Source organism: Leifsonia sp. NPDC058230 (assembly GCF_042882245.1).
Lineage (GTDB): Bacteria > Actinomycetota > Actinomycetes > Actinomycetales > Microbacteriaceae > Leifsonia.
The window spans coordinates 763,386-817,696 of record NZ_JBHVWM010000001.1 but is presented as its reverse complement, the minus strand read 5'-3'; the positions used below and the strand labels follow the sequence as shown (position 1 = coordinate 817,696).

58 protein-coding genes and 1 tRNA gene (2 of these 59 cut by a window edge) are annotated in these 54,311 nt (G+C 67.7%); 28 read left to right on the top strand and 31 right to left on the bottom strand.

What is annotated here, in order from left to right:
• On the bottom strand, positions 1-379 hold the 5' end (the start) of the coding sequence (locus ACFVV0_RS04145; RefSeq protein WP_387058610.1) for an esterase-like activity of phytase family protein. 1,280 nt of this gene lie to the left of the window's left edge; the window shows 379 of its 1,659 coding nt (coding positions 1-379); its start codon is at positions 377-379; its stop codon lies off the left edge, out of view.
• A gap of 154 nt (positions 380-533) precedes the next feature.
• Here ACFVV0_RS04145 and ACFVV0_RS04140 point away from each other — a divergent pair, with 154 nt between their 5' ends.
• A complete protein-coding gene (locus ACFVV0_RS04140) occupies positions 534-1,022 on the top strand; it encodes a YajQ family cyclic di-GMP-binding protein (RefSeq protein ID WP_387058607.1) in 489 nt (162 codons plus the stop codon).
• A 15-nt stretch (positions 1,023-1,037) separates the two neighbouring features.
• Here the strand turns inward: ACFVV0_RS04140 and ACFVV0_RS04135 are convergent, their stop codons facing one another.
• From ACFVV0_RS04135 to ACFVV0_RS04120, 4 genes are read right to left on the bottom strand one after another with little or no spacing between them, the layout of a single operon-like run.
• Positions 1,038-2,063 (bottom strand): alpha/beta hydrolase, encoded by a 1,026-nt coding sequence (locus ACFVV0_RS04135; protein ID WP_387058604.1) that lies wholly within the window; start codon positions 2,061-2,063, stop codon positions 1,038-1,040.
• A gap of 43 nt (positions 2,064-2,106) precedes the next feature.
• A complete protein-coding gene (locus ACFVV0_RS04130; protein WP_387058601.1) occupies positions 2,107-3,468 on the bottom strand; it encodes an FAD-dependent oxidoreductase in 1,362 nt (453 codons plus the stop codon).
• Between the two features lie 18 nt (positions 3,469-3,486).
• Complete coding sequence (locus ACFVV0_RS04125; RefSeq protein ID WP_387058598.1) at positions 3,487-4,566, bottom strand: polyprenyl synthetase family protein; 1,080 nt, start codon at positions 4,564-4,566, stop codon at positions 3,487-3,489.
• Positions 4,566-5,318: a class I SAM-dependent methyltransferase gene (locus ACFVV0_RS04120; protein ID WP_387058595.1), complete on the bottom strand. Its 753-nt coding sequence runs from the start codon at positions 5,316-5,318 to the stop codon at positions 4,566-4,568. Before ACFVV0_RS04120 ends, ACFVV0_RS04125 begins: the two co-directional genes overlap by 1 nt.
• Positions 5,319-5,432: 114 nt before the next feature.
• Between ACFVV0_RS04120 and ACFVV0_RS04115 the strand changes: the two genes are divergently transcribed.
• Positions 5,433-6,716: an isochorismate synthase MenF gene (locus ACFVV0_RS04115; RefSeq protein WP_387058593.1), complete on the top strand. Its 1,284-nt coding sequence runs from the start codon at positions 5,433-5,435 to the stop codon at positions 6,714-6,716.
• A gap of 33 nt (positions 6,717-6,749) precedes the next feature.
• Here the strand turns inward: ACFVV0_RS04115 and ACFVV0_RS04110 are convergent, their stop codons facing one another.
• The gene (locus tag ACFVV0_RS04110) at positions 6,750-7,604 is read right to left on the bottom strand and encodes a PPK2 family polyphosphate kinase (RefSeq protein WP_387058590.1); all 855 of its coding nucleotides are present in this window, start codon (positions 7,602-7,604) and stop codon (positions 6,750-6,752) included.
• 74 nt (positions 7,605-7,678) lie between these two features.
• Positions 7,679-9,625, bottom strand: a complete 1,947-nt coding sequence (locus ACFVV0_RS04105; protein WP_387058588.1) for a hypothetical protein — start codon at positions 9,623-9,625, stop codon at positions 7,679-7,681.
• 136 nt (positions 9,626-9,761) lie between these two features.
• Between ACFVV0_RS04105 and ACFVV0_RS04100 the strand changes: the two genes are divergently transcribed.
• On the top strand, positions 9,762-10,445 hold the full coding sequence (locus tag ACFVV0_RS04100; RefSeq protein ID WP_387058586.1) for a GntR family transcriptional regulator: 684 nt from the start codon (positions 9,762-9,764) through the stop codon (positions 10,443-10,445).
• Entirely contained in the window at positions 10,445-11,146 is a 702-nt protein-coding gene (locus ACFVV0_RS04095; RefSeq protein WP_387058583.1) for a GntR family transcriptional regulator, read from the top strand. Before ACFVV0_RS04100 ends, ACFVV0_RS04095 begins: the two co-directional genes overlap by 1 nt.
• 22 nt (positions 11,147-11,168) lie before the next feature.
• Here the strand turns inward: ACFVV0_RS04095 and ACFVV0_RS04090 are convergent, their stop codons facing one another.
• From ACFVV0_RS04090 to ACFVV0_RS04070, 5 genes are all read right to left on the bottom strand, one after another.
• Positions 11,169-11,471, bottom strand: a complete 303-nt coding sequence (locus ACFVV0_RS04090; protein ID WP_387058580.1) for a Dabb family protein — start codon at positions 11,469-11,471, stop codon at positions 11,169-11,171.
• Complete coding sequence (locus ACFVV0_RS04085) at positions 11,468-11,731, bottom strand: glutaredoxin family protein (RefSeq protein WP_387058577.1); 264 nt, start codon at positions 11,729-11,731, stop codon at positions 11,468-11,470. Before ACFVV0_RS04085 ends, ACFVV0_RS04090 begins: the two co-directional genes overlap by 4 nt.
• A 105-nt stretch (positions 11,732-11,836) precedes the next feature.
• A complete protein-coding gene (locus ACFVV0_RS04080; protein WP_003792170.1) occupies positions 11,837-11,935 on the bottom strand; it encodes a 30S ribosomal protein bS22 in 99 nt (32 codons plus the stop codon).
• 69 nt (positions 11,936-12,004) lie between these two features.
• Positions 12,005-12,199, bottom strand: a complete 195-nt coding sequence (locus ACFVV0_RS04075; RefSeq protein ID WP_387058574.1) for a helix-turn-helix domain-containing protein — start codon at positions 12,197-12,199, stop codon at positions 12,005-12,007.
• Between the two features lie 139 nt (positions 12,200-12,338).
• Positions 12,339-12,767, bottom strand: a complete 429-nt coding sequence (locus tag ACFVV0_RS04070; protein WP_387058571.1) for an ArsR/SmtB family transcription factor — start codon at positions 12,765-12,767, stop codon at positions 12,339-12,341.
• 65 nt (positions 12,768-12,832) lie between these two features.
• Here ACFVV0_RS04070 and ACFVV0_RS04065 point away from each other — a divergent pair, with 65 nt between their 5' ends.
• The 3 genes from ACFVV0_RS04065 to ACFVV0_RS04055 all read left to right on the top strand — a co-directional run bounded on the left by ACFVV0_RS04065 (position 12,833) and on the right by ACFVV0_RS04055 (position 15,947).
• The gene (locus ACFVV0_RS04065) at positions 12,833-14,269 is read left to right on the top strand and encodes a TrkH family potassium uptake protein (protein WP_387058569.1); all 1,437 of its coding nucleotides are present in this window, start codon (positions 12,833-12,835) and stop codon (positions 14,267-14,269) included.
• Positions 14,262-14,933 carry a potassium channel family protein gene (locus tag ACFVV0_RS04060; RefSeq protein ID WP_387058566.1) on the top strand — a complete coding sequence of 224 codons (672 nt, stop codon included), beginning with the start codon at positions 14,262-14,264 and terminating at the stop codon, positions 14,931-14,933. The genes ACFVV0_RS04065 and ACFVV0_RS04060 overlap by 8 nt, the downstream gene beginning before the upstream one ends.
• 135 nt (positions 14,934-15,068) lie before the next feature.
• The gene (locus tag ACFVV0_RS04055; RefSeq protein ID WP_387058562.1) at positions 15,069-15,947 is read left to right on the top strand and encodes an endonuclease domain-containing protein; all 879 of its coding nucleotides are present in this window, start codon (positions 15,069-15,071) and stop codon (positions 15,945-15,947) included.
• 69 nt (positions 15,948-16,016) lie between these two features.
• On the opposite strand, the gene proC is transcribed toward ACFVV0_RS04055, so the two are convergent.
• Positions 16,017-16,865: a pyrroline-5-carboxylate reductase gene (proC, locus tag ACFVV0_RS04050; RefSeq protein ID WP_387058559.1), complete on the bottom strand. Its 849-nt coding sequence runs from the start codon at positions 16,863-16,865 to the stop codon at positions 16,017-16,019.
• Positions 16,866-16,888: 23 nt separating this feature from the next.
• Between proC and ACFVV0_RS04045 the strand changes: the two genes are divergently transcribed.
• Both ACFVV0_RS04045 and ACFVV0_RS04040 read left to right on the top strand, forming a co-directional pair.
• Positions 16,889-17,851 (top strand): cation diffusion facilitator family transporter, encoded by a 963-nt coding sequence (locus ACFVV0_RS04045; protein WP_387058556.1) that lies wholly within the window; start codon positions 16,889-16,891, stop codon positions 17,849-17,851.
• A complete protein-coding gene (locus ACFVV0_RS04040; RefSeq protein WP_387058553.1) occupies positions 17,848-18,690 on the top strand; it encodes a glutamine amidotransferase in 843 nt (280 codons plus the stop codon). Before ACFVV0_RS04045 ends, ACFVV0_RS04040 begins: the two co-directional genes overlap by 4 nt.
• On the opposite strand, the gene tadA is transcribed toward ACFVV0_RS04040, so the two are convergent.
• Complete coding sequence (gene tadA, locus ACFVV0_RS04035; protein WP_387058550.1) at positions 18,624-19,055, bottom strand: tRNA adenosine(34) deaminase TadA; 432 nt, start codon at positions 19,053-19,055, stop codon at positions 18,624-18,626. The two genes, ACFVV0_RS04040 and tadA, sit on opposite strands and share 67 nt — an antisense overlap.
• Positions 19,056-19,131: 76 nt before the next feature.
• Here tadA and upp point away from each other — a divergent pair, with 76 nt between their 5' ends.
• Positions 19,132-19,764, top strand: a complete 633-nt coding sequence (gene upp / locus ACFVV0_RS04030) for a uracil phosphoribosyltransferase (RefSeq protein ID WP_387058547.1) — start codon at positions 19,132-19,134, stop codon at positions 19,762-19,764.
• A 409-nt stretch (positions 19,765-20,173) separates the two neighbouring features.
• Entirely contained in the window at positions 20,174-20,926 is a 753-nt protein-coding gene (locus ACFVV0_RS04025) for a winged helix-turn-helix domain-containing protein (RefSeq protein ID WP_387058544.1), read from the top strand.
• A gap of 138 nt (positions 20,927-21,064) precedes the next feature.
• Here the strand turns inward: ACFVV0_RS04025 and ACFVV0_RS04020 are convergent, their stop codons facing one another.
• From ACFVV0_RS04020 to ACFVV0_RS04010, 3 genes are all read right to left on the bottom strand, one after another.
• Positions 21,065-21,886: an ABC transporter permease gene (locus ACFVV0_RS04020; RefSeq protein ID WP_387058541.1), complete on the bottom strand. Its 822-nt coding sequence runs from the start codon at positions 21,884-21,886 to the stop codon at positions 21,065-21,067.
• Positions 21,883-22,896: an ATP-binding cassette domain-containing protein gene (locus ACFVV0_RS04015; RefSeq protein ID WP_387058538.1), complete on the bottom strand. Its 1,014-nt coding sequence runs from the start codon at positions 22,894-22,896 to the stop codon at positions 21,883-21,885. The genes ACFVV0_RS04020 and ACFVV0_RS04015 overlap by 4 nt, the downstream gene beginning before the upstream one ends.
• 176 nt (positions 22,897-23,072) lie before the next feature.
• Complete coding sequence (locus tag ACFVV0_RS04010; protein ID WP_387058535.1) at positions 23,073-23,750, bottom strand: PadR family transcriptional regulator; 678 nt, start codon at positions 23,748-23,750, stop codon at positions 23,073-23,075.
• 364 nt (positions 23,751-24,114) lie between these two features.
• Here ACFVV0_RS04010 and ACFVV0_RS04005 point away from each other — a divergent pair, with 364 nt between their 5' ends.
• The 3 genes from ACFVV0_RS04005 to ACFVV0_RS03995 all read left to right on the top strand — a co-directional run bounded on the left by ACFVV0_RS04005 (position 24,115) and on the right by ACFVV0_RS03995 (position 27,644).
• Positions 24,115-24,567 (top strand): MarR family winged helix-turn-helix transcriptional regulator, encoded by a 453-nt coding sequence (locus ACFVV0_RS04005; RefSeq protein WP_387058533.1) that lies wholly within the window; start codon positions 24,115-24,117, stop codon positions 24,565-24,567.
• An 86-nt stretch (positions 24,568-24,653) separates the two neighbouring features.
• Positions 24,654-26,966, top strand: a complete 2,313-nt coding sequence (locus ACFVV0_RS04000; RefSeq protein WP_387058530.1) for a transglycosylase domain-containing protein — start codon at positions 24,654-24,656, stop codon at positions 26,964-26,966.
• A gap of 177 nt (positions 26,967-27,143) precedes the next feature.
• On the top strand, positions 27,144-27,644 hold the full coding sequence (locus ACFVV0_RS03995) for a TetR/AcrR family transcriptional regulator (protein ID WP_387058527.1): 501 nt from the start codon (positions 27,144-27,146) through the stop codon (positions 27,642-27,644).
• Here ACFVV0_RS03995 and ACFVV0_RS03990 read toward each other — a convergent pair.
• Both ACFVV0_RS03990 and ACFVV0_RS03985 read right to left on the bottom strand, forming a co-directional pair.
• Complete coding sequence (locus tag ACFVV0_RS03990) at positions 27,641-28,084, bottom strand: SRPBCC domain-containing protein (protein WP_387058524.1); 444 nt, start codon at positions 28,082-28,084, stop codon at positions 27,641-27,643. The genes ACFVV0_RS03995 and ACFVV0_RS03990 overlap by 4 nt on opposite strands.
• Positions 28,085-28,160: 76 nt before the next feature.
• Complete coding sequence (locus tag ACFVV0_RS03985) at positions 28,161-29,861, bottom strand: alpha-glucosidase (protein ID WP_387058522.1); 1,701 nt, start codon at positions 29,859-29,861, stop codon at positions 28,161-28,163.
• 51 nt (positions 29,862-29,912) lie between these two features.
• On the opposite strand from ACFVV0_RS03985, the gene ACFVV0_RS03980 reads away from it, so the two are divergent.
• Positions 29,913-32,063: a S9 family peptidase gene (locus ACFVV0_RS03980; RefSeq protein WP_387058519.1), complete on the top strand. Its 2,151-nt coding sequence runs from the start codon at positions 29,913-29,915 to the stop codon at positions 32,061-32,063.
• Between the two features lie 11 nt (positions 32,064-32,074).
• Here the strand turns inward: ACFVV0_RS03980 and ACFVV0_RS03975 are convergent, their stop codons facing one another.
• Both ACFVV0_RS03975 and ACFVV0_RS03970 read right to left on the bottom strand, forming a co-directional pair.
• Positions 32,075-32,899 carry an aldo/keto reductase gene (locus ACFVV0_RS03975; RefSeq protein WP_387058516.1) on the bottom strand — a complete coding sequence of 275 codons (825 nt, stop codon included), beginning with the start codon at positions 32,897-32,899 and terminating at the stop codon, positions 32,075-32,077.
• Positions 32,900-32,903: 4 nt separating this feature from the next.
• Entirely contained in the window at positions 32,904-33,617 is a 714-nt protein-coding gene (locus ACFVV0_RS03970) for a DUF805 domain-containing protein (RefSeq protein WP_387058513.1), read from the bottom strand.
• 92 nt (positions 33,618-33,709) lie between these two features.
• On the opposite strand from ACFVV0_RS03970, the gene ACFVV0_RS03965 reads away from it, so the two are divergent.
• On the top strand, positions 33,710-34,225 hold the full coding sequence (locus ACFVV0_RS03965) for an RDD family protein (RefSeq protein WP_387058510.1): 516 nt from the start codon (positions 33,710-33,712) through the stop codon (positions 34,223-34,225).
• 97 nt (positions 34,226-34,322) lie between these two features.
• A complete protein-coding gene (locus ACFVV0_RS03960) occupies positions 34,323-34,877 on the top strand; it encodes a type 1 glutamine amidotransferase domain-containing protein (RefSeq protein WP_387058508.1) in 555 nt (184 codons plus the stop codon).
• 26 nt (positions 34,878-34,903) lie between these two features.
• Here ACFVV0_RS03960 and ACFVV0_RS03955 read toward each other — a convergent pair whose 3' ends face one another.
• On the bottom strand, positions 34,904-35,887 hold the full coding sequence (locus tag ACFVV0_RS03955) for a formylglycine-generating enzyme family protein (protein ID WP_387059475.1): 984 nt from the start codon (positions 35,885-35,887) through the stop codon (positions 34,904-34,906).
• A 196-nt stretch (positions 35,888-36,083) separates the two neighbouring features.
• Between ACFVV0_RS03955 and ACFVV0_RS03950 the strand changes: the two genes are divergently transcribed.
• Positions 36,084-36,365 carry a Fe-S cluster assembly protein HesB gene (locus ACFVV0_RS03950; protein ID WP_387058505.1) on the top strand — a complete coding sequence of 94 codons (282 nt, stop codon included), beginning with the start codon at positions 36,084-36,086 and terminating at the stop codon, positions 36,363-36,365.
• Between the two features lie 76 nt (positions 36,366-36,441).
• Here ACFVV0_RS03950 and ACFVV0_RS03945 read toward each other — a convergent pair whose 3' ends face one another.
• Complete coding sequence (locus ACFVV0_RS03945) at positions 36,442-37,191, bottom strand: SDR family oxidoreductase (RefSeq protein ID WP_387058502.1); 750 nt, start codon at positions 37,189-37,191, stop codon at positions 36,442-36,444.
• Between the two features lie 64 nt (positions 37,192-37,255).
• Between ACFVV0_RS03945 and ACFVV0_RS03940 the strand changes: the two genes are divergently transcribed.
• Together ACFVV0_RS03940 and ACFVV0_RS03935 are read left to right on the top strand one after the other, a co-directional pair.
• Entirely contained in the window at positions 37,256-37,972 is a 717-nt protein-coding gene (locus tag ACFVV0_RS03940) for a GAF and ANTAR domain-containing protein (protein WP_387058500.1), read from the top strand.
• Positions 37,969-38,682: an ANTAR domain-containing protein gene (locus ACFVV0_RS03935; RefSeq protein WP_387058498.1), complete on the top strand. Its 714-nt coding sequence runs from the start codon at positions 37,969-37,971 to the stop codon at positions 38,680-38,682. The genes ACFVV0_RS03940 and ACFVV0_RS03935 overlap by 4 nt, the downstream gene beginning before the upstream one ends.
• 12 nt (positions 38,683-38,694) lie before the next feature.
• Here ACFVV0_RS03935 and ACFVV0_RS03930 read toward each other — a convergent pair whose 3' ends face one another.
• Both ACFVV0_RS03930 and ACFVV0_RS03925 read right to left on the bottom strand, forming a co-directional pair.
• Positions 38,695-39,699, bottom strand: coding sequence for a zinc-binding dehydrogenase (locus ACFVV0_RS03930; RefSeq protein ID WP_387058496.1), 1,005 nt, complete (start codon positions 39,697-39,699; stop codon positions 38,695-38,697).
• Between the two features lie 2 nt (positions 39,700-39,701).
• Positions 39,702-39,995: a GNAT family N-acetyltransferase gene (locus ACFVV0_RS03925; RefSeq protein ID WP_387058493.1), complete on the bottom strand. Its 294-nt coding sequence runs from the start codon at positions 39,993-39,995 to the stop codon at positions 39,702-39,704.
• Between the two features lie 167 nt (positions 39,996-40,162).
• On the opposite strand from ACFVV0_RS03925, the gene ACFVV0_RS03920 reads away from it, so the two are divergent.
• Positions 40,163-40,942: a dienelactone hydrolase family protein gene (locus ACFVV0_RS03920; protein ID WP_387058490.1), complete on the top strand. Its 780-nt coding sequence runs from the start codon at positions 40,163-40,165 to the stop codon at positions 40,940-40,942.
• Positions 40,943-40,979: 37 nt separating this feature from the next.
• Here ACFVV0_RS03920 and ACFVV0_RS03915 read toward each other — a convergent pair whose 3' ends face one another.
• Complete coding sequence (locus ACFVV0_RS03915; RefSeq protein ID WP_387058487.1) at positions 40,980-41,597, bottom strand: dihydrofolate reductase family protein; 618 nt, start codon at positions 41,595-41,597, stop codon at positions 40,980-40,982.
• Positions 41,598-41,688: 91 nt separating this feature from the next.
• Here ACFVV0_RS03915 and ACFVV0_RS03910 point away from each other — a divergent pair, with 91 nt between their 5' ends.
• Together ACFVV0_RS03910 and ACFVV0_RS03905 are read left to right on the top strand one after the other, a co-directional pair.
• Positions 41,689-42,069: an MmcQ/YjbR family DNA-binding protein gene (locus ACFVV0_RS03910; protein WP_387058484.1), complete on the top strand. Its 381-nt coding sequence runs from the start codon at positions 41,689-41,691 to the stop codon at positions 42,067-42,069.
• Between the two features lie 39 nt (positions 42,070-42,108).
• Positions 42,109-42,181 (top strand) — tRNA-Arg (locus ACFVV0_RS03905).
• A 126-nt stretch (positions 42,182-42,307) separates the two neighbouring features.
• Here the strand turns inward: ACFVV0_RS03905 and ACFVV0_RS03900 are convergent.
• Positions 42,308-43,567 (bottom strand): excalibur calcium-binding domain-containing protein, encoded by a 1,260-nt coding sequence (locus ACFVV0_RS03900; RefSeq protein ID WP_387058481.1) that lies wholly within the window; start codon positions 43,565-43,567, stop codon positions 42,308-42,310.
• Positions 43,568-44,263: 696 nt separating this feature from the next.
• On the opposite strand from ACFVV0_RS03900, the gene ACFVV0_RS03895 reads away from it, so the two are divergent.
• Genes ACFVV0_RS03895 through ACFVV0_RS03885 form a run of 3 tightly spaced genes read left to right on the top strand, consistent with a single transcriptional unit; the run spans position 44,264 to position 46,517 of the window.
• Complete coding sequence (locus ACFVV0_RS03895; protein WP_387058478.1) at positions 44,264-44,827, top strand: GNAT family N-acetyltransferase; 564 nt, start codon at positions 44,264-44,266, stop codon at positions 44,825-44,827.
• Positions 44,824-45,624 carry an SDR family NAD(P)-dependent oxidoreductase gene (locus tag ACFVV0_RS03890; RefSeq protein WP_387058475.1) on the top strand — a complete coding sequence of 267 codons (801 nt, stop codon included), beginning with the start codon at positions 44,824-44,826 and terminating at the stop codon, positions 45,622-45,624. Before ACFVV0_RS03895 ends, ACFVV0_RS03890 begins: the two co-directional genes overlap by 4 nt.
• Positions 45,609-46,517, top strand: coding sequence for a patatin-like phospholipase family protein (locus tag ACFVV0_RS03885; protein WP_387058472.1), 909 nt, complete (start codon positions 45,609-45,611; stop codon positions 46,515-46,517). The genes ACFVV0_RS03890 and ACFVV0_RS03885 overlap by 16 nt, the downstream gene beginning before the upstream one ends.
• Here the strand turns inward: ACFVV0_RS03885 and ACFVV0_RS03880 are convergent.
• Together ACFVV0_RS03880 and ACFVV0_RS03875 are read right to left on the bottom strand one after the other, a co-directional pair.
• Positions 46,514-48,217 carry a SulP family inorganic anion transporter gene (locus ACFVV0_RS03880; protein ID WP_387058470.1) on the bottom strand — a complete coding sequence of 568 codons (1,704 nt, stop codon included), beginning with the start codon at positions 48,215-48,217 and terminating at the stop codon, positions 46,514-46,516. The genes ACFVV0_RS03885 and ACFVV0_RS03880 overlap by 4 nt on opposite strands.
• Positions 48,218-48,240: 23 nt before the next feature.
• Positions 48,241-48,675: an SHOCT domain-containing protein gene (locus ACFVV0_RS03875; RefSeq protein WP_387058467.1), complete on the bottom strand. Its 435-nt coding sequence runs from the start codon at positions 48,673-48,675 to the stop codon at positions 48,241-48,243.
• Between the two features lie 233 nt (positions 48,676-48,908).
• On the opposite strand from ACFVV0_RS03875, the gene ACFVV0_RS03870 reads away from it, so the two are divergent.
• Positions 48,909-51,272, top strand: coding sequence for a sulfatase-like hydrolase/transferase (locus tag ACFVV0_RS03870; RefSeq protein ID WP_387058464.1), 2,364 nt, complete (start codon positions 48,909-48,911; stop codon positions 51,270-51,272).
• A gap of 10 nt (positions 51,273-51,282) precedes the next feature.
• Complete coding sequence (locus tag ACFVV0_RS03865; RefSeq protein ID WP_387058461.1) at positions 51,283-52,875, top strand: SulP family inorganic anion transporter; 1,593 nt, start codon at positions 51,283-51,285, stop codon at positions 52,873-52,875.
• On the opposite strand, the gene ACFVV0_RS03860 is transcribed toward ACFVV0_RS03865, so the two are convergent.
• A complete protein-coding gene (locus tag ACFVV0_RS03860; RefSeq protein WP_387058458.1) occupies positions 52,872-54,107 on the bottom strand; it encodes an alpha/beta hydrolase family protein in 1,236 nt (411 codons plus the stop codon). The two genes, ACFVV0_RS03865 and ACFVV0_RS03860, sit on opposite strands and share 4 nt — an antisense overlap.
• Positions 54,108-54,143: 36 nt before the next feature.
• Positions 54,144-54,311 carry the end of a hypothetical protein gene (locus tag ACFVV0_RS03855; RefSeq protein ID WP_387058456.1) on the bottom strand. It continues 681 nt past the right edge of the window, so 168 of the gene's 849 nt are visible here — the last part of the coding sequence; its start codon lies off the right edge, out of view — the gene reads right to left on this strand; it ends in the stop codon at positions 54,144-54,146.

Here is a 54,311-nt window from a genome sequence, read left to right as displayed (position 1 = left end):
CCAGAGCGGGAAGGTGCGTGCGGTACAGCTTGACAGCGTCGTTGACCGTGTAGCTGAAGGTGTCGACTCCGGTGAAGCCGGCGGCAGGCACGTAGCTGAACGTTCCGTCGTCGTTCAGGGTCAGCGATCCGTGAGCCGGAGAGGTGTGGGAGACGATCGTCGCGGCCGGTCCGCGGTCGTTGCGCAGCACGCTCGTGCGGGCGTCCAGGGTACGACCGGAGGAGAGAAGGTAGGCGTCGTCGACGGCGGACGCGACGGAGGGCTGATGGGATGCCGGCGGCTTGGCGGGGACCGCTGCTGCCGCTCCGCCGGCGAACAGTGACAGTGCGACACCGCCCGCCACGACGGCTCCGACAGTGGAGATCACGGAACGGTTCATACGAGGTTCCTTTCGAATCGCGAGGCTCGGGCGATCGCCGAGGCCAGCGGGAGTCTGCTCGCCGGCGGTAGCCGGATCGCATACTGGCGGTGTCCGTTCGGAGCGTGTCCCCTGAACGAGGGGTGAAGCCGGGCCAGGGATTTAGACTGGGGTCATGGCAGATTCAACGTTCGACGTGGTCAGCAAGGTCGACAAGATGGAGGCCGACAACGCCCTCAATCAAGCCCGCAAGGAGGTCGAGCAGCGCTACGACTTCAAGAACGTGGGCGCGTCGATCGAGTGGAGCGGCGAGAAGGTCCTCATGAAGGCCAACACCGAGGAGCGCGTGAAGGCGGTGCTCGAGGTCTTCGAGTCGAAGCTCATCAAGCGGGGCATCTCCCTGCGCTCGCTCGACACCGGGGAGCCGTTCGCCTCCGGCAAGGAGTTCCGCATCGAGTCGAGCCTGAAGAACGGGATCGAGCAGGACGCCGCCAAGAAGATCTCCAAGCTCATCCGCGACGAGGCGCCCAAGACCGTCAAGGCGCAGATCCAGGGCGATGAGCTGCGGGTCAGCTCGAAGAGCCGCGACGACCTCCAGGCGACCATGGCGCTCCTGAAGAACGCCGACCTCGACGTGGCCCTGCAGTTCGTCAACTTCCGGTAGGCCCCGCCCCGCTGCTCACGTCAGGTAGGCGCGCAGCCACTGCGTCATCCGCGTGTACGCCTGCTGCCTCACCGGCATCCGCGACAGGAAGACGTCGTGGAGGGCTCCGTCCAGGCGGGTCACGGTGACCGTCGGGGCGAGCTTCAGGGTACGCTGTGCGATGTCCTCGACGACGAGCACGATGTCCGAGCTCATCATCTCGGGCGTCCATCGCGGCAGGATGGTCGATCGTGCCGAGAGCATCGTGAGCACGGGCGCATCGATAGACAGGCCCGTCGCGACCTGAGCGTGCCCGGCCAGCACTGCGTTCAGCCACGCCGGATGCACAGCGAACCCCCTCGCCGGACGCCAGGCCAGGTCGTAGTCCCATTCACCGTCCATGGTCGCCGACACCGATCGGGTGTAGAACCCGAGATCGACGTTGGGCAGCGCGGAGCGCGGGTCGACTCGCGCCTGCAGCCCGACGATCGGCGCCAGCGCCGCCCGCCCGACCGAGTGCCCCTGGAACTCGAGCCATGGGCTGTTCAGCAGGAGCGCATCCGCCCTCCCGCGGTGCCGGTTCGCCCACAGGCTCACCGTGAGGCCGCCCGTGGAGTGACCGAAGAGCACGAGCCTGCGCCGGTGAGGGCGTGCGGTGCCGGGATGCGCACCGCCGGCGCCCTCTCCGTGGCCGATCACCGTGAGCGCCGCCTCGAGCTCCTCGTCGTAGGCGGCGAGATCCTCGATGTACCCCGGCGTCTGCCAGGGACGCAGACTGCGCCCGTACTTACGCAGGTCGAGCGCGAAGAAGCGGGCGCCGATGCCGTGCCAGTACTCGGCGAGCTCGCGATGGAAGAAGTAGTCCGACCATCCGTGCACGTAGAGCACGTCGGTGTTCTCCGCCTCCTCCCGCCCGAAGCGCAGGTCGGCGAGCCTCGGGCCGGGCGCGTAACGCACCAGAGTCGCGACGACCTCCCCCTCGGCGTCCGGCTCGAGCGGAAGTGTCAGCTGCTCAAACGGCTCCCCGAGCACATCCGGTTGCCAGTTCGCTTCTCGCGTCATTCACCTAGGGTGCCAGGCGCGCCGACCGCTGACCAGGAAAGGTTCAGGGCTTGCCGTTGGAGACGCGCACCATCTCGTCTCGCGGCACGACCTTCACGCGCACGCGACCGCGCTGCGCGCCGAGGCCCAGCTCGTGGGCGTCGAGGTTGTGCCAGCCGTCGAGATTCGTGTACTCCACAGACCGGGAGTCGAGGAGGTCGACCACGGACTGCTCGGACGGGTCGGTCGGCGACCACCAATTGCCCTGATCGTTGATCACGTGCTTGATCGTCTCCATCGCGTCCGACTTGGTGTGGCCGATGAGCCCGACCGGCCCTCGCTTGATCCACCCCGTCGCGTACACGCCGTACATGCGCTCGTTGTCTTCGTTGCGAAGCACCTGGCCCTCGTGATTCGGAATCACACCGTGCTCGTGATCGAACGGGATGCCGTCCAGCGGAGACCCGAAGTAGCCGACCGCCCGGTAGAGCGCCTGAACGGGAACATCGCGGATCTCGCCGGTTCCGCGAACGCCGCCTTCGCCGTCGGGCTGAGTGCGTTCGTAGCGGAGAGCGGCCACGTTCCCCTCACCGTCCGAGACGACCTCGAGCGGTTTCGCGTAGAAGTGCAGGTGCAGGCGCCGGGATGCCGCCCCGACCTCGCGCTGACGCCATTTCTGGAGCACACGGTCGATGACCATGACCTGCTTGTTGCTCGCGATGGCCGCTTTCGACGCGTCGTCGTAGTCGAAGTCCTCGTCGTACAGGATCATGTCGACGTCATTGAGCTCGCCCAGCTCCCGCAGCTCCAGCGGCGTGAACTTCACCTGGGCCGGCCCGCGGCGGCCGAAGACGTGAACATCGGTCACGGGCGACGACTTGAGGATCTCGTAGACGTTGTCGGGGATCTCGGTCGGCAGCAGGTCGTCCGCGTGCTTCGAGAGCATGCGGGACACATCCAGAGCCACGTTGCCGTTGCCGATCACGGCGACCGACTGGGCTTCGAGCGGCCAGGTGCGGGGCACATCCGGATGCCCGTCGAACCAGCTCACGAAGTCGGCGGCGCCGTACGATCCGTTCAGCTCCACGCCCGGGATCTCCAGCTCGGCGTCATGGATGGCACCGGTCGAGAAGATCACCGCGTTGTAGTGCTTCTTCAGGTCGTCGAGAGTGATGTCCTCTCCGTACTTCACGTTGCCGAAGATACGGATGTCACCGCTGTCCAGAACCTCGCGGAGGGCGGTGATGATCCCCTTGATGCGCGGGTGGTCGGGCGCGACCCCGTATCGCACGAGTCCGTACGGTGCCGGAAGCTGCTCGAAGAGGTCGATGGAGACATCGAAGCTGCGCTCCGCCTTGAGCAGGATGTCCGCTGCGTAGATACCGGCGGGGCCGGCGCCGACGATGGCCAGTCGCAATTTGGTCATTCGTTGTTTCTCTCTCGCTCAGCTCGAACGTTCCACGATGGTTTCCGCGAACCGGGTCAGAGCCTTCTTCACGGGACCTCGCGGCAGGGGTGCGAGCGCCTCGACTGCTTCGCGCGCCCACTGGTGCGCTTCGTCGAGTGTCTGCTTGGTCACGTCGTGGTCGCGAAGGGCGGCGATCGCCGCCGTCGCCTCAGGGGTGATGGTGCCGTCGTCGACGGTGCCGATCACATCGCGTTCGAGACGCTCGAGGAGGGCGCGGGCATCCGCATCCGTCGCGGCGCGCTGGCGCAGACGAAGCAGCGGCAGGGTCGCCACACCTGCACGCAGGTCGTTGCCCGGGGTCTTGCCCGTCTCCTTCACGCCCTTGGCGGAGAGGTCGATCACGTCGTCGATCAGCTGGAACGCCACGCCGACCTTCTCGCCGAACGTCACGACGGGCTGCTCGTACTCCTCCGGGGCCTTCGAGAAGACGACGCCCATCTGCGCTGCGGCAGCGATGAGCGAACCGGTCTTGTCGGCGAGCACCTGGATGTAGTGCTCGATCGGGTCCTCGCCGTCCTGAGGTCCGATGGTCTCGTGCAGCTGGCCGAGGCAGAGCCGTTCGAACGTGTCGGCCTGCAGCGTGATCGCGCGCTCGCCGAGCGCTGCGACCATCTTGCTGGCGCGGGCGAAGAGCAGGTCGCCGGTGAGCACCGCCACGGAGTTTCCCCAGACGAACTGTGCGCTCGGCACTCCGCGGCGCATCTGCGCGTCGTCCATGACGTCGTCGTGGTAGAGCGAGGCCAGGTGGGTGATCTCGATCGCTTCGGCCGACGAAAGCACTTCGGGGGTGTTCCCCGCGCCCAGCTGGGCGGTGAGCAGCGTGAGCATGGGCCGCACCCGCTTGCCACCCGCCTCGAGCAGGTAGCGTGCGGTGACATCGGCGAGGTTGTCGGCGAACCGCATCTCCGAGTGCAGGCCGTCCTCGACGAGAGCCAGCCCGGCGTCGACTGCCGAGGCGAGCTCTCTGTCCTCCCCGGAGGCGAAGATCTTCTCGCTCAGGCCGATCTGGCTCGACAGCGACGCGGGTCGCCGCACAGCCGGAACGCTTGAAGCCACTACTCCCCCTTGGGTGGAACGGTCGGCGTTGCTCGCGGATTCGATTCGAGGCCCGGCTTGCGTCCGCGGTGGAGCGCGACGATGCCGGCCGTCAGATTGCGGTAGGCCACATCTTCGTAGCCCGCCTCGCGGAGCCAGTCGGCGAGCACCAGCTGGCTGGGCCACGCTTCGATCGAGTCCATCAGGTAGTCGTAGGCGGCCGGATTCGAGCTCGCGACGCGGGCGAGCACGGGCATCCCGTAGCGGAGGTAGGCGGAGTATCCGGCCCGGATGAGCGGAACCGGCGGCTGGGAGAACTCGCAGATCACGAGGCGGCCGCCCGGCTTGGTCACGCGGAGGAATTCGGCGAGCGCCTGCTTGGGATCGACGATGTTGCGCAGGCCGAACGAAATGGTGACGGCGTCGAACTCGCCGTCGGCGAAGGGCAGCGCAGTGGCGTCGGCCTGCACGAACTCGACGAACGGGTTCGCGGCCTGTCGCACGCGGCCGACCTCGATCATGCCGGCGGAGAAGTCTGCAGCCACGACGCGGGCGCCGTTCTTGGCGAGGGATGCGCTCGACGTTCCGGTGCCGGCGGCCACATCGAGGATGCGCTCGCCCGCGCGGGGGTCGACAGCACGCGTCGTCGCCACGCGCCAGAGCACTGCGTTGCCCATCGAGAGGACGTTGTTGGTCCGGTCGTAGTGGGTCGACACCTCGTCGAACATGGCGGCGACCTGCTCGGGCTGTTTACTCAGGTCGGCCTTACTCACCCCACTAGCTTAGGCGGCGGCCGGGTGGCGCGCATTTCTCCGGCATCCGAACACGCGGCGGGCCCCCAGCCGGCGTGCATCCGTCGCTCAGCGTCGCGGGCGTAGTCTGTTCCGGTGACATCCACAGCGACCACGCCGCGGGCGTCGAGCGCTACTGCGCTCTCGGTCGAGACCATCCCCCTCGACGACGTCCGGCAACTCATCCCCTTCCTCGATGCGCGGCACCCGCTGCTCTGGAGCCGCAAAGGCGAAGGATTGGCCGGCATCGGCACCGCGCTGCGGCTGGAGTTCTCGGGGGCCGACCGGATGCGCACGGCCGCGACAGCGTGGGCCGAGGTCGTGAGCCGTTCGGCGGTGGTCGACCCGATCGCCAAGCCGGGCACCGGCCTCGTCGCATTCGGCACGTTCACCTTCGCCGACGACAGCGAGCTGCCGAGTGTGCTCATCGTTCCGGAGGTCGTGATCGGCCGGCGCGACGGGCGCAGCTGGATCACGCACATCCGGCCGATCGAGACCGACGGCATCCCCGAGTCTTCGAAGCCGCGACGCGGCAACCCCGAGCCGACCCCGTTCGGCGACGAGTATCGGCTGTCCCTGCTGCCGGGAACCCTCGACAAGGAGGGGTACAAGGATGCGGTGGCCGCGGCGGTCGATCGCATCCACGACCACGAGCTGAGCAAGGTCGTCCTGGCCCGCGACCTCGTCGGCCATCTGCCGCTCGAGTCCGACCTGCGGCGAGCCCTGGTCGAGCTCGCCTTGGGCTACCCCGAGTGCTGGACCTTCGCCGTCGACGGCCTGGTGGGCTCATCGCCGGAGACCCTGGTTCGCGTCGACCACGGCGCGGTGAACGCGCGTGTGCTCGCCGGCACAATCTCGCGTGGTCGCGATGCAGCCGCAGACCATGACGCCGCCGTCTCCCTCGCCACGAGCACGAAGGACCAGGACGAGCACCGCTACGCCGTCGAGAGCGTGATCGCGGCGCTCGCCCCGCACAGCTCCGGACTCACGGCCAGCGAGATGCCGTTCACCCTCAAACTGCCCAACCTGTGGCACCTCGCCACCGACGTCGCCGGCACACTGAGCGACGGATCCACCTCCCTCGATCTGATCGACGCGCTGCACCCGACCGCCGCGGTGGCCGGCGCGCCGACCGCGGATGCCGTGGCCCTCATCCGGCACCTGGAGCCGTTCGACCGCGGGCGCTACGCCGGCCCGGTCGGCTGGGTCGGCGCCGACGGCGACGGAGAATGGGCGATCGCGCTGCGTTCCGCCCAGATCGCCGAGACCGGCGACCTCACCGCCTATGCCGGGTGCGGGATCGTGGCAGACTCCGACCCCGAGCGCGAACTCGCGGAGACCACGATGAAGTTCCGGCCGATCGTCGAAGCCTTCGGCTGATCCTCGAAACCCCTGACCCGGCCGTCGGGCGGATCAGGATGCGGCGAGCCGCGCCTTCTGCGCCTCCACGTCGAACGTCGCCTCCGGCCAACCGAGATCGAGAGTCTCGAGCGCCCGGATGAGCAGGTGCTGAACCGCGAGCCTCGCGTACCACTTGCGGTCGGCCGGCACCACGTACCAGGGCGCGTACTCGGTCGATGTTCGGTCGAAGACGATCTGGTACGCGTCCTGATACTCGTCCCACAGCTCTCGCTCGTCGATGTCCGCCGGATTGAACTTCCAGTGCTTTTCCGGCCGATCGAGTCGGTCGGCGAGGCGGGACCGCTGCTCGTGCTTGCTGATGTTCAGCATCACCTTGACGATGGTCGTGCCGGCGAACTCCAGCTCCTTCTCGAAGTCGTTGATGGCCGAGTAGCGACGCTCGATCTCCTCGGGCGGCGCGAGCTGTCGCACTCGGCCGATCAGGACATCCTCGTAGTGGGAGCGATCGAACACCCCGAGGTGGCCGACGGCCGGCGTCTCCTTCGCCACGCGCCAGAGGAAGTCGTGGGCGAGCTCTTCCGGCGTCGGCTTCTTGAAGCCCGTGTAGTGCGCGCCGGCAGGGTCCACCGCGCCGACCACATGAGCGACGATCCCGCCCTTGCCCGCGGTGTCCATCCCCTGCAGCACGAGGAGCACACTGCGCCGCTCGCCGACGGTGCCCGCCGCGAACAACCGCTCCTGCAGGTCGCCGAGGATCTCCGCGCCTTCAGCGAGCGCTTCCTTCCCCTCCGCCTTGCCGGCGTCGAACCCGAAGTGGGCGTCGGTCGGCTGGTCCGCGAGCACGAAGCCGTCCCCCACCCGCAGGAATTCGTCGGGTTCGGTCGTCCAGAAGCTTTCGCGGCCCATGATGTCTCCTCGTCGGCGAGTGTGTTCATCGTACGATCGCGCATCCCTTTCCGGCACCCGGATGCGCCCACCGTCTAAACGGAACGCGTCTGGTCCAGCACCGGTTCGAACGCGTCCGGCGGATAGAAGGTCACCGTCGATCCGGCGCCCTCGGGCAGGAGCAGGGTACCGAACTCCGCTTCGGCCTGCGGGTCCTCGAAGACGAGGTCGATCGTCTCGCGCCAGCGGCCGTCGGCCATCCGCTGCACCGTGGCCTCCCACGTGACGCCGGGAGTCTCCTTCGCCTGCAACCGGAAGTGGACGCCGACGGCACGGCGCCGCTTGAGCAGCGAGAGAAGGCCGCGGTAGACCGTCATCCGCTCGACCGAGGTGAACCACGGGCGCAGGGAGCGCACCAGCACATCGGCGTTCCAGAGAATGGTCGTCGCGAAGCCCGCTCGCGATTGGTAGACATCCACGGCGATCACGCCCGGGATTCGTCGCAGCGTCTGCCGCAGAGTGCCGCGGGTGATCCCCTCCTCCACCGTGCTGTGCAGGTAGAACGGCACCGACGGCCGCGCGACGGACGTGGAGGTGCGCAGAGCGGCGTGATCGACGAGCCGCTGGCCCGGGCCGAAGAACACCCGCAACTGCGTGAGCATCGCCTTCACCCGCTCATCCGGTGGCTCGGCTTCGAGCAGAGCGGCCGTGTCGGCGTAGGCGGTCGACTGGTGCAGCACCCCGAGTCGGAATCCGACCGGCAGCGGAGGCCCGGCCTTCACCGTCACGACGTCGGCGGTCCCTGTGACCGTCGGAGGCGCATCCTCGCGGTCGACCGGATTCTCGCGGCCCTCGATCCGGGGCACGATGTCGAGAACGTGTTCGATCGCGAGCACCCGGATGCCCTCCGGGATCGCTACGCGGCCGAGCGGCGTCCCCCCGACGACCAGATGCGAGATCGTGAAGCCCTCTTCCGCTGCCCGCACGGCCACCTGAGCGGCGACCATCCCGCCGAGGCTGAAGCCCGCGAGGAGCACGGGCTCTCCGGGGCGGATGCCCGCCTCGCGCATCGTCTGGAGGCCAGCCCGGGTGGCGGTCGCCTCGCCCTCCGCCCCGATGACGAGGTCGGCGGTGAGGTCGTTGGGAGCGACTCCGGCTCGTGGATGCCAGGACTTGGTGCTCGGAAACTGCACGATCCAGTGCCGCAGCCCGGTCGCATCCCGTCTCGAGCTCACCCTGATCAGCGCGACGTCGGCCCGGTCGTCGAGGTCGGGATCGCAGAGGTCGTCGATCTCGCGTTGACTGACGAACAGCTCGCGGAGGCCGGTGATCTGCCGGCGACGGAGGGCGCCCGCGGCGAGGCCGGGATAGCCGAGCGGGTCGGGATACGGCTCCAGGTCGAGCCCGAGCAGTTCGGCCGGCACGTCGACGATCGTGGGGGCGGGGCGGTAGTCGTGGGGAGCCGCCGGATCCCGCCACCAGTCGAGGAAGTCCCGGATGTGCGGAAACGACTCCGCGAGGTATTCGTCGTACCCGAGGGTGCGCACACCGTGCCCATCGCGAAGCAGGCCGCGCCGGTGCCCCAATCCCACAGCCTTGCGCAGGATGCCCGAGAGCGTGAACACGGCGACGTACGGTCGCGCGCGCCACCGCGGCGCGACGATCCCGACCAGGCTCACGAGCAGCGCAACCGGTGCCAGGAGGAATCCGGTGAGGCGGGCTGCGGCGCCGACGACCCTCGGAGCGGAGGTCAGGTAGAGCGAGCTGAACGCCAGCGTTCGCGCGGACCGGCCGAGAGGCGGCCGCAGACGGAACGGATACGGGATGCGGCGCATCCGCTGCACCGCGAACCAGACCCACACGGCGAGCGTCCCGATGAGCCAGCCGATCGCGGCGACCACCCACACCACCACAGCCAGGAGCAGCAGGACGAGGCCGATCGCCAGCATGATCGGAGCGCCGACGATCAGGGCCGCGACGAACACCGCGCGTCCGGCTGCTCCGCGTCCGCGCCAGGTGTACGGGCGAATCTGGGGCAGCATGGCGTCAGCCTAACGCCGACCCCCGGCAGCGCCTGTCTCCGCGCCGGCATGCGTCATCGTGCTCGTTTCCGGTGACACGTTCTTCCGCAATGCGGGTAGACCTCGGGAAATCCATTGGCAGATGTAATATTCATGTATGCCTGTACCCGCGACCGAAGCCGTGAACCCCCGGCGACTCATCCGAGACGAAGTGTTCCTTCGTCTGCTCGACGCGATCGTCGACGGCGACCTCCTGCCGGGCGAGCAGCTCTACGATGCCGAGATCGAGAAATGGGTCGGGGTCTCCCGCACGCCCGTTCGCGAAGCACTGAACCAGCTCGCAGGGATGGGACTCGTCGAGATCCTGCCCCAGAAACGCACGAGGGTCACCCCGATCGACCCCGAGCGCCTGCGTGGCCTGATCGCCACGCTCGGTACGCTGTTCCGCAGCGTCGTGCGGGATGCCACACCGCTCCTCACCGACGGTGACAAAGAACAGCTTCTCGCCCTGCTCGCGCGCATGAACAGCGGCGAAGACCTGGCTGCGCTCGTCAAGGAGCGCGCGGCGACCGAGTCCGTCATGTCGGTCTACGTGCGACGGCTCGACAACAAGACGATCGCGCGGCTCGCCACCCGCCACCTGCCCGAGATCCGCCGGGCGCTCAACGCCGCGCCGAGCCCCGCTTCCTTCGAAGCCGGCATCCCCTTCCTCACAGCCACGATCGAGGCCTCGGTGGCCGGGGACGTCACGAAGGCGACCGAGGGGGTCTCCGGCTTCTGGAACACCGCGCTCGCACAGCTCGTCGACGAGTACGCCGCGACCGCGAAGAAAGAGATCTGATGCCGCTTCCCGTCAAAGACACCCAGCCCGTCGAGCGTCAGCTCCTGCGCGACGTCGTCTACCAGCGCCTGCACGAGGGCATCCTCGACGGCACACTAGAGCCGGGCGAGACCCTGCTCGACGAGAAGCTGACCGCCTGGCTCGGTGTCTCGCGTACGCCGGTGCGCGAAGCGCTCATGAAGCTGGCCGACATCGGCCTGGTCGAGATGGCGCCCAACCGCTACACGAGAGTCGCCCCGATCGACCTGCGCGCGATCGACGAAGCGATCTACACGTCCGGCATCCTCCACGAGCACGCGGCCCGCACTGCAGTGGGATCCATGGACGCGGCGACCATCGGACGCCTCGAGAGGTTCGCCAAGAACATCAAGAAGCACGCCAAGAGCAAGGACCTGCCCGCGCTCGGCCGCTCGCTCAACGACTTCTTCCTGGAATTCGAGCGCTCGACCGGCAACACCGTGCTGGTCACGGTGAGCGAGGGCCTCAGCCCGCAGCTCCTCCGCTACATCAGCGTCTGGCAGCTCCCATTCGGCACCGACGACATCCCGGGCAAGGTCGCGGAGATCGCCGAAGCGGCTAGAGCGCATGACGCAGAGAAGGCGGGCGAACTCATCCACGCCCTCTACGAGCCGGCCCGGAAGCAGTTCCTCGACGAGTACCGGCGTACCGACGCTGAGATCGACGAGAACCCGATCGTCTGACCGGAACCTGTGGCGGGGCCGCTCAGACCTCGAAATCGACGGCTGAGCGGGCCCCGACCACCGACCTGATGTACGCGGCGACCGTTTCATGGTCGGGATGCGCGACATAGCGTGCGAGCGCATCCGCATCCTCGAAATCGCTGATCAGCACGACGTCGAAGTTCGCCCCCGGCGCCAGCACGTTGACTCCCACCTCGAGCGCGAGGATCTCGGGGATCGACGGCGGAAGGCTCTCGAGCCCACGCTTGATCGCAGCCGCCTGCTCCGTGCGCTCGGCAGGATCGGTCGTGGCGAGCTTCCACGAGACGACGTGGCGGATGGTCATACGGCCTCCAGGAGTGCGGTTCTGAGGCGCGTTGGGTCGACGCGCCAGAAAGTGTGAACGCGTCCGTCGATGAGCACCACGGGGATCTCCTCCACGAAACGCTCGTGCAGCACGGCGTCGTCGAGGATGCTCCGCTCGCCGACCGTCACCACGGGCGCGTCGTCGGGCAGGTCGGCGATGACCGACCGGATCACTTCTCGGGCGTCATCGCACAGGTGGCAGCCCGGCTTGCCGATGAGGGTGAGCTCGACATTCGTCACCCGAACAGCCTAGCCAAACGGATGCGCGAATCCGCCCCTCGTGGACGCGCAGCAAAAAGCGCCGACCCCCGAAGGTGCCGACGCTCGAGCTGCAGACGACGAGGTCTACTTCTTGTTGCGACGCTGGTGACGAGTCTTGCGAAGCAGCTTGCGGTGCTTCTTCTTCGCCATACGCTTGCGACGCTTCTTGATAACGGAACCCACGTAGACCTCACAAAGATAGGGGGTTGGCCGCGGAATGCGCGGCGACACAAGGTAGCAGTCTACCCGACGTCAGGCCGTGTCGGCGACGTGGTTCTCCAGGGCGTGCGAGACGGCCGATTCCGGCACGCGGAAGGAGCGGCCGAAACGGATGGCCGGCAGCTCGCCCGAGTGCACGAGCCGGTACACGGTCATGCGGGAGACGCGCATCATGTCGGCCACCTCGGCGACCGTCAGGAAGCGCACATCCGAGAGATCGCGTGCCATGTCTGCTTGGTCCTCTTGTCCAGGCCCGACAAATCGGGTCCGCCCTCAATCGTACCCGCGCTCGACGGGTAGTGAGTGGAAACTCTAGGGCCTCAGCGGCCTCGGCGTAAAGAGCGGGCTTCCGCGCAGAGCGACCGGATCAGTCGCGGCGCCACTTTCGCGGCGTCACGCGTTCGACGGCCGTGGTGACGCGGTGGCTCGTGTCGGCGAACACCTTGCCCACGGTACTGGCGAACTCGCGCGTCTCGTCCGCCAGGTCCACTCCGAAGCCGACGGTGTCGAGGTCGGTCGCGACGAACGGGATGATCCAGTCCTCGACGGCCTCCAGTGGCTCGGAGTCGAGACGGTAGTACCGGTGCTGGCCCTCCTCGCGCACCGAGACGAGCCCCGCATCCCGGAGCACCTTCAGATGCTTGGAGACGGTCGGCTGGCTCAATTCGAGCGTCGAGACGATCTCGGAGACGCTGATCTCGCCGGAGGAGTGCCCCTCTTCGGCGTGACGATCTTTGAGCACCCCCAGGATGTCGCGCCTTGTAGCGTCGGCAATCACGTCAAAGATGTCGGCCATCCCCCCAGGCTAGTCATTCGCCCAGCGGAGTACCATGTCAAGCTGTCGCAAGGGAGGAACGGACCATGCGAGCGACATCGACAGTCAAGCGTCCGGTCATGCCTTCGGCCGGGCGGCTCCGCGAAGCTCTTACCGGCTTCGCCAATCGCAGCCCCTCGCGGTTCGCGATCCTGGTGTTCGCGGCGCTCATCCTCGTGTTCACGCTGCTGTTCTCCCTGCCGATCGCGACGGTGGACGGCTCGACCACACCGCTCGCAGACGCGCTGTTCACGGCCGTATCGGTGATCTGTGTGACCGGCCTCTCCACGGTCGACATGGCGACCCACTGGTCGGTGTTCGGGCACATCCTCGTGTACACCGGCGTGCAGATCGGCGCGGTCGGCGTGCTGACGATGGCGAGCATCCTCGGCCTCATCGTGTCGCGGCGGCTCGGACTCCGCGCCAAGCTGATCGCCGCAAGCGACAGCAATCCGCTGCGCATGCACGCGGGACCGGTCGCCGAAGGCCAGGCCGTGCGACTCGGCGACGTGGGCAAGCTGCTGACGACGGTCGCGCTCAGCATGGTCGTGATCGAGGGCGCCGTCGCACTTCTGCTGTTCCCACGGATGCTGATCGCCGGCATCGACGTCGGAACCGCCGCGTGGGAGAGCCTCTACTACTCGGCCATGGCGTTCACGAACACCGGATTCGCCCCCAACGCCGAGGGGCTGACCCAGTTCTCCGAGGACTTCTGGTTTCTCGGAGCCCTGATGATCGGCGTCTTCCTCGGTGCGATCGGCTTCCCCGTGATCCTCGCCATCGCGACGAACCTGCGCAAGAAGCGTCGCCGCTGGTCGATCCACGTGAAGCTGACCGTGTGGACGTCGCTGATCCTGCTCGTCGCCGGCGCGCTCCTCTACATCGTGCTCGAGTACGACAACCCCAAGACGTTCGGGCATCTGGATGCGGGCCACACCGTCTTCCAGTCGCTGTTCCTGTCGACGATGGCCAGGTCGGGCGGTTTCTCGACCATCCCGATCGACGACCTGAACGGGTCGAGCATCATGGTCACCGACATGCTGATGTTCATCGGTGGCGGCTCTGCGTCCACCGCGGGCGGTATCAAGGTGACGACACTGGCGGTGCTGTTCCTGGCCGCGTTCGCCGAGGCGCGCGGCGTCGAGACGATGGACTCGTTCCGCCGGCGCATCCCCATCGACGTGCTCCGGTTGTCGGTGGCGGTGGCGCTCTGGGGAGCGACGATCGTGGCCGTGTCGAGCATCCTGATCCTGCAGATCACCAAGGCCTCCCTCGATCATGTGCTGTTCGATGTGATCTCGGCGTTCGCGACCTGCGGGCTGTCGACCGGGCTCACCGAGCAGCTGCCCGACGCCGGTGTGTACATCATGGCCGCGACGATGTTCTGCGGACGCGTTGGTACAGTGACACTCGCCGCGGCGCTGGCCCAGAGCCAACGCAAGCAGCTGTTCCAGAACCCTGAGGAGAGGCCGCTCGTTGGTTGACAAGATCAAGCACAACGCTCCCGTGCTCGTGATCGGTCTCGGCCGTTTCGGCGCCGCAACCTCGGGCGAGCTCGACCGCCTCGACCGCGAAGTACTCGCCATCGACACCGATGCGGCACTGGTGCAGAAGTGGGCCGACCGCGTGACCCACGCCGTGCAGGCGGATGCGCGTTCTATCGAGACGCTGCGCCAGATCGGCGCCGAGGACTTCTCCGTCGCGGTCGTGGCCGTCGGCTCGTCGATCGAGGCGAGCGTGCTGATCACGGCCAACCTGGTCGACCTGAAGATCCCGCAGATCTGGGCGAAGGCGATCTCGCAGTCCCACGGCAAGATCCTCGAACGCATCGGCGCCAACCACGTCATCTACCCCGAAGCCGAAGCCGGCGAGCGCGTCGCGCACCTCGTCTCGGGCCGGATGCTCGACTTCATCGAATTCGACGACGACTTCGCCCTCGTCAAGATGTACCCGCCGAAGCCCATCCGCGGCGTCAAGCTCGGCGAATCCGGCGTGCGATCGAAGTACCACGTCACCGTCGTCGGGGTGAAGTCCCCCGGCAAGCCCTTCACCTACGCGACGGCCGAGACCACCGTCTCCAACCACGACCTCGTCATCGTCGCCGGCACAGCCGCCGACATCGAGCGCTTCGCCGCCCTCGACGCCTGACCCGCCCCGCCCCCAACTCTCGAGTCCACGAATTGTCCGCGGACTCGGCTGTTTTCGGCGTACTTCGTGCGTACTCGACGGGAGGGCTGTGGATAAGTTCTGCGGTCAGCCCGCGGGATGCGGTTGGGTGGGCGCATGGGCGGGTTCAGAACAAGGGATGCATTGGCTGCAGGCATCCCGCGGGCGGCACTGTACGACGGGCGGTATCACAGACCGTTCCACGGGATGCGGACGCAGCGCCAGCCGGACGGTCACGCCGAGCTCTGTCGTTCAGCCACGCTGATCCTTCCCGGTGGGGCGGCGTTCTCGCATCGATCCGGCGCCGTTCTGCACGGAATGCCGCTCCCCCGACGCACTCTTCCCGAGCAGGTCGAGGTCAGCGTCTTCGAGCCGGACCGTCCACCTCGGCTGCGCGGAATCCTGGGCCACCAGCTCACGTCGAACGGGCAACGAGTCGTGAATGTCGACGGGATGCGCGTCCTCGCGCCCGAAGAGGTCTGGGTTCAGCTGGGTGCTCTCCTCAGCCCCGACGAGCTGACGGTCATCGGGGACTATCTCGTCACGGGCGACGAACCGTACAGCGGCAGCCCGCCTCCGATCGCTCGCGAGCAACTCGATGGAGCACTTCGCCGTCACGGCCGCCATCGAGGAGTGCGCAATCTACGGCTCGCCGCTGCGCGTATCCGTTACGGATCGCTTTCACCGCAGGAGACGCGCATACGGCTCGCGTTGGAAGACGCCGGGCTCCCTGCGCCGGAACTGAACTATCGCGTCGCTGGGCCAGACGGCGAGACCGCGGCGATGATCGACTTGGCCTATCCCGCCTACCGGGTCGCGATCGAGTACCTGGGTGACCACCACCGCAGCACGGCAGAGGCATACCGCAAAGACATCCGACGTCGCGAATGGCTGGTCGAAGAGGGGTGGGACGTCATCTTCGTGACCGCCGCCGACCCGTTCTCCGACGTTGCACGCCGCGTCCGCACAGCCCTCCGCCGATCTCTCACGAAGTAGCAGCCGAGTCCACGAACTATCCGTGGACTCGACGCTTTTCGGGCGATTTTGTGAGGACTCGACGCGCAGCTAGGACGCGGCTAGTTCGCGGGCTCGGGCCAGGGCGGCGTCGGTGGCGCGAGCGAAGAGGTCGGCGAGGTGCGCGGATTCGAGGACCTGGATGGCGCGCTCGGTGGTGCCGCCGGGGCTGGTGACGCGGCGGCGGAGTTCGGCGGGGTCCTCCCCCGAGGTGACGAGGAGCTCGGACGCCCCGAGGAAGGTTCCGTTGACGAGCTGTGCGGCCTGCTCCGCCGTGAAGCCCTTGCCGATGGCCGCCTGGGTCAGCTGTTCGACGAGGTAGAAGACGTAGGCCGGGCCGGAGCCGGAGATGGTGCTCAGCGCATCCAGCTGCGATTCGGGCACCTCCACCACCTCGCCGACCGTCTCGAAGAGGGCGCGCACGAGGGCGAGATCGTCGGGCTGCGCGCGGGTGCCGCCGCTGATGCCGGTGACCGCCTTGCGCACGATCGCGGGCGTGTTCGGCATCGAGCGCACCACCGAGACGGTGTCGGGCAGCAGCGACTCGAAGGTATCGATCGTGACGCCGGCCGCGACGCTGACGACGATGGCGCCCGGGGTGAGGGATGCGCCGATCTCGCGGAGGAGGTCGGGCACCATCGCGGGCTTCACGGCGACCAGCACGATGGCTGCGCCGTCGACGGCGAGCCGGTTGGCGGCGGCATCCTTCTCGGTCGCGTACGCGGTGACCCCGCGCAGGGGTTCGAGCTCTGCCGCCCGTGCTTCCGACCGGTTGGTGACCCGGATGCCGCCCTCGACGGTGACGCCGGGGGCGACGAGCCCGGTGAGGATGGCGCGGCCCATCGATCCGGCCCCGAGGAGGGCGATCGTCGGCAGCGTGACGTTCTGCGTGTCGGTCATGCGGCCATCCTAGGATGGAGGCCATGAGCGCATCAGGTGGGACCAGGGCGATTATCGCGGCCTTCGCCGCCAACCTGGGCATCGCTGCTACCAAGTTCATCGCCTGGTTCTTCTCCGGCTCGTCGTCGATGCTCGCGGAGGGCGTGCACTCCCTCGCCGACTCCGGGAATCAGCTGCTCCTCCTCCTCGGCGGACGCAGGGCGAAGAAGGAGGCCGACCGCGAGCATCCGTTCGGCTACGGGCGCGAGCGCTACGTCTACGCGTTCGTCGTCTCGATCATCCTGTTCTCGGTCGGAGGCGTGTTCTCGCTCTACGAGGGCTTCGAGAAGATCACTCACCCGCATCCGCTCGAGAACTGGTGGCTGCCGATCCTGGTGCTGCTGATCGCGATCGGCCTCGAGTCCTTCTCCCTTCGCACGGCCGTCCACGAGTCCCGCCCGCACAAGGTGGGTATGTCGTGGGTCCAGTTCATCCGGCGCGCCAAGGCGCCCGAACTGCCGGTGGTCCTGCTCGAGGACGTCGCCGCACTCACCGGTCTGGTCTTCGCCTTCATCGGCGTCGGCCTCACCGTGGTGACGGGCAACGGGGTCTGGGATGCGATCGGCACCCTCCTCATCGGCGCGCTGCTCATCGTGGTCGCGATCATCCTGGGCATGGAGACGAAGAGCCTCCTCGTCGGCGAGGGTGCGAGCGACGCCGACGTCGACGCGATCGAGAAGGCGATCCTCGACGGTGACGAGGTCGAGCGCATCATCCACATGAAGACCCTTTATCTCGGCCCCGACGAGCTGCTCGTCGGCGCCAAGCTCGCCGTGTCGGGCGAGCACCGGCTCGCGGATGTCGCCGCCGCCATCGACTCGGTCGAGCGCCGCATCCGTGCCGCTGTTCCCGCCGCCCGCGTGATCTACATCGAGCCCGACGTGTGGATCGACCCGAACGAGAAGCACCCCGCGACCGACACCATCGTGATCAAAGGTCTCGAATGACGACGGATGCCCTGGCCGGCGTGCCCGCTACGACCGACCCAGCCCGCCCGGCGCGCACCGCACTCGTCCTGCAGCACGACCCGAGCATCCACCTCGGCAACATCGGACCGGTGCTTCGCGAACACGGCTACGACGTACGCGTGGTGGATGTTGCGGTCGAGGATGTCGCCACGATCGACCCGTCCGAACCCGATCTCGTCGTCGTTCTCGGGGGCGAGATGGGCGCGTACGAGACCGACGAGTTCCCCTTCCTCGCGGCGGAGCAGTCGCTCCTGCAGCAGAGGATCAGGGAGGAGCGCCCGACCCTCGGCGTGTGCCTCGGCGCCCAGCTGATCGCGGGCGCCCTCGGCGAACGCGTCTACAAGGGCGACACGATGCAGATCGGGTACCGGCGCGTGCAAACCACGGAAGCGGGCGCCGGGTCCCCGATCCGGCACTTCGACGGAGTCCCCGTGGTCGAGTGGCACGGCGACACATTCGAGCTGCCCGCGACCGCGACCCTGCTCGCGTCGTCGTCCGACTACTCCAACGAAGCCTTCGCCATCGGCCGGTTCACCCTGGCGGTCCAGTTCCACCCCGAGGTCACCGACCAGATGCACGAGCAGTGGGTCGCCGAGGGGTACAACGAACTCGCTGAGCACGCGCTCGACGCCGATGCCCTGCGCGCCGACAGGGAACGCTACTCCGCGGCGATGCAGGATGCGTCGCAGCGGGCGTTCTCGGAGTGGCTGTCGCAGTTGCCCTCACCCGAACCGCGCGAGCGCCCGGGACGTCAGCGCTTGGCGCGGAAGAAGTCGAGCAGCAGCTCGGCGCAGTCCTCGGCGAGCACTCCGGCGTAGACCTCGACACGGTGGTTCAGCCGGCGGTCGCGCAGCACGTCGTAGACGGAGCCCCCCGCGCCCGCCTTCTCGTCCCACGCTCCGAACACGACCGTCGGAACCCGCGCCGCCAGCACGGCGCCCGCGCACATCACGCAGGGCTCGAGCGTGACGACGAGCGTGCATCCCTCCAAATGCCAGTCGTCACGCGATGCGGCGGCCTCCCGCAGCGCGAGCACCTCGGCGTGCGCGGTCGGGTCGTTGCGCAGCTCGCGCTCGTTGCGTCCGGTGCCGATGACGACGCCGTTCTCGTCGAGCACCAGCGCCGCGACCGGAACGTCGCCCGTGCCGAAGGCGAGACGGGCGTCGGCGATGGCAACGCGCATCCATTCGGCGTAGACGGGAGGAACGGGCAGACTCAAGCAGGCACTCCAGACGAATATGTTCGGTAGCCTTGAGCCTATGCGCGTTCACGTTGCCGACCACCCTCTCATCACCCACAAGCTGACGGTGCTGCGCAACAAAGAGACGCCGTCTCCGGTGTTCCGCGCCCTCACCGAAGAACTCGTCACTCTGCTCGCCTACGAGGCGACCCGCGGCGTGCGCGTCGAACCGCAGGAGATCGAGACCCCGGTCACGAAGACCGTCGGCGTGAAGCTGAGCGAGCCGCGCCCGCTGGTGGTCCCCATCCTTCGCGCAGGCCTCGGGATGCTCGAGGGCATGGTCAGGCTCATGCCTACCGCAGAGGTCGGCTTTCTCGGGATGGTCCGCAATGAGCAGACCCTCGAGCCGACGACGTACGCCGAGCGCCTCCCCGAAGACCTCTCCGACCGTCAGTGCTTCGTGCTCGACCCGATGCTCGCCACCGGCGGCTCGCTGGGCACGGCCATCGAATTCCTCTTCAACCGCGGCGCCGTGGATGTGACGGCCATCTGCATCCTCGCCGCGCCCGAGGGCATCGCCGCACTCGAGAAGGCCACCGAGGGCCGCGACGTCACCATCGTGCTCGGCGCGCTCGACGAGCGCCTCAACGAGAACGGCTACATCGTGCCGGGTCTCGGAGACGCGGGAGACCGCCTCTACGGCACGGTCTGAGCGGCCGTCACGCGCCGCAACAAAGCGAAACAATTTGACATCGCGCGTCACTGTTCGCTTTACTTGCGGGTATGACTGACAACTCGCGCACCCTGACCTCCTTCGAGGCCCCTGGGAATGCCGGCATGATGATGCCCGGCAGCGCTTCGGTCATGTGTTGCCGAATGTGTCGCTAATCTGACGACCCTTCGCCGAACCAGCCGGCCGCCGACCCACTGAGTCGAGCCAGGCCCTTGGTTCCCGGATGCGCCACACTCACGCATCCGATTACCGGCCGCTTTTGAAGGCCCAACACAAAACTCGCGAATCCCTCCTCCCCGTCACCTCATCGGTCGGATAATCCGACAGCTCACGGGAAGCCGAAACCGGCGGCAGTGGATTCCAGCATCATCACAAAGGACTTCATCCCATGTCTCTCGCAACCATCGACACCGATTTCGCCCCCACTCGCCGACTCTCCGCCGCACCGGCTTCGACCGCCGCCCCGGCCTCGGCCCCCGCGCCGGCACAGCCTGCCGCCGCATCCCCCGCCCCGCAGATCCGCGCCGTTCCGAGCGGCACCGAGGCCCGCGGCTTCGTGCTCTACGTCGGAATCGACGAGGCGAAGGCCGCCGCGGCGGGCACCGACCTCGGTCGCATCGTCGAGGCCCTCAAGCGCCTCACCGCCGAGATCGCTCCCTCGGCCGAGACGTACGCCGCGGTCGCCCTCGCCCCGGAAGGCGCCGGTGGACGCGACGTGGATGTGGTGCGCCTCGCTCTGCAGGACCCGGCCGCCATCGCCAAGCACCGTCACTCCGGAGCCGTCGAAGAGGACGAGGACCGCGCATCCGGTGGCGTCGTCGTCGACATCTCGCGCAAGCGCCTCCTGCTCGACAACCAGACCGCGGCGCTCACCTACAAGGAGTTCGAGCTCCTCCAGTACCTGGTGCTGCGCGAGGGACGCACGATCGAGCGCGCCGAGCTGATCAGTTCGCTGTGGGGCGCCGCCGACGACGAGGTGCCGAACGAGCGGACCATCGACGTTCACGTTCGCCGGCTGCGCGCCAAGCTCGGCCGCTACGAGGACATCGTGCGCACCGTGCGCGGCGTCGGCTACCGGTTCGACCGCCACGCCGACGTCTCCATCCGGCACGCCAGCGCCCCCTCGCCCGACCTCTTCTAAGCCCCCGCGCTCTAAGCTCCCGCGACACCAACGCGATCGAGTCCAGCCTCAATCCCCTTAAGACCTCTGTCTCAGGGTGATTAAGACTGGACTCGATTGCGTTTTCGGCGGACCGCGCGGGTTGGGCGGGTCGCGCGACTAGGCGGAGCGCTGGTAGGCGCGGAAGGCGCTCGTGGCGAGCGTCGCCATGACGACCGTCAGCGCAGCGAGCAGTCCGACGTGGCCCCAGAGGGATGCCCAGTCCGGGTTCGCGCTCAGAGCCTCCCGCCCCACGACGACCGCCCACTCGAACGGGTTGTACGCAGCGACGTTCTGCACCCACTCCGGCGAGAGTTTCGTGTTCATGATCGCCGAACTGAGGAACATGAGCGGGAGCGTGATGATCTGCGAGATCCCGATCAGCGCGGTCTGATCACGGGCGAGCAGTGCCACCGCGTTCGACAGCGAGCAGAAGACCGCGGTCAGAAGCACGACGGCGAGCAGGAGCAGAACGATGCCGACGAAGCCCCCCTCGAAGCGCGCTCCCGCCCAGAAGGCGATCCCGATCACGACCAGTGACTGGCAGATGGCGAGGATCGACTGGTACACGAGCGACGACACGATCAGGGCGCCGCGGTTGGTCGGCGAGGTGAGGAAGCGATCCATCACCCCTCGCTGCATGTCCTGGATGTAGACCGTGCCCGACCACGCGCTTCCGAACAGGGCCATCATCATCACGATGCCGGGCGTCAGGAACTCCAGGTAGCTCTGGCCGTTGCCGAAGCCCGGGATCTGGACGACCGCCTTGAACAGCTGCCCGAAGAGCAGCAACCAGATGATCGGCTGGATGAGGTTCATCACCAGGAAGGCCGGCATCCGCCAGGCCGCACGCAGCTGCCGACCCGTGAGGATGGCCGTGTGCGTGAAGAAGGTCGGTGCCGAGATGCGAGCCGGGATGCTCTGCGATGCGATGGCGGTCATGATGCGTTCTCCAGTGCGTAGTTCTCCTGAGCCTTGCCGAGGGTGCGGCCGGTGTGCCGCAGGTACACGTCGTCCAGGCTCGGCCGGGCGACGGTGGCCGAGGCGACGGTGATCGCCGCGGCGTCGAGGGCGGCGAGCGCCAGCGGGAGCGTCGCCGCGCCGTTGTCGGCCCGGGCACGCAGAGTGTGGCCGTCTCCGCCGACCTCGCGCAGCGCATCCACTCGGCTCAGCGCTTCGAGGGCGGCGAAGGGGTCGCTGTCGGCCGTGAGCTCGACGATCACGGCGTCGCCGCGCAGGTCGTTCTTCAGCTCTTCGGGGGTTCCGCCGGCTACGACCGTTCCGTGGTCGACGATGGCGAGTCTCTTGGCGAGCCTGTCGGCCTCTTCGAGGTAGTGCGTCGTCAGCAGCACGGTCATGTTCTCGGCGGCGGTCATCCGCTCGATCTCCGCCCACAGCTCCGCACGCGCCTCCGGATCGAGGCCCGTGGTCGGCTCGTCGAGGAACAGCACGGTCGGCCGGTGCATCAGGCCGATGGCCACGTCGAGTTTGCGGGCCATTCCGCCCGAGTACGTCTTCACCTGCCGCGCGGCATGCTCGGTGAGGCTGAACCGGTCGAGCAGCTCCGCGGCACGGGCGTGCGCATCCCGTGCGCTCAGACCCTGCAGCCTCCCGGCGAGCACGAGGTTCTCGACCCCGGTGTCCATCGGATCGGCGACCGACTTCTGCGCGACGAACCCGATCGAGCGCCGCACGCGGGCCGGATTGCGGGTCACGTCGATCCCGGCCACGAACGCCGTGCCCGAGTCGGCCCGGGCGAGCGTGGAGAGGATCTTGATGGTGGTGGACTTGCCGGCGCCGTTCGGCCCGAGCAGGCCGAAGACGGTTCCGGTCTCGGCAGCGAAGCTGAGTCCGTCGAGGGCGCGGACGGGCGTCTTGCCCCGGCCGGCCTTGTAGGTCTTGACGAGGTTCTCGGCGGCGAGCGCCGACTCCCCCGTGTATTGTGCAGCCACGGTGGCTCCCTTTCTGATTTCGGAGAATGCCGTCCGTGAAGATCTGCGCGGTACCATACAAGGGACCCTCGGTGACTGTTGACGCAGGTTCCTCACGGAACGACTGGGGTTTCGATGGCCGGAGAGTTGCCGCTCTCCGGTCATCATTCTGTTTCGGTGTCTCTGTGTTGCGGTTCTCACTGTCCCAGCAGGTCGGCCACCTCCTGTCCGAAGTCGCCGGCCGACACCATCGTGTTGATGTCGGCCATGCTGAGACCCTGGGCGAGCAGCGCGTGCAGCTGCTCCCACATCTCGAAACCCTCGATCGACCGGTTGCGGATGCGCTCGGCCAGCTGACCGAGGTGCGCCCGCTCGGCCACGAGCATCGCGGTCTTGTAGTGGAACTCGACCATGAAGAGCTCGGGGACCGCGGCGGCCTCGCCCGTCAGCTGCTTCCCTCGCGAGGCGATCTCGGCGTCGAGTCGCTCCACCCGCTTCTCCAGCAGCTCGACCACCGTCGCCGGCGGGAGCATGGCCATGAGCGACAGGCCGGTCTCGATGGCCGGGTACTCCTTCGCGGGAGTGTCGATGAGCTCGCGCAGCCACTCGTCTGCCTCGCGGCGGCCCGCATCCGTGATCTCGTAGACGACACGCTCGGGCCGGTTGCCCTCCCGCTCGGTCTGAGCGACCGCGATGAGGCCGTTCTTCTCGAGCGACTTGATCACCGAGTAGAGCGAGCCGAAGTTGAGGCGGATGCTGTCTTCCTTGCCGCGCTCGCGCATGGAGGTGGTCATCTCGTACGGGTACATCGGCCGTTCCCACAGGCACGACAGCACGGCTAGGGCCAATGGGTTCGACACCGGTCTCTTGGACATACTCACCTCCGAATACTCGACTCAGAGTATTCGAGTTCGAGTGAAATGTCCAGCGCCGCATCCCCGCGATCGACGAGAAATTGGCACATAGAAAACTCGCAGCAAAAATAACGAACAGGTAACTAGCGGCCGTTACCTCTTCGTTATATAGTTCAAGAGCGTTAGTTGTTTGCTGTGGCAGCCAACGCGGAATGTGATTGCAGGACACTCTTGGTGCAAGGGAGAGGGCCGGCCGCTAGCCTCTGCGGCCGGCCCTCAATCTGTTTAACCGTGGTGGCACTGATGACCGTGTCAGCCGGTGGTGGGATGATGCGAATGCATGCGTCGATAAGGCATGCGTGGACACACCACGAGGAGGCCCGGGATGCCTACGCAAGAGCGAGTGAAGGCGCGAACGAACGCCGTGAGCGCCTGGGAATCGCTTTTCCGTGCCCAGGTGGCGGTCATGCGAACACTGGCGGCGGAGTTCCCGACCAGGGACATCTCGTTCAACGAGTACGACGTGCTGTTCAACCTGTCACGTCAGCCGAACCGCGAGCTGAGGATGCGCGACCTCAACAAGCACGTGCTGCTCACCCAGCCGAGCGTGAGCAGGCTGATCGACCGGCTCGTCTCGCGTGGTCTGGTCGCCAAGTGCCCTGAGCCCTCGGATGCGCGCGGAACGATCATCCGCCTCACCGACGAGGGTTACGACATGTTCCGTCGCGTCGCCGTCGAGCACATGAAGACGATCACCGAACGGGTCGGCGGCCGGCTCGACCAGGAGGAGCTCGAACAGCTGGCGCAGCTGTGCGACAAACTCCGCGGCGGGGCCTGACCCGGCGCTGTCCACGGCATCCGGTTCTCCGCATTTAAGCGCACGGAAGGGGTTGGCCCCTCACATTCGCCGCGTATCATGACGCCATGAACGGTTCCGCGAGCAGGCGCTGGACGTGGGCACCGGCGCTGATCGGGTTCGTCGCCCTGAGCGCCGTCGCGGGCGTGCTCGCGGCAGCGGCGGTCACTCCGGCGGTCGCCCTCACCGGCTCGGCCGCCGACTCCACCATCGGCGTGTTCGACGGGCTCCCGGAGTACATCAAGGTCGAGCCGCTCGCGCAGGCCTCGACGATGTACGCCACCTCGAACGGCCAGCAGATCCCGATCGCGACCTTCTATTCGCAGAACCGTGAAGAGGTCGGCTGGAACGATATCGCCCAGACCCTGAAAGACGCGGCGGTGGCCACCGAAGATCCGCGGTTCTACGAGCACGGCGGCATCGATGTCACGGGCACCGTCCGCGGCGCCGTGCTGACGGCCCTGCACCGGGATGTTCAGGGCGGCTCATCGATCACGCAGCAGTACGTGAAGAACATCCTCGTGCAGCGCTGCGAGAACAAGCAGCCCGACATCACCGCGACGGCCGCCGTGCAGAAGAAGCAGCTGGCGATCTTCGCTTCGTGCTACAACGACGCGACCAAGGTCGACCCCGTGCGCAAGCTCAAAGAGATGCGCTACGCGATCGGGCTCGAGAAGGAGTACACGAAGAACCAGATCCTGCAGAGCTATCTGAACATCGCGCTGTTCGGGGGCCGGGTCTACGGCGTGCAGTCGGCCGCTTCGTACTACTTCGGAGTGCCCGCCAGTGGACTCACCCTGCCGCAGTCGGCCACCCTCGTCGCAATCCTGAACAACCCGGACAACCTGCGGATCGACAAGCCGAACGACAAGGCGAACGGCGCGGCGAACGGCTACGCCGAGACGCTGGACCGACGCAACTACGTGCTCGACCGGATGCTCGCGGCAGGCAAGATCACGACCAAAGAGCGCGACGACGCGATTGCGACCAAGATCGAGCCCAAGATCACCCCGAAGCAGAACGGCTGCATGACGGCGCAGCAGTACAACGCCGCCTTCTTCTGCGACTTCGTCGAGCGCACCATCGAGCAGAACGCGATCTTCGGCGCGACCGACGACGACCGCACGGCCTTCCTCAGCCGCGGCGGTCTCAAGATCTACACGACGCTCAACCTCGATCTGCAGAACACCGCTCAGCAGGCGCTCAGCGCCTACATCCCGCCCACGAGCCCGAGGCTCAATCTCGGCGCTTCGAACGTCTCGGTCGAAGTGGGCACGGGCCGGGTGATCACGATGGTGCAGAACAGGCCATACGACAACACCGCCGAACCGGCGCCGGGCACGACGGCCGTCAACTACAACACCGACTATGAATACGGCGGTTCGGAAGGGTTCCAGACCGGCTCCGCATACAAGGCGTTCGACCTGCTCCAGTGGCTGCAGGAAGGCCACTCCCTGAACGAATCGGTCGACGGATCGATGCACCTGTTCCCGCAGACGATGTTCCACTCGAGCGCGCCATGCCGAGACATCGGAGGAGCCCCCTGGCCGGTCGCCAACGACGAGGGCGAGTCGGCGGGGAACACCAGCGTCATGACCGCCACCGCCCAGTCGATCAACTCGGTCTTCGCGATGATGGGCACGAAGGTCGACCTCTGCGGCATCAAGCAGCGCGCGCAGGACCTGCTGGTGCACGGTGCCGATGAAGCCCAGAATCCGTTCCGCGCGAACCCGTCGGCCGTGCTGGGCACGAACTACATCGCACCGCTCACCATGGCGACCGCGTACGCCGGCATCGCGAACAACGGCGTCGCCTGCAGCGCGATCGCCATCGACAAGGTCGTCGACGCCGAGGGAGCCGAGCACGCCGTACCGAAGAGCGAGTGCTCGACGACTCCGATCGATCCGGGGGTGGCGGCGGGTGCCATCTACGCTCTGCAGGGCGTGCTCCGTGGTGGCGGAACAGCGGCATCTGCGAACCCGGGCGACGGCATCCCGATCTTCGGCAAGACCGGAACGACGGACGGCTCGGTGTCGAACTGGCTCGTCACCTCCACGACCAAGACGGCGCAGGCCACCTGGGTCGGCAATGTGGTGGGATCCGTTGCGCTTCGGAGACAGTCCTTCCAGGGCGTCGGCGGAGGCAATGTGAAGTTCGCCATCGTCAAGCCGATCGTTCGCGCCCTCAACGCCGCATACGGCGGTGACGCGTTCGCGGCTCCGGCCGGCAAGTACACCAAGGCGCCGACGCCACCGCCGGCAGCGACCCCAGCGCCCGGGCCCGCCCAGCCGCCCCAGCCTGATCCCGGCAATGCGGGAAACGGCGACAACAACGGCCGCGGGAACGGCGGCGGAGACGGCGGTCGCGGCGGACGGGGATGACCTTCGCGACCGTGATGGAACGAATACCGGGATGCGGGCTCAAATAGCTCCAAATACAAGCAACGGGTTCGGCACCTCGCCTATTGTTGTCTCGTGGGACGCACACCAGACCCAACTCGGAAGCCCGAGCTCCTCGGTCGCATCATGGACCATGTCGCGACCGAACCCCTCTCGAGAATGACCTTCCGGAGTCTCGCGAACGCACTCGGGGTGAGCACGTACTCGTTCGTCTACCATTTCGGCTCGCGCCAGGAGATGATCGACGCCATCCTCGAAGAGGGCGTGCGACTGCAGCAGGAATCCATCGCCGGCGTCGACGTGAACTCGTTCGATCGCGACCAGTTCGCCGCCTGGTACAAAGAGGCGTTCCGGCACTCGCTGCGCGAGACCAACCGCACGGGGCTGCGCCTGCAGTTCGAGGCCGGCGCGCTCGAGCCCATCGATCCGGACATCGGCAAGCGGATCACCACCTCCTTCTCCGAATGGCTCGACATCGTCGACGAGTGGCTCGAGACGCGGGGGCTGGATACGGACCGTGCGAGCATCCTGTCGCACTGGCTCGTAGACACCGCGGCCGGCCTGCACTTCGGATTCCTCCTCACGGGGGACGAAGACACGACGGTCGCAGCCTTCGACGTGTTCCTCGGTGCTTTTCTGCGCGAAGCCTTCGGCGACTAGCGGGCGGCGACCCAGCCGCGCTCGGCGACCGTTCGCACGCCCTCGAGCATCGCCACCCACACCGACCGCGAGTGCTGTGCCGCCTCAGCCGTCGGGTTGTTGTCCTGGTCCAGTGTGACGTGCGTTCCCCGCCGGATCTCGTCGAGCTCGAATCGCAGCGTGTGGTAGTTCTCGGGGATGTCGGGCTGTCCGCTGAGCGGACTGAAATGCGTCAGCACGATCCGGGACGGCTGTTCCAGCTCGATGACGACACCGTGGTCTTCGAAGGGCTTGCCCTCGTAGGTTCCGCGCCAGAAGATCCGGCTGCCCAGTCGCCAGTCCGATTCGATCTCCGCACCGAACAAGATCTCCGGATGCGAGCCGTTCGACGCAAGCACCCGCCACACGGCCTCCCTCGGCGCAGCGACATCCACCTCCGCACGCGCAACATAGCTGCCCATGATCGCCTCCTCACCCGTGGCCTCGCGCCCCATCACACACCCACGCCGCCCAGAGCACAATGGGCAATCCCGGCGATCAGCGCGAGATGACGAGTGCCTGCCAGGGTGCGAGGTGTCCTTCGCCGATGGCAGGAGCGCCCGGCAGGTTGGTGAGGACGAGGCGCGCATCCACCCACTCGGCAGCGTCAGGAAGCCCGTATTCGGCGGGCTCGCCGGTCAGATTCACGAGAACGAGCAGGCTGCGATCCCCGAGGGTGCGCGTGTAGGCGAAGATCTGGGGATGCTCAGGCAGCACCATTTCGAAAGAGCCTTCCGAGATGGCCGGCTCGCGGTGGCGGAGGTCGATCAGGGCTCTGTAATACGCGAGGACAGAGGAGGGGTCGTCGCGCTGTGCAGCCGCGTTGATCTCCGTGTAATTGGGGTTCGCCTGGATCCACGGGGTCGCGGTCGTGAAGCCCGCGTTCGCATCCGTCGACCATTGCACCGGGGTGCGGGCGTTGTCGCGGCTGGTGCGGCGCAGGGCGGCGAGCACCTGAGCCGGAGAGGCGCCGAGAACGTCGACGGCCTCGGAGTAGTGGTTGAGGGTCTCGATGTCGCGGAAGTCGGAGATCCCCTGGAAGGGGACGTTCGTCATCCCGAGCTCCTCGCCCTGGTAGATGTACGGGGTTCCGCGCTGCAGATGGAGCACGGTGGCGAGGGCGGTCGCCGACTGGTGGCGAGCCGCGCCGTCGTCCCCGAAACGGCTGACCACCCGGGGCTGGTCGTGGTTGTTCCAGTAGAGGCTGTTCCAGCCGGCGGCGGCCAGCCCCTTCTGCCATTTGCCGAACGACCGCTTCAGGTCGAGCACGCTCGCGTCGCGGTGATCCCACTTGCCGCCGGGGCCGTGGTCGAGGTCCACGTGCTCGAACTGGAAGACCATGTCGAGTTCGGCACGATCCTGGTCGGTGAAGAGCTGCGCATCCTCGACCGTGACGCCCGGCATCTCGCCGACGGTGAGGTAGCGGTCCTCGCGGCCGGCGAAGACGCGGTCGTGCATCTCATGGAGGAACTCGTGGATGCGCGGGCCCTGGCCGAAATACGGGTAGCCATCGCCGAAGAGGTGACCGGGCACGACCTCGACGTCGGGCAGGGACGGGACCTTCGAGATGAAATTGATCACGTCCATCCGGAAGCCGTCGACGCCGCGGTCGAGCCACCAGTTCATCATCGCGTAGACCGCATCGCGAACCTCGGGGTTCTCCCAGTTGAGGTCGGGCTGCTTGGGCGAGAAGAGGTGCAGGTAGTACTCGCCCGAGGCGGGGTCGAGCTTCCACGCCGATCCGGAGAAGAAGGAACCCCAGTTGTTCGGCTCGGCGCCGTGCGCGCCGGGGGCGATCCCGGCACGTGGCGACCGCCACCAGTACCAGTCGCGCTTGGGGTTCTGCGTGCTGCTCGCCGACTCGACGAACCACGGATGCTCGTCGGAGGTGTGGTTGACGACCAGGTCCATGACGAGTTTCATGCCGCGGGCGTGGAGCCCCGCGAGCAGTTCGTCGAAGTCGTCGAAGGTTCCGAACAGCGGGTCGATCGCCTGGTAATCGCTGATGTCGTAGCCGTTGTCGTCGTGCGGGGAGGCGTAGATCGGCGACAGCCAGACCACATCGACGCCGAGATCCTCCAGGTGGTCGAGGTGCTCGATGATGCCCCTCAGGTCGCCGATGCCGTCACCGTTGGAGTCCGCGAAGCTCCGCGGGTAGATCTGGTAGACGACCGCCGAGTGCCACCACTTGTCGCTCATCGCCTCAGACTACCTACTCGTTCAGCGAAGCCCAGCCGGTAGCCTGAACGAATGATCGAGGCGCCGCAGACAGCGAAGAAACCGACGGAGCGCGTGCAGCACGGAGACGTCTACATCGACGACTACGAGTGGCTGCGGGAGAAGGACGACCCGGCGGTGCTCGCCCATCTGGCGGAGGAGAACGCATACACGGGCGCCCGAACCGAGCACCTGTCGATGCTGCGCGAGCAGATCTTCGAGGAGATCAAGGAGCGCACCCGCGAGACCGACCTGAGCGTTCCGACGCGCGAGGGCGACTGGTGGTACTACACGCGCACGGTCGAGGGACAGCAGTACGGCATCCACTGCCGCGCGCCGATCTCGGGCCCCGACGACTGGGAGCCGCCCGCACTCGACGAGGAGGCGCAGCGCAACGGTCTGCCCGGCGAACAGATCCTGCTCGATGACAACGTCGAGGCCGCTGGGCTCGACTTCTACTCGCTGGGAAGCTTCGACGTGAGCGCAGACGGCACCCGCCTGCTGTGGGCGGTCGACACCGAAGGCGACGAGCGGTACACGATCCGCATCCGCTCTCTGGTTGACGACGGGGTCACCTTCCCCGACGAGATCTCCGGGACCGCGGGCGGTGCCCTGTTCGACCAGAGCGGCCGGTACGTCTTCTACACGACCGTCGACGACGCGTGGCGTCCCGACACGGTCTGGCGGCATCCTGTCGGCGTCGGTCCCGCGGTGGAGTCCGACGGCTCCCGCACCGACGTGAAGGTGTTCACCGAGCCGGATGAGCGGTACTGGGTCGGCGTCGGACTCACACGCAGCCGCCGTTACCTGGTCATCGAGGCGGGGTCGAGCATCACCAGCGAGGCGTGGATCCTGGACTCGGGCGACCCGACGGGCGAGTTCACGGTCGTCTGGCCGCGCAAGGAAGGCGTCGAATACGACATCGACCACGTCGTCGTGGCCGGTGCCGACCGTCTGCTGATCGTGCACAACGACGGGGCGATCAACTTCGAGCTCGTGAGCGTCTCCGCGAACGATCCGCAGGGACGCCGCCGCACGCTGCTCCCGCACAATCCCGAGGTGCGCATCGAGGGGGTGGATGCGTTCCGCGACTTCGTGGCCGTCGAGTACCGGCGCGACGGCCTCACCCGTGTGGCGGTCGCCTGCGTGCCCGAGGAGAACTCGTCCGGTGACGACACCCTGCACGAGCTGCACTTCGACGAGCCGATCTTCACGGTGGGCGTCGCCGGCAACCCCGAGTGGACCCAGCCGACGCTGCGTCTCGGCTACGGGAGCTTCGTCACGCCGTCGACCGTCTTCGACTACGACGTGCGCACGCGCGAGCTGACGGTGCGCAAGAGGCAGGCCGTGCTCGGCGAGTTCGACCCCGAGTTGTTCGAGCAGCGGAGGGAGTGGGCCACCGCCAAGGACGGCACGCGCATCCCGATCTCGCTCGTGTATCGCCGCGACCTGGTCACGCCTGGGGAGCCGGCGCCGCTCGTGCTGTACGGCTACGGGTCGTACGAGGCCAGCATGGATCCGTCGTTCGGCATCCCGAGGCTCAGCCTGCTCGACCGGGGAATCGTGTTCGCGATCGCCCACGTGCGCGGGGGCGGGGAGCTCGGCCGGCTCTGGTACGAGAACGGGAAGAAGCTGCACAAGAAGAACACGTTCACCGACTTCGTCGAGAGCGCCCGGCACCTGATCGACACGGGTTGGACCTCCCCCGACCGGCTGGCAGCGCAGGGCGGCAGCGCGGGCGGGCTGCTGATGGGCGCCGTCGCGAACCTGGCGCCGCGGTACTTCGCCGGGATCCTCGCCGAGGTGCCGTTCGTCGACCCGCTCACGAGCATCCTGGACCCGTCGCTGCCGCTGACGGTGATCGAGTGGGACGAGTGGGGCGACCCGCTGCACGACCCCGAGGTGTACGCGTACATGAAGTCGTACTCGCCGCTCGAGAACGTGCACGAGACGCACTACCCGCGCATCCTCGCGGTCACGAGCCTCAATGACACCCGCGTGCTGTACGTCGAGCCGGCGAAGTGGGTGGCGAAGCTGCGCGAGGTGGGCGCGGATGCGCTGCTCAAGGTCGAGATGGCGGCAGGCCACGGCGGTGTCTCGGGCCGCTATTCCGCCTGGCGGGAGCGGGCGTTCTCGTACGCCTGGCTCGTCGACGCGGTCGGCGCGCATCCCACCGGGGAGTAAACGCGGTCGAGTCAGCCGAGGTCGTCGGGGTCTCGGCCGGTGCGTTCGCCGGAGTCGAGGGTGGCGATGGCGTCGAGGTCGGCCTTGTCGAGGGTGAACGAGAACACGTCGAGGTTCTGACGGATGCGCTCGGGCGTCACCGACTTCGGGATGACGACGTTGCCGAGCTGCAGCTGCCAGCGGATCACCACCTGAGCGGGCGAGACGCCGTGCTTCGCGGCGAGCGCGTCGAGCGTGGGGTCGCCGAGGATCCTGCCGCGCGCGAGCGGCGACCAGGCCTCGGTGACGATCCCGTGCTCGGCGCCGTACGCGCGCACCTCGTTCTGCGGCAGCCAGGGATGCAGTTCCACCTGGTTCACAGCAGGCACGGTGTCGGTCTCCCGGGCGAGCCGCTCAAGGTGGTGGATGTGGAAATTCGCGACGCCGATGGAACGCGCTCGACCCTCGTCGCGAATCCGTTCGAGCGCCCGCCAGGTCTCGACGTACTTGTCGTTCTTCGGGGCCGGCCAGTGGATGAGGAACAGGTCGACGACGTCGAAGCCGAGCCGCTCCAGACTGGCGTCGAACGACCGGAGGGTGCTGTCGTAGCCGTTCTGATCCCACCAGACCTTGGTGGTGACGAACACGTCGTCGCGGTCGATCCCACTTCGGCGGATCCCCTCGCCGACGCCGCGTTCGTTCTCGTAGAAGCTGGCCGTGTCGATGTGCCGGTAGCCGGCGTCGAGGGCGGCGACCACCGCATCCACCGTCTCGGCATCGGGGATCTTGTACACGCCGAAGCCGAGCTGAGGGATGCGGTTGCCGTCGTTGAGCGGGACCGTGGGAATCGAGGTCATGCCTTCATTCTCGCGCGGGCGGCGGAGGGGGCGGCGGTGGCGGCGGTTGCACGGGCGGCGGATACACCTGGCCGGTGCCCGGCAACGGCTCGCCCGGGTATGGGCTGCGGGGGAACGGCTGGCCGGGATAGGGCTGAGCCGGGAACTGCGGCGGGGGCGGAGGGAGCGGCGGGCCAGGCGGGCCGGCGGGGTGGTAGGTCGGCGAGACCGGGACGACGGGCACATACTCCGGATCCTCGGCGTCGGGGCGGTCGAACCGGGCGCCGTTGGGGTTCGGCTGCAGGATTGTGAGAACGAGCAGCGCGATGCCGCCCAGGTAGGGGACGAGTGCGATCAGGATCATCCAAGCGCTCAGATTCACGTCGTGCAGGCGCCGGGCGAGCAGCGCGAGGTTGGGGATGATCGTGCCCAGCCCCCACACGCCCAGCAGTGCCGCTCCGACATAGATCCCCGGGCCCGGGATGACGCGCCCGTCGCTTGTGATGACGGCCCCGATCGCACCGCCGATGAACGTGATCATGTACAGCACGAAGACGACGACGGCCTGGATCGCCTGCCACCACCAGTACTCGCTGCGGCTGGCGCGCCCGGAGAAGCGGGCGTACTTCAGCCAGAAACGCCGGAAGGCCTCACTCAGCTGTGCGCCGTAGTACGGCGCCCAGAGCGGGATCGGACGAGTGGATGCGGAGGCTGCGGATGCGGGGTCTGCGGGAGTCACGAGAACCTCCTCGGGCACGTTCGTGCCGCTTAGCGGCCAGCCTAGTCCCGGGGTGCGCGGAAGGAACCCCGCACGCCGCTAGCATCGCAGGAGTGACCCGGCATCCGTGGAACCGTCTTCTCGCGTGGCTCGTCGACTGGGCGTGCATTCTCGGCTGGGCCGCAGTGACCGCTGCGGTCGGGGTGCCGTTGTACCTGTCGGGGGCGACGCGCGGCATCGATGCCCTCACCGTCAACCTCGTGTCGGCGGTCGTGCTGGTCGTTCCGGTGACCCTCGCGCTGGCCTGGCTCGAAAGCAGCCGCCGGCAGGCGTCCGTGGGCAAACGGCTGCGGCGGTTGCTGGTGACGGATGCGCGGTCGGGATCACGCATCCCGTTCGGCCGCGCGCTGCTCCGCAACGCCCTGAAACTGGCGCTTCCGTGGTCGATCGGGCACGCTGCCGTGATCGAGATCGTCGGCGTCGATCCTGCGGCGCAGGTTCCGGCGGGCGTCTGGGTACTCACCGCCGTGGCCTATCTGCTGCCGATCTGGTACATCGTCAGCCTCTTCGTCGGAAGCGGGCGCACACCGTACGACCGGCTCGCGCGCACCCGGGTCGAGCTCGGCTGAGCCGGCGGCACGGCTGAGTCCAACCCGTTCTCGCCGCCTCGGGGTTCCGGCGGGCTCCCTCGCAGCGTAAAGGTGGAGTGACGACAAGGGAGAAGAGATGGCACTGCAAGGGAAGAAGGTCGCGTTCGTCGTGGCCAAGGAGGGCATCGAGCAGGCGGAGCTGGTCGAACCGTGGAACGCGCTGCGCGAATCCGGTGCGCAGCCGATCCTGGTCTCAGAGAACCGGGGGCAGGTTCAGGCGTTCGACCACCTCGACAAGGCCGACCTGTTCGATGTGGATGTGACGCTCGCCGACGCGTCCGCAGCCGACTTCGACGCCCTGATGCTGCCCGGCGGTGTGGCCAACGGCGACGAGGTGCGAACACTGCCGGCTGCGGTGGCCCTGGTCAGAGCCTTTGCGGACGCGGGCAAGCCGATCGGCGTCATCTGCCACGGCGGCTGGGTGCTGATCGAGGCCGGGGTCGTGAAGGGCCGCATGCTCACCAGCTGGCCCAGCCTCGCGACCGACTACCGCAACGCCGGCGCCAACTGGGTCGATGAGCAGGTCGTCGTCGACGACGGGAGCTTCACCCTCGTCTCGTCCCGCAAACCCGCCGACCTGCGCGCGTTCAACCGGGAGTTCCTGGACGCCGTCTCCGGAGAGGTCCAGTAGTCCGGACCGTTCGTACCCCGCAGCACTCAGAGGGCCACCGTTCGGAACCCCGTGTTCGCCATCGACGAGTCGGGGGTGTTCGACGACCGCGCCGAGTTGCGGTACCGATTGCAGTAGGAGTCGTGGCAGAGGAACGATCCGCCGCGCATCACCCGCGCATCACCACGCACGGGGCCGCGGGGATCCTCCGCCGGCGACCCGGCGTAGAAGCCGGGGTCGTACCAGTCGGCGCACCATTCCCAGACGTTGCCGACCGTCTGCCAGAGTCCGTAGCCGTTCGGCTCGAACGTGTGCACGGGCGACGTGGTCAGAAAGCCGTCGGCCTCGGTGTTCAATTTCGGAAACCGGCCCTGCCAGATGTTGCACCGCCATCCCTCGACGGTGTCGCCGGTGCTCGCCGCCTCCTCGCCGCCGCGCTCGTCGCCCCACGGATACCGCGCGCCGTCGAGCCCGCCCCGTGACGCGCACTCCCACTCAGCCTCGGTGGGGAGCCGCCGCCCCGCCCACGAGCAATACGCCTGCGCATCGTTCCAGCTGATGTGTGTGACCGGATGCTCGCGCAGGCCGTCGATCGACGAGTGCCGGCCGCCCGGATGCCGCCAATCGGCCCCGGCCACGCCCAGCCACCAGGGTGTCTGCGGAGGCTGTCCGAGCACATCCTCGTCGTCGGCCGCCAGCACCAGGTGGAACACCGCCGAGTAGCCGAACGTCTCCGCCTCGGTGCGGTATCCGGTGGCATCGGTGAAGCCGGCGAAGTCGGCATTGGTGACACTGGTCGTGTCGATGTCGAAAGCCGCGAGGGTCACCGGATGCGCTGGACCCTCCCCGTCGCCCCACCGGTCGTCCCCGTGCCGGTCTCCCATGATGAACGTCTGCGCGGGGATCGTGGCCTGCGGAATCGCGTGCCGCTGCTCGTTCGTGTCGTGCGCCGAGGTGGTGAGACGGATGGGCACCGGGCCGCCGGCGGGGTGCGAGTGGAGGCGATCGTGAGACCCGTCCTCCCCCAGCATCCCTCGGCCGGGAGCGCAGCAGTCGTGGCCGTCGGCGTGCGACTCGGCGTGCGGTCCTGCGTGCGGTTCGGTGTCGGCCACAAGCCCATTCTGGATTGGTGGGTGTTTCCTGGCAATGGTGCACGAAGCCTTGAGGCTCGGCCGCGATCGGAGAACCGTAGGGGCTTCTTGGGATACGCAACTGGAAGGAGAGCACATGCTCACCCTGACCGAGAACGCCAGCACGATCGTCAAGACGCTCACCGAGCAGACCCCGGAGGAGGATGCCGGACTGCGAATCAGCAGCAGCAACCCCCAGAACACCGCGTTCGCCGCGGCCGTCGCACCCGAACCCGAGCCGGCCGATCAGGTCGTGGAGGTGTCGGGCGCCCGGCTCTTCCTGGAGCCCGGTGCAGCCGTGGCGCTCGACGACAAGATCCTCGACGCGCAGGTGGATGCGAACGGCTCCGTGAGCTTCGCCATCGGCGCGCTCGCGTAGCGCCTCGCGCGCAGAACGGCCCCGCACGTCTCGACGTGCGGGGCCGTTCTTGCGTCGACTCGCAGACCCCGGGTCGCTACGCGGAGAAACCGCCGTCGCTCTTGAGCAGCTGTCCGGAGACCCAGCCGCCCTGATCCGAGACGAGAAAGGAGACGATGTCGGCCGTGTCGTCCGGCGTACCGAGCCGTCCGGTGGGCTGCCTCGCGGTGAGTTCCGCGCGCACCCCGTCCGTCATCCATCCCGTGTCGATCGGGCCCGGGTTCAGCGAGTTCGCGCGGATCCCCAGGGGGCCGAGCTCGACAGCAGCCGCGCTGACGATGCGATCGAGCGCTCCCTTGCTCGCGCCGTACGGGAGGTTGTGCGCGACATGGTCGCTGGTGAGCACGACGATCGCGCCGCCGGACTCGGGCACCTGGCGCGCGAAAGCCGCGATCATCAGCCAGGCGGCGCGGGTGTTCACCGCGAAATGCCGGTCGAAGCTCTCGATCGTGGTGTCGAGGATGCTCGAGTCCACCGATTCGGAATGGGAGAGGACGAGCGCGGTCACCGGCCCGAGTTCGCGATTCGCCTGCGCGAGCAGCGCATCCGGAGTGGCGGGATCTTCGAGATCGACCTCGATCGCCACCACTCGCCGCCCGGTCGCGCGCAGCTCGGAGGCGATGCTCTCGGGATCCGTGTCGGGCGCCCCCAGAGACTGACGCTGCTCGTACGGCCGCCAGAAGCTGAACGCGATGTCCCAGCCGTCGTGCGCGAGCCTCAGTGCGATGGCGCGGCCGATGCCGTTGCGGCGGCCGACGCCGGTGATGAGAGCTGCCTTGTTGCCCATCCGACGAGTTTGGCAGATCAATACGTCGCAGACTGGCGTACCGTTGGAGAAGAAGGGCGGGCCGATGACGACGAGTGACCGCTTCACGGCAGCGATGGAGAGCGTGAGCCTGACGAGGGTTCCCGCCTCCGATCTGTCGCGCCCGTTCGTCGAGCTCTTCCCGGTGACGGGGACGGCTGTGTCGACGATCGGCGACCTGCTCGGCAGCGAGACGGTGTCGGCGAGCGACGCGCGGGCGGCACGCCTGGACGAGTTGCAGTTCGACCTGGGGGTCGGCCCCTGCTGGGATGCGCTCCACTCGGCCGAGCCCGTTCTCGAGCCGGATCTCCGCAATCGCCCGCGACGGGTGTGGCCTGTCTTCAGCGAGACGGTCGCGCGCGACGGCATCCGGTCCCTGTTCGCGTTTCCGATGCTGGTCGGTCCCCTCAAGATCGGGGCTATCGACATGTATGCGGAAGCGCCGACCGAACTCGACGCCGAGGCGACCGGGCAGGCGACGGCCCTGGCGGGCGTCGTGGCACGGCAGATCCTTCAGCAGGCACTTGCCGAGGCCGGGAGCGAATACACGGAGGACGTCAGCAATCCCTTCTCCCGGCGCATCATCCATCAGGCCACCGGCATGGTGCTCGCCCAGCTGGGCGTCGATGCCTCGGATGCCCGACTCGTCATCCAGGGACACGCGTTCGCGGCCGGCCGCTCCATGATGGAGGTCGCGCAGGACATCCTCGAACGGCGGCTGGACTTCTCCAACCGGCAGGGAGAGATCGAGGACTCCGAATGACGGAAACGACTCGCGAACAGCGGCTCGTGCAGAGCTTCGCCAAGTTCGCCGACACCCTGGTGGCCGACTACGACGTCGTCGACCTCCTGCAGACCCTCGTCGAGACCTGCAGCAACCTGCTCGGTGTGACAGCCGCAGGCATCCTCCTGACCGACGGAGACGGGGAGCTCGAACTGGTCGCCTCGACCAGCGAGGCGAGCCGGCTGGTCGAAGTGATGCAACTCGCCGCCTGGGCGGGCCCATGCGTCGAGAGCTTCACGACCGGGCACGTCGTGCCCGTGCCCGACATCGCGGCGGCACCGGATGCGTGGCGCATGTTCAAAGACAGCGCGCGCCAGCAGGGCTTCGGCTCGGTCTACGCCATTCCCATGCGACTGCGCGAGACCACCATCGGCACGCTCAACCTGCTGCGCGAGGTGACCGGTGAGCTCCCCGAGGACGACCTCATCGCCGCACAGGCGTTCGCCGACGTCGCGACCATCGGCATCCTGCACGAGCGGAGCATCCGGGAGAGCGAATCCGTGCGCGGTCAACTGCAGAACGCCCTCAACAGCAGGATCGTGATCGAGCAGGCCAAGGGCGTGGTCGCGCAGACCCACCGGATCCCGGTCGAATCCGCATTCGACCTCATCCGGAATTTCGCGCGCAGCAACCAGCTGAGTCTGCTCAAGGTGTCCACGGAGGTCGTCGAGCGGCGGCTCATCCTCTGACCCGCCGGCCGATCAGGCCGCCGGCATCTCCAGCACGACCTTGCTGCGGGGCGACGGATGCTCGGCGAGCCGCTGCGCCTCCCACACGTTCCCGAACGGCACCGTCTCCACCGCCGGCGCCGACAGCTCGCCGGAGGCGATCCGCTCGAGCCCGGTGCTGAGCATCGCCCGGTACGCATCGCGTTGCGTCGCCACGAAAAGGGGAACGGAGCAGACGCGTTCGCGCGGATGGGACCAGCGGCGAGCGCCGGAGACCACACCACCGACCGCAGTATCGCGGCGCTCCCGCCCGGGCGTGCCGACGAACGCTGTGCGCACCAGAGTGCCCTGAGGCGCGACCGCCTCCCGGACCGAGGGCGACCCCGTGTGGTCGATCGCGCCGTCGACGCCGCCGTTCGACGCCTCCCGAACCCCCGTGGCCCAGGCGGGGTCGGCATAGTCTGCGAACGTCGCGCCGAGCCGCTCCGCTTCGGCGCGAGATCGAGCGGATGCGGTGCCGAACACCGTCAGCCCCGCCAGCGCCGCCTGCTGGGCGGCAAACGACCCCACCGCTCCGGTCACGCCCTGGATGAGCACGCTGCCGTCGCGAGGGATGCGCGCGAGCTGAAGCGCGAGGGCCGCCGTGACGAGATCGAGCGGGACGGTCGCCGCGTCCGCCGAGGGCAGCGCATCCGGAACCGCGACGAGGAGCGAGGGATCGAGCACGAGATACGTCGAGTGGGCGCCCATCCGGGGAAGACAGGCCGCCACCCGGCTGCCGGCGCGCAACCCCAGCTTGCTCGCCTGCTCGGAGCCCGTCACGATCTCCCCGACGAAGTCGTATCCCGTCGTGAAGCCGACGCGAGGCTGCAGCAGGTAGCCACCGCGGCGCGCGAGGATGTCGGTGCTGCCGACGGATGCGTGGGTCACGCGCACGAGAACCTGCCGCCCGCGCGGTCGCGGAACGGGCGAGTCCGCCAGTGCGACGAACTCGACCCCGCCGAACCCCGTCACGACCGCCTGGGTCCTCGTCGCCATGCTCAGCCCGCGCGCTGCTGCAACAGGCCGGCGCGCTCGGGGTGCCGCTCGAACCAGTCGGCGACGTACCAGCACATCGGAACGATCTTCAGCGAGGTGTTCGCTTCGATGTCGTCCACGGCGAACTCCACGAGCTGCGCGGCCAGGCCGTGCCCGCGCCGCATCGGCACCGTGAACGCACGCGTCAGCGAGATCGCGCCGCCCAGGATGCTGTAGTCGAGCACCCCCGCCAGCTCACCGTCGATGTGCATCGCGTACCGTGCCGCATCCGTCTCGTTGCCGAACTCCGTGCCCATGCGCCCATGCTACGTCCGTCGCGCCCGAATCGAAGCAGAGGTAGTGTGAAGGCGTGGGATCCCGACCCGCACCCGACGGGACTCCGCGCGCACCGCATCCGCGTGAGCCACAGCAGGCCAGCCCGCGGCGACGACCGTCGCCCGCGAATCGAGACACTGGAGCTGTTGTGACCTTCGTTCCCCCGCCCGCCACCCTCTCGCCCGCACACGAGGCCCTCCTCGGCCACGTACCCATCGGCCCGCACTCGGTGATCGAAGCCGAGACCGTCGCATACGAGCACGAAGGCCTGGCGCTCGAGGGATACCTCGCGCGCGACGTGCAGGCGGATGAGCGCAAGCCGGCCGTGCTCATCCTGCACGACTGGACCGGGGTCGGGGACAACGTGAAGATGCGCGCTCAGATGCTGGCCCGCCTCGGCTACGTCGCCTTCGCCGCCGACCTCTACGGAGCGGGCGTGCGCCCGACCGGCGAGGCCGCTGCGGCGGAAGCCGGGAAGTACTACCACGACCTTCCCCTGCTGCGCACTCGAGTCGCCGCCGGGTTCAGCTGGCTGCGCCAGCATCCCGCCGTCGACCCGGCACGTCTCGCCGTCATCGGCTACTGCTTCGGCGGAACGGCCGCCCTCGAGTTCGCGCGCACCGGGGCACCCGCCCGCGGGGTGGTCTCGTTCCACGGAGGGCTGATCACGCACGACCCGAGCGACGCCAACGCGATCGCGGCGTCGCTGCTCATCCTTACGGGAGGTTCCGACCCGTCAGTGCCTGACGAAGCCGTCGTCGCCTTCGAGGACGAGCTGCGTTCTGCGCCGCACGTCGACTGGCAGGTGACCACGTACTCCGGGGCGCCGCACGCCTTCACGATCCCGGGCGGCGAGCGCTACCGGCCCGTCGCCGACGCGCGCAGCTGGCGTGCGCTCGTGTGCTTCCTCGACGAGACCTTCGCCTGACCCGGTTCCGGATGCGGCGGGCGGCGTTTGCGGCCCGTCACCGCAGCACGCGGTAGCGCAGGTGCGTCGCGGCAGGCGTCTGCACCGCTGAGATCGGCTCCAGTTCGACGCGCACGCGCGGGCCCTCGTCGAAGAGCCTCGTTCCCTCCCCGAAGACGACCGGAACGAGGTGCACGACCAGCTCATCGACCAGTCCCGCCCTCACTGCCTCATCGACGACCCGGGCGCCGCCCACGATGGCGACATCGCGGTCGCCCGCAGCATCCTTCGCCCAGCTCACCGCCGTCTCGATCCCCTCCGTGACGAACGTGAATGTGGTCGCGCCCCGCACCAGCACGGGTTCCGAGCGATGGGTGACGACGAAAGCCGGAACCTCGAACGCCCCGTCGGGACCCCACAGGTCGATGCCGACATCGAACATCGTGCGTCCGAGCACGACGGCGCCGGTCGTGGCGAACATCCCGGCAGCCGCCTCCTCGTCGGCCGCCTCGGGCTCGCCCGCGCGTGTCGGCGGGTTCGGGATGTCCTGGTCGGCCCCCATCCCGATCCACCGGTGCAGCCGCCCACCGCCAAGCCCGAGCGGATGCGCGCGACCGACCTCCGGGCCGGCGGTCACCCCGTCCAGCGACATCGTCATGTCCACGAAGACACTCATCGTCAACCTCCCGGGCTCGGCGTCGAACCGTTCGTTGTGTTTCGTGCCTGACAGTCTGGCCCCGCTCGCCCATGCGCGGTAGCCTCCCGGCATGGAGCATCCCCTGCTGTTCGAACCCGGCGACCCCCTGGTCGATCGCGTGCGGGCCCTCTGCCTGCGGCTTCCGGAGTCGATCGAAGCGCTCTCGCACGGCCGCCCCACGTTCTTCGCCGGCAAGCGGGTGTTCGCGCTCGTCGGCAGCAGCATGGACCGCCCCAACACCCTCGTCTTCAAGCCCGACCCAGAGGAGTCCCGAGCGCTCAGACAGGACCCGCGCATCTTCATCCCGCCATACTGGGGTCCGTCCGGTTGGCTGGCGATCGACCTCGATACTCCGGCCACCGACTGGCAGGAAATCGCCGAACTGATCGAGACCTCGTACCGCCAGGTCGCCCTCAAGCGCCAATTGGCAGTCCTCGACGGCATCATGTAGGCTCTAACCCGGTCCGCGAGCGAACAGCTCCGGGTCGACGCGCCCGTAGCTCAACGGATAGAGCATCTGACTACGGATCAGAAGGTTGGGGGTTCGAATCCCTCCGGGCGCACACTGGTTGAGACAGTAGACACGGCCCCCGCTTCGGCGGGGGTTTTGTCGTTAAGCGATGTTGTTTTCACCAGCGTGCAGTCGATTGCAACCTCGATAGGCATCGCAACGCGTTGCGGTTCGTCGTCTATTCGCATGCGACTCCGTCGCCGTCCCGATCCAGTTTCCGGGAGTAGCCGGGCTCCCCGACATGCAGGGGCGCCTTGCCTGCGGCACGAACCGCGGTGCAGTTCGCGTATGACACGTCGGGGGCCGAAGGCGCGGGAGCTGGAGCGGCCGGAGCTGGGGGCGCAGGAGCCGGTACTGGCGCTGGCGCTGGCGCTGGCGCTGGACGCGCGGGTGCAGGAGCGATCGTGGGAGATGGGCCGGGGCGGGGGGCAAAGGCTGATGTGATCGCGGGCTCGCTCGAGCAGTTCGTCAGGATCCGTTTGATCGCATCATGCTCAGGCTGGGTTACCCAGAGGCCGTAGGTCGCCTTCACCGAGACCTGCCGGGCAACGTACGTGCAGCGGAAGCTCTTGTTCGATGGCAGCCAGGTGGCGGCATCGCCAGCTCCCTTCTGATTGTTCGCCGGCCCATCAACGGCGAACAGATTCATGGGGTCGTTCGCCAGCGTGATTCGCTGCGCCGGCGTCAGCTGCTGCGCGCCGGTCTCCCACGCGTTCAGGAGCGCAACAACATGGTCGATCTGCACGGCCAGGGAAGTGGTATTCCCGCGGACGAAACCGATCGTCTTCCCGGTGTATGGGTCATTGAGCGTGCCCGATGTCACCTTGCATTGTCCGGACTTCACGGAGGGCTGCAGGTCGCGGGCGAGGATGTCGTTGCGGGTGTCGCAGCCGTTGCGGTCAACGTCCAGCCATGCACTGCCGAACTGTCCGATACGGTCGTACCCGGTTTTCGGAGCGCGACCTTTTACTGGGAGGGTTTCGAGAAGTGCGAGTGCAGTCCCTTGGGTTGCGCCACTGTCGGCGATCGTGACCGAAGCGTTCTCAGCAGGTTCGGTCACCGATTCCGGCGCGTCCGGTTCCGCCGATGAGTTGCGGGCATTGGTGGAAGACGGTGTTGCCTTGACGGTCTCCCCCGGTGTGGGCGATGACGCGACGGCAACGGGAGAATCTGCTGGTTTCGGGTTGATGGCACCGTAGACCGCGCCACTCACCAGGGTGGTGGCCAGCCCTCCTGCAAGAACACCGACGGCGACTTTCCGACCCGCGATCCGGGCCCAGCTCGACCGGCCGGTCACCGCTGAATAAATTCCCGTCACCAGTGCGATGAGGCCAGCAATGATCAACCCGCCGAAGAAGCCGCTGCTCGCAAATCCGATGACGACCAGCAACCCCAGGCCAGCGATCGCCAGCCAACTCAGCGGGGTGAGCCCTTTCACCCATGCCTTCAGGCGGTGAAGAGGTGACGGGGAAGACGACGCTGATGCAGGCACAGCAGTGAGTCTCTCAGCTAACACATAGCTTTCGCGGCTCCCACTACGGGTCACACAACCCCGACGTCCCCACCTTCGGGGGCACGAACGGCGTGAATCTCGTTCACAGATGTGAAAGACTTTCAGCGTTCCGTCTGTGCGTGGAATTCGGGTTCAGCGCACCGACTATAGGGACACAGTAGGGTCCTTGCCTCTGGCGGGGCCCTCTCGGGCGGGAAGGTCTCATTGCCGGCAACGCTGTCTTCGGGTGACAACGTGACCGGCACTTCCCGCCCGACCCGCACCCGCGTGCCTCGAATCGGCAGTGTCGTACCCGTCAACAATTGACGGGTTTACGTCCTCAATATGGAGGACACACCATTCAGGCATTAGCGTGAATTCCAGACCTCGGGGGTGCAAGGCTGCGAACGTGGAGCCAACCCGAATCTGACTCAACCCGACACGGGAGCGCCTGCACCCCCTCAGGCTCTATCCGGGCACCAACCCGCCACAGCGCGTCCACAGACGACGACGGGGTCGATGGGGCAGACTGATAGCCGCATACTCCCCCGAGAACTAGGACGCGACTCGATGCCTCTGCCCCGCCCCCGCAGACCCCGTTTCCTTCGCGGTGCTCGCTTGCCGTCTCCTGTCGAAGCGCCGGTGCTGCACACGGACCGCCTGGTCCTCCGCCCGCACCGGATGAGCGACCTGGAGCCGTGGAGCCGCATCGAGAACGACCCCAGCATCCGGCGGTTCCTGCACTGGCCGGTTCGCAACGAGCGTGAGGTGCGCGCGCACCTGAAAGATCGCACTCGCAAGACGGTGCTCTGGCAGGCCGACGATTTTCTGGCCCTCGCCGTGGAGCTCGACGGCACGGTCGTCGGTGACGTCTCGATGCACCTGCGCACCGTCGTGCCCGAGTCGCGATCGGTGGAGATGGGCTGGCTCCAGCTGCCCGAATACCGGGGCAAGGGATACGCGACCGAGGCGGCCGAGATGCTGCTCGCCTTCGCGTTCCACACGATCAGGGCCCGCTGGGTGACGGCCATCATCGACGTCGACAACGAGTCGTCCATGGCGCTCGCGCGGCGACTCGGGTTCGACCGCATCGCGCAGAGCGGGAGCAAGGTGACGTTCCTGACGACCGAGGCTCGAGCCAGTGTGGACCCGAACCGGATGCGCGACCTCCCTGCTCCGGTCGATTCGCCCTCGGAGCCGAAATGACGGACGCAGCGACCGACACCATCGACGCCGGCTCGGCATCCCCGTTCAGTCTGGCCGGCTCGACCGCGCTGGTCACCGGCGCGACCCGGGGGCTGGGTCGCGCGATCGCTCTCGACCTCGCGCGCGCCGGCGCCGATGTGGCCCTCGGGATGCGGAACCCCGACAACGACGGCGGTCTCGTCGCCGAGGTCCAGTCATTCGGGGTGCGCGCCCTTCCCCTGCGAATGGATGTGCTCGACCTGACGGGCAGCCGCGCAGCGATCGAGCAGGTCGCCACCGAACTCGGTCACCTCGACATCCTGGTGAACAACGCCGGTGGCGGGATCAGCGAACCCGCCATCGAGGTCACCGAAGAGGATTTCGACGCGGTCTGGGCGCTCAACACCCGCTCCACGTTCTTCCTGTCGCAGTACGCCGCGAAGCTGATGCGCGCATCCGGTGGCGGCTCGATCGTGAACATAGCGTCGCAGGCCGGGCTGGTCGCTCTCCCCGGGGAGGCCTCGTACTGCATCAGCAAGGCGGCCGTCGTGCACATGACCCGCTGCCTCGCCGTCGAGTGGGGCCAGTACGGCATCCGCGTCAACGCCGTGGCCCCGACGTTCATCGAGACCGACGGGACCAGCGAAGCGCTCTCCGACGAGGAGTTCAAGGCCGACACCATCGAACGGATAGCCGCGCTCCACCGCATCGGCGTTCCCACCGAGGTTTCGGGTGCTGTCACCTTCCTCAGCTCCCCCGCAGCCTCCCTGATCACGGGCCAGACGCTCGCGATCGACGGCGGATGGACCGCCCGCTGAGCGAGTCGCAGAAGCGGGCCTTGGTTCTCGCCGGCGCCGGAGCGGCGGGGAACGCCTGGGAGCTCGGCCTGATCGCCGGCCTGGCCGAAGCCGGGGTCGACGTGACCGAGGCGGATGTCATCATCGGGACGTCGGCCGGATCGACCGTGGCCGCCCAGATCACCAGCGGGACGCGGCCGGCCGACCTGTATGCCGCGATCCTCGCGGAGCAGCCTCAGCCACGTCCCGGCGTCACAGGGTCGGGCGGGCGACCCGCCCCGCATCTCTCGGGGGCGACCTACCTGGAGTGGTCGAACGGGATCATCGGTTCTGCCGAGGATGCGCCCGACATGCGCCGCCGGATGGGCGCTGCGGCGCTCGAAATGGACGCTTCCGACGGCTCGGGGCAGACCCGCTGGCGCGACATCGTCGCGGCGCGGCTTCCGAGCCACGACTGGCCGCAACAGGCGGTGCTCATCGCGGCTGTCGACGCGCTGACCGGGGAACCGGTGGTGTTCGACCGCCACAGTGGAATCGACCTGGTGGACGCCGTCGCGGCCAGCACCAGCAACGGCTTCGGCGGGCCGTACAGCATCGGCGACAACCGGTACATCAACGGCGGCTACCGACGCAGCGAGAACGCCGACCTGGCTGCGGGATACGAGCGGGTGCTGGTGCTGTCGCCATTCAGCGGCAGATCGCGGATGCCGCGGGAGTGGGGCATGGACCTCGCGACCCAGGTCTCCGAGTTGCGCGCGGGCGGCAGCACTGTGGAGACCGTCTTCCCCGACAGCGGCGCGGGTGACGTGTTCGACGCCAATGCGCTGGATCCGTCGACGCGACGACAGGCCGCGCGGGGCGGCTACGATCAGGGCCGCGCCCTCGCGGAGCAGCTCGCCCCGTTCTGGCGCTAGGCGACGCGGCCTTCCAGGGCGGCGAGGGCCGTGCGGTTGGTGTCGTAGATCGCCACCCCGTCGATGAGTTCGAGGTGCTCCATCCGCTCCCGGAGGCCCGGGCGGAGTCTGCTCAGTCCGAGGTCCGCCTTGTTGTCGCCGAGCCAGGTGCGCACCGAGCGGAACGATTCCGCGCCGGTGACGTCCACATCCGTCACCGCCTCCATGTCGAGCACGACGTGCTGCGCCGACGTCGCCCGCACCGCGCGTTTGACGGCCTGCTCGAACACGGCGCTGTTCGCGAAGAAGAGCGGGGCGGCGAGCCGGATCACGACGACGCCGGGCACGGTCGGGTCGCCGGGCTCGGCAGCATCAAGGAGCGACGAATCGGGGTTGCCGTCGGCCGCGAGCGTGTCGATGGCGGGGTTGGCAGCCCGCCGGGTGACATTGATGACGGAGAGCACGAACGCGATCACGATGCCCGCGATCGGTCCGAGCAGCAGCGCGCCGAGAAAGCAGACGGCAGCGATCACGAACTCGAACCTGTCCTGCCGCCACAGCGAGACGAGGTCGGGGATTCCGAGCAGTGGCACCACGGCGACGGCCACGATCGCACCGATGGCCGGAGAGGGGATGTGCTCGAGGAGCGCCGTACCGAAGGCGAGGAGAGCGAGGGTGCCGACGGCTGTGATGAGGCTCGGGAGCTGCGTGCGCGATCCGGACTGGTCCATGGCCGCGGTGCGGGACGTCGAGGAGCCGACGGTGAAACCGCCCGTGACACCGGCGCCGAGGTTGGCGACGCCGAAGGCGAAGAGGTCGCGATTCGGGCTGGTGCGGTATCCGCGCTTCTCACCGTAGGAACGGGAGACCAGCAGCCCCTCCCCCATGGTTACCAGGGTCAGAGCGATGGCCGAGGGGATGAGCGCCAACCAGGTCGTCCAGTCGATGACCGGCCAGGTGAGCTTCGGCGGCCCGGACTCCACCTTGCCGAGAACGTCGACGCCGCCCTTTTCGGCTCCGGAGAGCACGACGACCACGGTCGCGACGATCAGCACGACGAGGGCCCACGGTACAGCGCGCGCGAACCGCCGGCCGACCAGCAGGACGACGAGCGAGCCGGCTGCGATCAGGAGCGACCAGACGTTGAGCGTGGCCAGCCCGGAGAACAGCCCGACGACTTTGTCGACGAACTCGCCACCGCTGTCGATCTTCACGCCGAGCATCTTGGCGACCTGACTGACCAGGATGTCGAGGGCGAGCCCGCCGACGAAGCCGACGAGGATGGGCTTCGACAGGAAATTGGCGAGGAACCCGAGCTTGAAGAAGGCGCACAACAGGAACAGGACGCCGCCGATGAGCGCCTGTGCGAGCGCGAGTGTGATGTAGTCCTTGCCGCCCGCTACGGCGAGACCACCGAGCGACGAGGCGACCAGTGCGGCGGCGGCGGCATCCGGTGAGGCGACGAGCTGCCTCGAAGACACCGTCAGCGCGTACAGGATGCTCGGCACGACGAGCGCATAGAGGCCGGCGGTCGCCGGGAGCCCCGCGATCTGGGCGTAGCCGATGTTCAGGGGAACGGCGATCGCGAGCAGAGTGACGCCGGCGAGCACCTCGCGCGACGCGTTCCGGCGGTTCAGGCCGGCCAACGGCCGGAACCCGGCACGCCGGACCGGCGCCGCCTCCGCGGGCGGCGCCGGAGAACCGGCGTGGGGCGCGCTCACGTCACGTCAATCGACGTGCGCGGTCAGGCGCTGGGTGTCGCGGTTCCCGGAGCGGCCGGGCTCGGTGCTGCGCCGTCGTGGGCGAGAGCGCGCGCCTTGAGGTGGGCGAACTCGTCCGGGGTGATGGTTCCGTTGTCGAGCAGCGTCTTGGCCTTGGCGATCTCGTCGGCCGGGCTGGCCGTTGCGACGCTTCGGATGTACGTGTCGGTCGCCTGCTGAACCTGCCTGGCCTCCTTCTGGCTGCGCTCGGCCATCCCCGGACCGCGAGCGATCAGATAGACCAATGCGGTGAGGAACGGCACGAAGATCAGGAAGAGGATCCACAGCGCCTTCCACCAGCCGTTCAGCTTGTGGTCGCGGAACAGGTCGCCGATGATCGCGAACAGAGCGAAGAGATACGCGATGAACGCGAAGCTCCAGAAGAAGAGCCAGATGATGTTCCAGAAGTTGTCCCACATGATGAATTGCCCTCCTCGTCCCGGCTCGCGGATGAGCCTGGGCGTGCGCTGAATGTATCGCCCCCAGGCGGGTGACGTCTACACCCTGTTGCTTTCGGCGTCGGCTGGGCTAGGGTCGGCAGCGAAGCGGATCCCGGTGCGTTGGCTCGACGCGATTCTGGCGCCGCGCCACGCTTCGATGGATCCGCTTCGCTCCTGTGGTGCCTGAAAGCAAACGACGGAGGGGTCAGCGCATGGCGAACGGGCAGGATTCAGTACAGCGGTCGACACTACCCATTCCCGACCTGGCATATACCGGTGTGGTCACCTATGACGCCACCGATCCGGACACGAGCTACCCGCCGATCACGAAGCTCCTGCCGCCCGAGGGGGCGCCGAATGTGCTGGTGATCCTGATCGACGATGTGGGGTTCGGCGCGTCGAGCGCCTTCGGGGGGCCGGTGAGCACGCCGAACTTCGAGCGCGTCGCCTCCGCTGGGCTCAAGTACACGCGATTCCACACGACGGCGCTGTGCTCCCCGACGCGGGCGGCCCTGCTCTCCGGGCGCAATCATCACTCGGTCGGGATGGGCGGCATCACCGAGATCGCGACAAGCGCTCCGGGCTACAACTCCCTGCGGCCCAACAACTGCGCCCCGCTCGCCGAGACGCTCCGACTCAACGGGTACAGCACCGCCCAGTTCGGCAAGTGCCATGAGGTGCCCGTCTGGGAGACGAGCGCGGTCGGCCCGTTCGATCACTGGCCGACGCCCGGCGGGGGTTTCGAGTACTTCTACGGCTTCATCGGCGGCGAGACCAACCAGTGGTATCCGGCGATCTACGAGGGCACCAGCGCGGTCGAGCCGTGGGGAACCCCTGAAGAGGGTTACCACTTCCTCGACGACATGACTCAGAAGGCGATCGTCTGGACCAAGCAGCAGAAGTCGCTCGCACCCGACAAGCCCTTCTTCACCTATTTCGCACCCGGGGCGACACACGCACCGCACCACGTTCCCCCGGAGTGGGCCGACAAGTACACAGGCAAGTTCGATCAGGGTTGGGATGCGCTGCGCGAGGAGACCTTCGCCCGCCAGAAGGCGCTGGGGGTCGTCCCCGAGGGGTCGACGCTCACGACCCGCAGCGACGGCATCCCCGCCTGGGATGAGATGAGCGACGAGATCAAGCCCGTGCTGTCCCGCGAGATGGAGGTCTACGCGGGCTACCTCGAATACGCCGATTACCACGTCGGCCTCCTGCTTGACGCCCTCGAGGAGATCGGTGAGCTCGACGACACCCTGGTGTACGTGATCATCGGCGACAACGGCGCCTCAGCGGAGGGCACGATGACCGGAACGACCAACGAGGCGTTCACGATCAACCATATGAGCGAGCTCGAAGACGACGCATACAAGATCGCCCACAAGGACGACCTGGGGACCCCTCGCTCGTACAACCACTATGCGATCGGCTGGGCTCATGCGATGGACACTCCGTACCAGTGGACCAAGCAGGTCGCCTCGCACTGGGGCGGCACCCGCAACGGCACGATCGTCTCGTGGCCGAACGGCATCGCGGCTCGCGGGGAGATCCGCAACCAGTTCGCTCATGTCATCGATGTGGCGCCGACCGTGCTGTCCGCCGCGGGCATCCCGGAGCCGTCGACCGTCAACGGTGTGACGCAGCGGCCCTACGAGGGCACAGCCATGAACTACAGCTTCGATTCGGCGGATGCGGACGAACAGCACACGACGCAGTACTTCGAGATGCTGGGCAACCGGGCGATCTTCCACAAGGGCTGGACGGCCGTGGCGATCCACAAGAAGCCGTGGCTGGGCTCGGACCGCGGACTCGACGATGATGTGTGGGAGCTCTACAACGTCGAGGAGGACTGGACGCAGTCGCACGATCTGGCCGCCGACGAGCCCGAACGGCTGGCCGAGCTGCAGCGGCTGTTCCTCATCCAGGCGGCCCGGTTCAACGTGCTGCCGATGGACATCCGCTCGGCGGAGAGGTTCGACGCCGACCTGGCCGGCCGACCGCAGCTCGTTCAGGGGAACTCGCAGACGTTCTACCCCGGGATGAAACGGCTGAGCGAGAACTCGGTGGTCAACGTGAAGAACAAGTCGTTCACGGTGACCGGGTCGGTCACCATTCCCGAAAGCAGCGCGAGCGGAGTGCTGATCGCGCAGGGCGGCACCTACGGCGGGTGGTCGTTCTATCTGAACGACGGCGCGCTCGCGTTCGCCTACAACGTCATGGGGATCACGACGTACTTCGTGAGATCGGATGAGCCGATCCCGCCAGGAGACCACGAGCTCGCCGCCCACTTCACCTACGACGGCGGCGGAGTCGGACGAGGCGGCGCGGTGACCCTCACCGACGGCGAGACCGTCATCGCCGAGGGCCGCGTCGAGCGCACTCTGCCGTTCTTCTTCTCGATGGACGAGACGGTCGACATCGGGGAAGACCTCGCAACCCCGGTGTCGAGCGACTACGGCCCGACCGGCAATGCGTTCACCGGCACGATCAGGTGGGTTCGAATCGATATCGGCGACGATCACCACGACCACCTCATCGACCCGAACCATCTGATGAACATCGCGATGACGAGGCAGTAACGGGCTCCGCGTGACGACGACGGCGACGGGAGGGCGGCGCAGCTGGTTGCTGCCCACCCTGGCCGGGTACCAGCGTTCTTGGCTCGGGCGCGACATCCTCGCCGGCGTCTCCGCGGGCGCCGTGGTGATCCCGCAGGCGATGGCGTACGCGACCATCGCGAACCTGCCCGTGCAGGCCGGGCTCTACACCTGCGTGGTGCCGATGCTCGTGTACGCGCTGCTCGGCGGATCCCGGGCGATGAGCGTGTCGACCACCTCGACGATCGCCACGTTGACCGCGACCACGCTGGTGTCGGTGGGGGTGGTCGCAAGCTCGAACGACATCCCGAGCGATCTGATCACCCTCACCCTGCTCGTCGGGGCGATTCTGCTGCTCGCGAGGCTGCTCCGGCTCGGGTCGCTCGTTGAGATCATCAACCGGCCGACACTGATCGGCATCCAGGTCGGCGTCGGCACCACCGTTGCGATCGGGCAGCTGCCGAAACTGCTCGGAGAGACCGACAACCCGACAGGCAGCGGCTTCATCCGTTCGCTGGTCGCGGTCATCCAGGCCGTGCCGTCGGCGAACCTGCCGACGGTGATCCTCTCGGTGTGCTCGGTGCTGGCGCTCTTCCTGTTCAAGCGGTTCCTGCCACGAGTGCCGGGACCGTTGATCGTGGTCGGGGTCGGGATCGTCCTCGTGGCCGTCGGAGTGTTCACCGGATCGGGAGTGCAGTTGATCGCGCCGGTCGAGCAGGCGTTCCCCATCCCGGTGCTGCCGAGCTTCGACAACGTGCCCGGACTGCTGCCAGGGGCTTTCGCGATCGCGGTGATGGCCTTCCTGGAGTCGGCCGCCGTTGCCCGGGGCATCCGGGAGCCGGGTGAGCGGGCGATCGACAGCAATCAGGAGTTGCTCGCCACCGCGGCGGCGAACGTCGTCGGCGGCTTCTACCAGACCCTGCCGGCCGCGGGCGGCTTCTCGCAGAGCGCGGTGAACAAGGGCGCCGGTGCACGATCGCAGGTGGCGGGACTCGTGACCGTTGCGCTGGCGCTCGTCGCCGGGCTCTTTCTCGGGCCCGTGCTGAGCCTGCTTCCCCAGGCGACGCTCGCCTCGCTCGTCTTCGTGGCCGTGTTCGGACTGATCGACGTGCGCGCGATCGCCCAACTGTGGCGCATCAGCAAGCGCGACTTCTGGGTGGCGGTGGTCACCTCGGTGATCGGGTTGACGGCCGGTCTGCTCGTGGCGGTGGGCGCCGGCGTGGTGCTGACCCTCATCCTGGTGCTCTCGGCATTGAACAAGCCACGGGTGGGGGTGAGCGATCCGGTGGACGGGGTGCTCACGGTCAGCCTGCTCGGGCCGCTCTACACGGCGAACGTGCTGTCGACCGAGCAGGCGATCCTCGCCTACGCGGACTCGGTCGAGGGTCTTCGGGTGCTGGTGCTGGACATGTCGGTGATCCAGGAGACATCGGTGACCGTGCTCGACACCCTCGCCGATCTCGACCGGGAGCTGGCAGGGCTCGGGGTGGAGTTCCGGCTGACGCGACTGCCGGCCGGGGCGCTGAGGGTCGCCGAGAAGACCGAGTGGTTTCGCGGGCTGGATGCGGCCGGGCGCGTGAGCTAGCTGAGGTGGTCCTCGAGCCAGTCGAACATGCGCTGGTCGACGAGGGAGCGGGCCAGGGGCTCGCAGTGCAGGTTGGCCCCCTCGGCGGCCGCGAACGGGACGACGGTGGAGACGGATGGGGTCAGCTCGGCGAGCTTGCGCGACTGGCCGGGCCAGAACTGCTCGCCCTCGGGATCGGTGATGAGGAGCGGCGTCTTGATGGAGGAGGCGACATTGTCCAGGCGGTAGTTGAGCACGGCTTTGATCGTCTCGAAGTAGCCGTCGGTCTTGTACGGTCGGGCGCGGAAGCTCCAGGTGCGGGAGAGGTCGGGTGAGAACTTGAGGGCGAGCTCCATATCGCGGTCGAACTTCTCACGCTCGCCGTCGGCGAGGAGCTTCATCATGCTCTTGGGGAGGTGGCTCGTCCACGAGGTGGACACATCCACGACGCCCGGATCGACGACGGCCGCCGCAATGCGGTGCTCGAAGGCGAGCGCCCGGGGCACCCAGTAGCCGGCCTGGCTGGCGCCGTACAGGGCGATCTTGTTGCGGTCGACGTCGTCGCGACCGAGGAGATAGTCCACGATCGGCGTGATGACCGCCTCCCAGTCGTGGCGGAAGGGCACGCCCCGTTCGAACAGCATGGACTGCTGGCCGGGCCCGTCGAACATGAGCACGTTGTAGCCGCGTACCAGCGCTGCAGCACCTCCGAAGGCCCACATCGAGCTGATCGGGCCGTCACTGCCGTTGTTCATGATGAGCGTCCGGCCGGCCTGGGCGCCGCCCCAAGGCCGGAAGAAGTATCCGGGCAGATCGCTTCCCTCGTACGGGATGTTCACGCGCGCGATGGACACCGGCGTGGTGTCGATGAAGCGGTCCCAGGCGGCGCGGTGGGCGCGGAAGGTCGGGAGCAATGCATCCGGCGACGGCAGGGAGGCCACCGCGTTCAGCGCGACGCCGAGATAGGTGGAGGCACGGAGGTAGGAGCGGGAGGCGCTGATGTCGTGGCCGGCGGCCGCCTGGTCCACGGCCTGGTCGCGCACGCGGGCGCCGAGGTCGGACCAGGCGTTGAACCAGGCCTCGTGGTCGTGTTCCCCCACTGACTCGACGGCAGCGAGCACCTCGCCGACATCGGCCGCGCCGGAGAACGAGTGACCCAGCACGATCCTCAGGTCGTAATCGAAATCCTGATTGTGGAAGAACCCGTCGATGAACGGGCCGTGCGAGTGGTGCAGGGTTGTGCCGAGAGCCATTTCGGGCCTCCTTGGACGGACACTGTGGAGCCGAGCCTAGTCGTGCGGGGCCGAAGACACCACGGGTCTCCTGCGGCGCAGCGCGGTCTCGCACCAGAGGTAGAAGGCCGCGTAGACGACGAAGGAGACGGCGATCCCGATGACGAACATGGGCGTCGACGGCCGCGTCCAGTCGAGGTCGCCGTTCCGGATGGCGAGGGCGCC

What these genes read in the sequence shown, in the direction of transcription:
- ACFVV0_RS03950 (WP_387058505.1), top strand. Translation starts at nt 36,084, where the DNA reads ATGCTCACCCTGACCGAGAACGCCAGCACGATCGTCAAGACGCTCACC.
- ACFVV0_RS04040 (WP_387058553.1), top strand. Translation starts at nt 17,848, where the DNA reads ATGACGACGGATGCCCTGGCCGGCGTGCCCGCTACGACCGACCCAGCC.
- ACFVV0_RS04130 (WP_387058601.1), bottom strand. Translation starts at nt 3,468, where the DNA reads ATGACCAAATTGCGACTGGCCATCGTCGGCGCCGGCCCCGCCGGTATC.
- ACFVV0_RS03930 (WP_387058496.1), bottom strand. Translation starts at nt 39,699, where the DNA reads ATGGCGACGAGGACCCAGGCGGTCGTGACGGGGTTCGGCGGGGTCGAG.
- ACFVV0_RS04090 (WP_387058580.1), bottom strand. Translation starts at nt 11,471, where the DNA reads ATGACCATCCGCCACGTCGTCTCGTGGAAGCTCGCCACGACCGATCCT.
- ACFVV0_RS03870 (WP_387058464.1), top strand. Translation starts at nt 48,909, where the DNA reads ATGGCGAACGGGCAGGATTCAGTACAGCGGTCGACACTACCCATTCCC.
- ACFVV0_RS04095 (WP_387058583.1), top strand. Translation starts at nt 10,445, where the DNA reads ATGCCGCTTCCCGTCAAAGACACCCAGCCCGTCGAGCGTCAGCTCCTG.
- ACFVV0_RS04010 (WP_387058535.1), bottom strand. Translation starts at nt 23,750, where the DNA reads ATGTCCAAGAGACCGGTGTCGAACCCATTGGCCCTAGCCGTGCTGTCG.
- ACFVV0_RS04100 (WP_387058586.1), top strand. Translation starts at nt 9,762, where the DNA reads ATGCCTGTACCCGCGACCGAAGCCGTGAACCCCCGGCGACTCATCCGA.
- ACFVV0_RS04005 (WP_387058533.1), top strand. Translation starts at nt 24,115, where the DNA reads ATGCCTACGCAAGAGCGAGTGAAGGCGCGAACGAACGCCGTGAGCGCC.
- ACFVV0_RS04020 (WP_387058541.1), bottom strand. Translation starts at nt 21,886, where the DNA reads ATGACCGCCATCGCATCGCAGAGCATCCCGGCTCGCATCTCGGCACCG.
- ACFVV0_RS03940 (WP_387058500.1), top strand. Translation starts at nt 37,256, where the DNA reads ATGACGACGAGTGACCGCTTCACGGCAGCGATGGAGAGCGTGAGCCTG.
- ACFVV0_RS04075 (WP_387058574.1), bottom strand. Translation starts at nt 12,199, where the DNA reads ATGGCACGCGATCTCTCGGATGTGCGCTTCCTGACGGTCGCCGAGGTG.
- ACFVV0_RS04025 (WP_387058544.1), top strand. Translation starts at nt 20,174, where the DNA reads ATGTCTCTCGCAACCATCGACACCGATTTCGCCCCCACTCGCCGACTC.
- ACFVV0_RS03925 (WP_387058493.1), bottom strand. Translation starts at nt 39,995, where the DNA reads ATGGGCACGGAGTTCGGCAACGAGACGGATGCGGCACGGTACGCGATG.
- ACFVV0_RS04045 (WP_387058556.1), top strand. Translation starts at nt 16,889, where the DNA reads ATGAGCGCATCAGGTGGGACCAGGGCGATTATCGCGGCCTTCGCCGCC.
- ACFVV0_RS03910 (WP_387058484.1), top strand. Translation starts at nt 41,689, where the DNA reads ATGGAGCATCCCCTGCTGTTCGAACCCGGCGACCCCCTGGTCGATCGC.
- ACFVV0_RS04055 (WP_387058562.1), top strand. Translation starts at nt 15,069, where the DNA reads ATGGGCGGGTTCAGAACAAGGGATGCATTGGCTGCAGGCATCCCGCGG.
- ACFVV0_RS03915 (WP_387058487.1), bottom strand. Translation starts at nt 41,597, where the DNA reads ATGAGTGTCTTCGTGGACATGACGATGTCGCTGGACGGGGTGACCGCC.
- upp (WP_387058547.1), top strand. Translation starts at nt 19,132, where the DNA reads ATGCGCGTTCACGTTGCCGACCACCCTCTCATCACCCACAAGCTGACG.
- ACFVV0_RS03945 (WP_387058502.1), bottom strand. Translation starts at nt 37,191, where the DNA reads ATGGGCAACAAGGCAGCTCTCATCACCGGCGTCGGCCGCCGCAACGGC.
- ACFVV0_RS03875 (WP_387058467.1), bottom strand. Translation starts at nt 48,675, where the DNA reads ATGTGGGACAACTTCTGGAACATCATCTGGCTCTTCTTCTGGAGCTTC.
- ACFVV0_RS03985 (WP_387058522.1), bottom strand. Translation starts at nt 29,861, where the DNA reads ATGAGCGACAAGTGGTGGCACTCGGCGGTCGTCTACCAGATCTACCCG.
- ACFVV0_RS03995 (WP_387058527.1), top strand. Translation starts at nt 27,144, where the DNA reads ATGACCTTCCGGAGTCTCGCGAACGCACTCGGGGTGAGCACGTACTCG.
- ACFVV0_RS04110 (WP_387058590.1), bottom strand. Translation starts at nt 7,604, where the DNA reads ATGGGCCGCGAAAGCTTCTGGACGACCGAACCCGACGAATTCCTGCGG.
- ACFVV0_RS04140 (WP_387058607.1), top strand. Translation starts at nt 534, where the DNA reads ATGGCAGATTCAACGTTCGACGTGGTCAGCAAGGTCGACAAGATGGAG.
- ACFVV0_RS03885 (WP_387058472.1), top strand. Translation starts at nt 45,609, where the DNA reads ATGGACCGCCCGCTGAGCGAGTCGCAGAAGCGGGCCTTGGTTCTCGCC.
- tadA (WP_387058550.1), bottom strand. Translation starts at nt 19,055, where the DNA reads ATGCGCGTTGCCATCGCCGACGCCCGTCTCGCCTTCGGCACGGGCGAC.
- ACFVV0_RS03960 (WP_387058508.1), top strand. Translation starts at nt 34,323, where the DNA reads ATGGCACTGCAAGGGAAGAAGGTCGCGTTCGTCGTGGCCAAGGAGGGC.
- ACFVV0_RS03890 (WP_387058475.1), top strand. Translation starts at nt 44,824, where the DNA reads ATGACGGACGCAGCGACCGACACCATCGACGCCGGCTCGGCATCCCCG.
- proC (WP_387058559.1), bottom strand. Translation starts at nt 16,865, where the DNA reads ATGACCGACACGCAGAACGTCACGCTGCCGACGATCGCCCTCCTCGGG.
- ACFVV0_RS04105 (WP_387058588.1), bottom strand. Translation starts at nt 9,625, where the DNA reads ATGCTGCCCCAGATTCGCCCGTACACCTGGCGCGGACGCGGAGCAGCC.
- ACFVV0_RS04000 (WP_387058530.1), top strand. Translation starts at nt 24,654, where the DNA reads ATGAACGGTTCCGCGAGCAGGCGCTGGACGTGGGCACCGGCGCTGATC.
- ACFVV0_RS04065 (WP_387058569.1), top strand. Translation starts at nt 12,833, where the DNA reads ATGCGAGCGACATCGACAGTCAAGCGTCCGGTCATGCCTTCGGCCGGG.
- ACFVV0_RS03980 (WP_387058519.1), top strand. Translation starts at nt 29,913, where the DNA reads ATGATCGAGGCGCCGCAGACAGCGAAGAAACCGACGGAGCGCGTGCAG.
- ACFVV0_RS03935 (WP_387058498.1), top strand. Translation starts at nt 37,969, where the DNA reads ATGACGGAAACGACTCGCGAACAGCGGCTCGTGCAGAGCTTCGCCAAG.
- ACFVV0_RS03860 (WP_387058458.1), bottom strand. Translation starts at nt 54,107, where the DNA reads ATGGCTCTCGGCACAACCCTGCACCACTCGCACGGCCCGTTCATCGAC.
- ACFVV0_RS03975 (WP_387058516.1), bottom strand. Translation starts at nt 32,899, where the DNA reads ATGACCTCGATTCCCACGGTCCCGCTCAACGACGGCAACCGCATCCCT.
- ACFVV0_RS04135 (WP_387058604.1), bottom strand. Translation starts at nt 2,063, where the DNA reads ATGACGCGAGAAGCGAACTGGCAACCGGATGTGCTCGGGGAGCCGTTT.
- ACFVV0_RS04070 (WP_387058571.1), bottom strand. Translation starts at nt 12,767, where the DNA reads ATGGCCGACATCTTTGACGTGATTGCCGACGCTACAAGGCGCGACATC.
- ACFVV0_RS03955 (WP_387059475.1), bottom strand. Translation starts at nt 35,887, where the DNA reads ATGCTGGGGGAGGACGGGTCTCACGATCGCCTCCACTCGCACCCCGCC.
- ACFVV0_RS03990 (WP_387058524.1), bottom strand. Translation starts at nt 28,084, where the DNA reads ATGGGCAGCTATGTTGCGCGTGCGGAGGTGGATGTCGCTGCGCCGAGG.